The organism is Glacieibacterium frigidum (assembly GCF_007097155.1).
GTDB lineage: Bacteria > Pseudomonadota > Alphaproteobacteria > Sphingomonadales > Sphingomonadaceae > Glacieibacterium > Glacieibacterium frigidum.
In genome coordinates, this window is record NZ_VJWA01000002.1 from 1,232,117 (window position 1) to 1,284,590 (window position 52,474).

Annotated in this window: 60 protein-coding genes and 1 pseudogene (2 of these 61 cut by a window edge); 25 read left to right on the forward strand and 36 right to left on the reverse strand. The window is 69.7% G+C overall.

What is annotated here, in order from left to right; translation table 11 throughout:
• The 4 genes in view from FMM06_RS15455 to FMM06_RS15470 are tightly spaced (at most 18 nt apart) and all read right to left on the reverse strand, a layout consistent with a single transcriptional unit that may run on beyond the window.
• Window positions 1–24, reverse strand: partial view of a hemerythrin domain-containing protein gene (locus tag FMM06_RS15455; protein WP_268900733.1) — the start only. Its footprint begins 669 nt before the window's first position; only the first 24 of its 693 coding nucleotides appear in the window; its start codon is at window positions 22–24; its stop codon lies beyond the left edge, outside the window.
• 18 nt (window positions 25–42) lie between these two features.
• A complete protein-coding gene (locus FMM06_RS15460) occupies window positions 43–960 on the reverse strand; it encodes a sterol desaturase family protein (protein ID WP_144335216.1) in 918 nt (305 codons plus the stop codon).
• Window positions 957–1,208 (reverse strand): hypothetical protein, encoded by a 252-nt coding sequence (locus FMM06_RS15465; protein ID WP_144335217.1) that lies wholly within the window; start codon window positions 1,206–1,208, stop codon window positions 957–959. The genes FMM06_RS15460 and FMM06_RS15465 overlap by 4 nt, the downstream gene beginning before the upstream one ends.
• The gene (locus FMM06_RS15470) at window positions 1,205–1,630 is read right to left on the reverse strand and encodes a TIGR01244 family sulfur transferase (RefSeq protein ID WP_144335218.1); all 426 of its coding nucleotides are present in this window, start codon (window positions 1,628–1,630) and stop codon (window positions 1,205–1,207) included. The genes FMM06_RS15465 and FMM06_RS15470 overlap by 4 nt, the downstream gene beginning before the upstream one ends.
• Before the next feature lie 86 nt (window positions 1,631–1,716).
• Between FMM06_RS15470 and FMM06_RS15475 the strand changes: the two genes are divergently transcribed.
• Window positions 1,717–2,373, forward strand: coding sequence for a hypothetical protein (locus FMM06_RS15475; RefSeq protein WP_144335219.1), 657 nt, complete (start codon window positions 1,717–1,719; stop codon window positions 2,371–2,373).
• A 9-nt stretch (window positions 2,374–2,382) separates the two neighbouring features.
• Here FMM06_RS15475 and FMM06_RS15480 read toward each other — a convergent pair whose 3' ends face one another.
• The 13 genes from FMM06_RS15480 to FMM06_RS15540 form a co-directional block, all read right to left on the reverse strand.
• Window positions 2,383–3,705, reverse strand: a complete 1,323-nt coding sequence (locus FMM06_RS15480; RefSeq protein WP_144335220.1) for an outer membrane protein assembly factor BamB family protein — start codon at window positions 3,703–3,705, stop codon at window positions 2,383–2,385.
• Complete coding sequence (locus tag FMM06_RS15485; RefSeq protein ID WP_185965220.1) at window positions 3,705–4,409, reverse strand: tetratricopeptide repeat protein; 705 nt, start codon at window positions 4,407–4,409, stop codon at window positions 3,705–3,707. Before FMM06_RS15485 ends, FMM06_RS15480 begins: the two co-directional genes overlap by 1 nt.
• Window positions 4,410–4,483: 74 nt before the next feature.
• On the reverse strand, window positions 4,484–5,362 hold the full coding sequence (panB, locus tag FMM06_RS15490) for a 3-methyl-2-oxobutanoate hydroxymethyltransferase (RefSeq protein ID WP_144335222.1): 879 nt from the start codon (window positions 5,360–5,362) through the stop codon (window positions 4,484–4,486).
• Window positions 5,363–6,202 carry a ParB/RepB/Spo0J family partition protein gene (locus FMM06_RS15495; protein WP_144335223.1) on the reverse strand — a complete coding sequence of 280 codons (840 nt, stop codon included), beginning with the start codon at window positions 6,200–6,202 and terminating at the stop codon, window positions 5,363–5,365.
• Window positions 6,199–6,981 (reverse strand): ParA family protein, encoded by a 783-nt coding sequence (locus FMM06_RS15500; RefSeq protein ID WP_144335514.1) that lies wholly within the window; start codon window positions 6,979–6,981, stop codon window positions 6,199–6,201. Before FMM06_RS15500 ends, FMM06_RS15495 begins: the two co-directional genes overlap by 4 nt.
• On the reverse strand, window positions 6,978–7,607 hold the full coding sequence (locus FMM06_RS15505) for a 16S rRNA (guanine(527)-N(7))-methyltransferase RsmG (protein ID WP_144335224.1): 630 nt from the start codon (window positions 7,605–7,607) through the stop codon (window positions 6,978–6,980). The genes FMM06_RS15500 and FMM06_RS15505 overlap by 4 nt, the downstream gene beginning before the upstream one ends.
• Window positions 7,607–9,448: a tRNA uridine-5-carboxymethylaminomethyl(34) synthesis enzyme MnmG gene (gene mnmG / locus FMM06_RS15510; RefSeq protein ID WP_144335225.1), complete on the reverse strand. Its 1,842-nt coding sequence runs from the start codon at window positions 9,446–9,448 to the stop codon at window positions 7,607–7,609. Before mnmG ends, FMM06_RS15505 begins: the two co-directional genes overlap by 1 nt.
• 65 nt (window positions 9,449–9,513) lie before the next feature.
• Window positions 9,514–10,773: a tRNA uridine-5-carboxymethylaminomethyl(34) synthesis GTPase MnmE gene (gene mnmE / locus FMM06_RS15515; RefSeq protein WP_144335226.1), complete on the reverse strand. Its 1,260-nt coding sequence runs from the start codon at window positions 10,771–10,773 to the stop codon at window positions 9,514–9,516.
• A complete protein-coding gene (locus tag FMM06_RS15520; RefSeq protein WP_144335227.1) occupies window positions 10,770–11,012 on the reverse strand; it encodes a DUF6489 family protein in 243 nt (80 codons plus the stop codon). Before FMM06_RS15520 ends, mnmE begins: the two co-directional genes overlap by 4 nt.
• Window positions 11,013–11,057: 45 nt before the next feature.
• Window positions 11,058–11,678, reverse strand: coding sequence for a YjbE family putative metal transport protein (locus FMM06_RS15525; RefSeq protein WP_144335228.1), 621 nt, complete (start codon window positions 11,676–11,678; stop codon window positions 11,058–11,060).
• A 39-nt stretch (window positions 11,679–11,717) separates the two neighbouring features.
• Window positions 11,718–12,443, reverse strand: coding sequence for a M48 family metallopeptidase (locus FMM06_RS15530; RefSeq protein WP_144335229.1), 726 nt, complete (start codon window positions 12,441–12,443; stop codon window positions 11,718–11,720).
• A 2-nt stretch (window positions 12,444–12,445) separates the two neighbouring features.
• Window positions 12,446–12,883: a YcgN family cysteine cluster protein gene (locus FMM06_RS15535; protein ID WP_144335230.1), complete on the reverse strand. Its 438-nt coding sequence runs from the start codon at window positions 12,881–12,883 to the stop codon at window positions 12,446–12,448.
• Complete coding sequence (locus tag FMM06_RS15540) at window positions 12,873–13,478, reverse strand: SCO family protein (protein WP_144335231.1); 606 nt, start codon at window positions 13,476–13,478, stop codon at window positions 12,873–12,875. Before FMM06_RS15540 ends, FMM06_RS15535 begins: the two co-directional genes overlap by 11 nt.
• A 58-nt stretch (window positions 13,479–13,536) precedes the next feature.
• On the opposite strand from FMM06_RS15540, the gene FMM06_RS15545 reads away from it, so the two are divergent.
• The 3 genes from FMM06_RS15545 to FMM06_RS15555 are packed head-to-tail and all read left to right on the forward strand — an operon-like array spanning window position 13,537 to window position 16,007.
• Entirely contained in the window at window positions 13,537–14,130 is a 594-nt protein-coding gene (locus tag FMM06_RS15545) for an ankyrin repeat domain-containing protein (RefSeq protein WP_144335232.1), read from the forward strand.
• A gap of 12 nt (window positions 14,131–14,142) precedes the next feature.
• Window positions 14,143–15,471 (forward strand): ActS/PrrB/RegB family redox-sensitive histidine kinase, encoded by a 1,329-nt coding sequence (locus FMM06_RS15550; RefSeq protein ID WP_235889341.1) that lies wholly within the window; start codon window positions 14,143–14,145, stop codon window positions 15,469–15,471.
• 11 nt (window positions 15,472–15,482) lie between these two features.
• Window positions 15,483–16,007 (forward strand): ActR/PrrA/RegA family redox response regulator transcription factor, encoded by a 525-nt coding sequence (locus FMM06_RS15555; RefSeq protein WP_144335233.1) that lies wholly within the window; start codon window positions 15,483–15,485, stop codon window positions 16,005–16,007.
• Here the strand turns inward: FMM06_RS15555 and FMM06_RS15560 are convergent.
• The 5 genes and pseudogenes from FMM06_RS15560 to hemE form a co-directional block, all read right to left on the reverse strand.
• On the reverse strand, window positions 16,004–16,480 hold the full coding sequence (locus FMM06_RS15560; protein WP_144335234.1) for an MmcB family DNA repair protein: 477 nt from the start codon (window positions 16,478–16,480) through the stop codon (window positions 16,004–16,006). The genes FMM06_RS15555 and FMM06_RS15560 overlap by 4 nt on opposite strands.
• 168 nt (window positions 16,481–16,648) lie before the next feature.
• The gene (gene rho / locus FMM06_RS15565) at window positions 16,649–17,905 is read right to left on the reverse strand and encodes a transcription termination factor Rho (protein ID WP_144335235.1); all 1,257 of its coding nucleotides are present in this window, start codon (window positions 17,903–17,905) and stop codon (window positions 16,649–16,651) included.
• 123 nt (window positions 17,906–18,028) lie between these two features.
• Window positions 18,029–18,118, reverse strand: a pseudogene (locus FMM06_RS17460) (PEPxxWA-CTERM sorting domain-containing protein); the annotation flags it as partial.
• Window positions 18,119–19,273: 1,155 nt separating this feature from the next.
• Window positions 19,274–19,723 carry a CopD family protein gene (locus tag FMM06_RS15575; RefSeq protein WP_144335236.1) on the reverse strand — a complete coding sequence of 150 codons (450 nt, stop codon included), beginning with the start codon at window positions 19,721–19,723 and terminating at the stop codon, window positions 19,274–19,276.
• Window positions 19,720–20,745, reverse strand: a complete 1,026-nt coding sequence (gene hemE / locus FMM06_RS15580; protein WP_144335237.1) for a uroporphyrinogen decarboxylase — start codon at window positions 20,743–20,745, stop codon at window positions 19,720–19,722. The genes FMM06_RS15575 and hemE overlap by 4 nt, the downstream gene beginning before the upstream one ends.
• A 308-nt stretch (window positions 20,746–21,053) precedes the next feature.
• Between hemE and FMM06_RS15585 the strand changes: the two genes are divergently transcribed.
• The 9 genes from FMM06_RS15585 (at window position 21,054) to FMM06_RS15625 (ending at window position 26,876) form a co-directional block, all read left to right on the forward strand.
• Complete coding sequence (locus FMM06_RS15585; RefSeq protein ID WP_144335238.1) at window positions 21,054–21,893, forward strand: pyruvate, water dikinase regulatory protein; 840 nt, start codon at window positions 21,054–21,056, stop codon at window positions 21,891–21,893.
• Window positions 21,890–22,486, forward strand: a complete 597-nt coding sequence (locus FMM06_RS15590) for a Maf family protein (RefSeq protein ID WP_144335239.1) — start codon at window positions 21,890–21,892, stop codon at window positions 22,484–22,486. The genes FMM06_RS15585 and FMM06_RS15590 overlap by 4 nt, the downstream gene beginning before the upstream one ends.
• 136 nt (window positions 22,487–22,622) lie before the next feature.
• Complete coding sequence (locus tag FMM06_RS15595) at window positions 22,623–23,438, forward strand: shikimate dehydrogenase family protein (protein WP_185965222.1); 816 nt, start codon at window positions 22,623–22,625, stop codon at window positions 23,436–23,438.
• The gene (gene coaE, locus FMM06_RS15600) at window positions 23,435–24,028 is read left to right on the forward strand and encodes a dephospho-CoA kinase (protein ID WP_144335240.1); all 594 of its coding nucleotides are present in this window, start codon (window positions 23,435–23,437) and stop codon (window positions 24,026–24,028) included. The genes FMM06_RS15595 and coaE overlap by 4 nt, the downstream gene beginning before the upstream one ends.
• Before the next feature lie 8 nt (window positions 24,029–24,036).
• Window positions 24,037–24,702, forward strand: coding sequence for a DNA polymerase III subunit epsilon (gene dnaQ, locus FMM06_RS15605; RefSeq protein WP_144335241.1), 666 nt, complete (start codon window positions 24,037–24,039; stop codon window positions 24,700–24,702).
• Window positions 24,703–24,735: 33 nt separating this feature from the next.
• A complete protein-coding gene (gene hpf, locus FMM06_RS15610; protein WP_144335242.1) occupies window positions 24,736–25,329 on the forward strand; it encodes a ribosome hibernation-promoting factor, HPF/YfiA family in 594 nt (197 codons plus the stop codon).
• Window positions 25,326–25,763, forward strand: coding sequence for a PaaI family thioesterase (locus FMM06_RS15615; RefSeq protein WP_235889343.1), 438 nt, complete (start codon window positions 25,326–25,328; stop codon window positions 25,761–25,763). The genes hpf and FMM06_RS15615 overlap by 4 nt, the downstream gene beginning before the upstream one ends.
• Window positions 25,760–26,083, forward strand: a complete 324-nt coding sequence (locus FMM06_RS15620; RefSeq protein WP_144335244.1) for a DUF1491 family protein — start codon at window positions 25,760–25,762, stop codon at window positions 26,081–26,083. Before FMM06_RS15615 ends, FMM06_RS15620 begins: the two co-directional genes overlap by 4 nt.
• Before the next feature lie 175 nt (window positions 26,084–26,258).
• Window positions 26,259–26,876 carry a cell wall hydrolase gene (locus FMM06_RS15625; protein WP_144335245.1) on the forward strand — a complete coding sequence of 206 codons (618 nt, stop codon included), beginning with the start codon at window positions 26,259–26,261 and terminating at the stop codon, window positions 26,874–26,876.
• Here FMM06_RS15625 and FMM06_RS15630 read toward each other — a convergent pair.
• The 4 genes from FMM06_RS15630 to FMM06_RS15645 form a co-directional block, all read right to left on the reverse strand.
• Entirely contained in the window at window positions 26,873–27,796 is a 924-nt protein-coding gene (locus FMM06_RS15630; protein WP_144335246.1) for an iron-containing redox enzyme family protein, read from the reverse strand. The two genes, FMM06_RS15625 and FMM06_RS15630, sit on opposite strands and share 4 nt — an antisense overlap.
• Window positions 27,797–27,886: 90 nt before the next feature.
• Complete coding sequence (locus FMM06_RS15635) at window positions 27,887–28,561, reverse strand: TPM domain-containing protein (protein ID WP_144335247.1); 675 nt, start codon at window positions 28,559–28,561, stop codon at window positions 27,887–27,889.
• A complete protein-coding gene (locus FMM06_RS17360) occupies window positions 28,562–29,365 on the reverse strand; it encodes a TPM domain-containing protein (RefSeq protein WP_144335248.1) in 804 nt (267 codons plus the stop codon).
• A gap of 32 nt (window positions 29,366–29,397) precedes the next feature.
• Complete coding sequence (locus FMM06_RS15645; protein WP_144335249.1) at window positions 29,398–29,988, reverse strand: LemA family protein; 591 nt, start codon at window positions 29,986–29,988, stop codon at window positions 29,398–29,400.
• 154 nt (window positions 29,989–30,142) lie between these two features.
• Here FMM06_RS15645 and mscL point away from each other — a divergent pair, with 154 nt between their 5' ends.
• Together mscL and FMM06_RS15655 are read left to right on the forward strand one after the other, a co-directional pair.
• Window positions 30,143–30,568 carry a large conductance mechanosensitive channel protein MscL gene (gene mscL / locus FMM06_RS15650; RefSeq protein WP_144335250.1) on the forward strand — a complete coding sequence of 142 codons (426 nt, stop codon included), beginning with the start codon at window positions 30,143–30,145 and terminating at the stop codon, window positions 30,566–30,568.
• Window positions 30,565–31,335 (forward strand): bestrophin-like domain, encoded by a 771-nt coding sequence (locus tag FMM06_RS15655; RefSeq protein WP_144335251.1) that lies wholly within the window; start codon window positions 30,565–30,567, stop codon window positions 31,333–31,335. Before mscL ends, FMM06_RS15655 begins: the two co-directional genes overlap by 4 nt.
• A gap of 18 nt (window positions 31,336–31,353) precedes the next feature.
• On the opposite strand, the gene FMM06_RS15660 is transcribed toward FMM06_RS15655, so the two are convergent.
• Window positions 31,354–32,988 (reverse strand): DEAD/DEAH box helicase, encoded by a 1,635-nt coding sequence (locus FMM06_RS15660; RefSeq protein WP_144335252.1) that lies wholly within the window; start codon window positions 32,986–32,988, stop codon window positions 31,354–31,356.
• A gap of 157 nt (window positions 32,989–33,145) precedes the next feature.
• Between FMM06_RS15660 and FMM06_RS15665 the strand changes: the two genes are divergently transcribed.
• Window positions 33,146–34,345 (forward strand): ATP-binding protein, encoded by a 1,200-nt coding sequence (locus tag FMM06_RS15665; protein ID WP_185965223.1) that lies wholly within the window; start codon window positions 33,146–33,148, stop codon window positions 34,343–34,345.
• Complete coding sequence (locus FMM06_RS15670; RefSeq protein ID WP_144335254.1) at window positions 34,342–34,707, forward strand: response regulator; 366 nt, start codon at window positions 34,342–34,344, stop codon at window positions 34,705–34,707. The genes FMM06_RS15665 and FMM06_RS15670 overlap by 4 nt, the downstream gene beginning before the upstream one ends.
• On the opposite strand, the gene msrB is transcribed toward FMM06_RS15670, so the two are convergent.
• On the reverse strand, window positions 34,704–35,078 hold the full coding sequence (gene msrB, locus FMM06_RS15675; protein WP_144335255.1) for a peptide-methionine (R)-S-oxide reductase MsrB: 375 nt from the start codon (window positions 35,076–35,078) through the stop codon (window positions 34,704–34,706). The two genes, FMM06_RS15670 and msrB, sit on opposite strands and share 4 nt — an antisense overlap.
• A 70-nt stretch (window positions 35,079–35,148) precedes the next feature.
• Between msrB and FMM06_RS15680 the strand changes: the two genes are divergently transcribed.
• Both FMM06_RS15680 and FMM06_RS15685 read left to right on the forward strand, forming a co-directional pair.
• Window positions 35,149–36,432: an APC family permease gene (locus FMM06_RS15680; protein WP_144335256.1), complete on the forward strand. Its 1,284-nt coding sequence runs from the start codon at window positions 35,149–35,151 to the stop codon at window positions 36,430–36,432.
• An 8-nt stretch (window positions 36,433–36,440) separates the two neighbouring features.
• Window positions 36,441–37,385 (forward strand): diacylglycerol/lipid kinase family protein, encoded by a 945-nt coding sequence (locus FMM06_RS15685; protein WP_144335257.1) that lies wholly within the window; start codon window positions 36,441–36,443, stop codon window positions 37,383–37,385.
• On the opposite strand, the gene FMM06_RS15690 is transcribed toward FMM06_RS15685, so the two are convergent.
• The gene (locus tag FMM06_RS15690) at window positions 37,357–38,193 is read right to left on the reverse strand and encodes a metallophosphoesterase family protein (RefSeq protein WP_144335258.1); all 837 of its coding nucleotides are present in this window, start codon (window positions 38,191–38,193) and stop codon (window positions 37,357–37,359) included. The genes FMM06_RS15685 and FMM06_RS15690 overlap by 29 nt on opposite strands.
• Window positions 38,194–38,232: 39 nt before the next feature.
• Window positions 38,233–39,846 (reverse strand): phytoene desaturase family protein, encoded by a 1,614-nt coding sequence (locus tag FMM06_RS15695; protein WP_144335259.1) that lies wholly within the window; start codon window positions 39,844–39,846, stop codon window positions 38,233–38,235.
• Window positions 39,847–40,154: 308 nt separating this feature from the next.
• On the opposite strand from FMM06_RS15695, the gene FMM06_RS17300 reads away from it, so the two are divergent.
• The 3 genes from FMM06_RS17300 to FMM06_RS15710 all read left to right on the forward strand — a co-directional run bounded on the left by FMM06_RS17300 (window position 40,155) and on the right by FMM06_RS15710 (window position 42,667).
• On the forward strand, window positions 40,155–40,841 hold the full coding sequence (locus tag FMM06_RS17300) for a PEPxxWA-CTERM sorting domain-containing protein (protein ID WP_144335260.1): 687 nt from the start codon (window positions 40,155–40,157) through the stop codon (window positions 40,839–40,841).
• Between the two features lie 64 nt (window positions 40,842–40,905).
• Window positions 40,906–41,673: a PEPxxWA-CTERM sorting domain-containing protein gene (locus FMM06_RS15705; protein WP_144335261.1), complete on the forward strand. Its 768-nt coding sequence runs from the start codon at window positions 40,906–40,908 to the stop codon at window positions 41,671–41,673.
• A gap of 124 nt (window positions 41,674–41,797) precedes the next feature.
• Window positions 41,798–42,667, forward strand: a complete 870-nt coding sequence (locus FMM06_RS15710) for a sterol desaturase family protein (RefSeq protein WP_207790299.1) — start codon at window positions 41,798–41,800, stop codon at window positions 42,665–42,667.
• Here FMM06_RS15710 and FMM06_RS15715 read toward each other — a convergent pair.
• The gene (locus FMM06_RS15715) at window positions 42,590–43,480 is read right to left on the reverse strand and encodes an NAD-dependent epimerase/dehydratase family protein (protein ID WP_144335262.1); all 891 of its coding nucleotides are present in this window, start codon (window positions 43,478–43,480) and stop codon (window positions 42,590–42,592) included. The genes FMM06_RS15710 and FMM06_RS15715 overlap by 78 nt on opposite strands.
• A 138-nt stretch (window positions 43,481–43,618) precedes the next feature.
• Window positions 43,619–45,373 carry a fatty acyl-AMP ligase gene (locus tag FMM06_RS15720; protein ID WP_235889344.1) on the reverse strand — a complete coding sequence of 585 codons (1,755 nt, stop codon included), beginning with the start codon at window positions 45,371–45,373 and terminating at the stop codon, window positions 43,619–43,621.
• A 149-nt stretch (window positions 45,374–45,522) separates the two neighbouring features.
• On the opposite strand from FMM06_RS15720, the gene FMM06_RS15725 reads away from it, so the two are divergent.
• Entirely contained in the window at window positions 45,523–46,044 is a 522-nt protein-coding gene (locus FMM06_RS15725; RefSeq protein WP_235889345.1) for a regulatory protein RecX, read from the forward strand.
• Window positions 46,045–46,049: 5 nt separating this feature from the next.
• Here the strand turns inward: FMM06_RS15725 and FMM06_RS15730 are convergent, their stop codons facing one another.
• The 4 genes from FMM06_RS15730 to FMM06_RS15745 form a co-directional block, all read right to left on the reverse strand.
• A complete protein-coding gene (locus FMM06_RS15730) occupies window positions 46,050–48,188 on the reverse strand; it encodes a sugar nucleotide-binding protein (protein WP_144335264.1) in 2,139 nt (712 codons plus the stop codon).
• Between the two features lie 101 nt (window positions 48,189–48,289).
• On the reverse strand, window positions 48,290–49,867 hold the full coding sequence (locus FMM06_RS17305; protein WP_144335265.1) for an NTP transferase domain-containing protein: 1,578 nt from the start codon (window positions 49,865–49,867) through the stop codon (window positions 48,290–48,292).
• Entirely contained in the window at window positions 49,864–50,838 is a 975-nt protein-coding gene (locus FMM06_RS15740; protein WP_144335266.1) for an XdhC family protein, read from the reverse strand. Before FMM06_RS15740 ends, FMM06_RS17305 begins: the two co-directional genes overlap by 4 nt.
• A complete protein-coding gene (locus FMM06_RS15745) occupies window positions 50,781–51,380 on the reverse strand; it encodes a CoxG family protein (RefSeq protein ID WP_144335267.1) in 600 nt (199 codons plus the stop codon). Before FMM06_RS15745 ends, FMM06_RS15740 begins: the two co-directional genes overlap by 58 nt.
• Window positions 51,381–51,604: 224 nt before the next feature.
• Between FMM06_RS15745 and FMM06_RS15750 the strand changes: the two genes are divergently transcribed.
• Together FMM06_RS15750 and FMM06_RS15755 are read left to right on the forward strand one after the other, a co-directional pair.
• Window positions 51,605–52,201 (forward strand): cold-shock protein, encoded by a 597-nt coding sequence (locus FMM06_RS15750; RefSeq protein ID WP_144335268.1) that lies wholly within the window; start codon window positions 51,605–51,607, stop codon window positions 52,199–52,201.
• Window positions 52,198–52,474, forward strand: the 5' portion of a protein-coding gene (locus tag FMM06_RS15755; protein ID WP_235889347.1) for a DUF192 domain-containing protein. It continues 185 nt past the right edge of the window; the window shows 277 of its 462 coding nt (coding positions 1–277); the start codon lies at window positions 52,198–52,200; its stop codon lies beyond the right edge, outside the window. The genes FMM06_RS15750 and FMM06_RS15755 overlap by 4 nt, the downstream gene beginning before the upstream one ends.

The window sequence follows — 52,474 nt, forward strand, 5'->3', positions numbered from 1 at the left end:
AGGAGTTGTCGCCTTGGTCGCCATGTCCCAATTCCTCCAATGTTATTCGGCCATTACGCCTCCAACCAGCTTCGGTTCCGCCTGCGAATCGTTTGCACTTTCCCAGCGCGCGCGGATCGCGGCGGCACTGTGCGGCGTGCCCCAGCCCGGCGGCCCGGCGACGCGGCCCCAGGCCTCGCGCAGCGACCGCGCCCGCACCACGTCGCGCGCGATGCCCACCCATTCGTGGAACGCCGCCCACAGCGGGTTGAAGGTCCTGAGGTTGTTGACGAGGCCATAGCGCACCGGCTCGGCATCGTCCTCGGGCTCGAACGTCCCGAACAGCCGGTCCCAGACGATGAACACGCCCGCGAAATTGCGGTCGAGATAGCGCGGGTTGCTGCCGTGGTGGACGCGGTGGTGCGACGGCGTGTTGAGGATGCTCTCCAGCCCCCACGGCAGGCGTCGCACCGTCTCGGTATGGATCCAGAACTGGTAGACGAGGTTCAACCCGACGCAGAACAGCACCAGCGCCGGCGGAAAGCCGATCAGGAACAGCGGCAGACGGAAGACGAAGCTGAGCGCGAAGAAGCCCGTCCAGGTCTGCCGCAGCGCCGTCGTCAGGTTGTAATGCTGGCTCGAGTGGTGGACGACATGCCCCGCCCAGAACCAGCGCACGCGGTGCGCGGTGCGGTGAAACCAGTAGTACGCCAGGTCGTCGAGGACGAAGCACAGCGCCCCCGACCACCAGGCGATCGGAATGTCGAACAGCCGCCATTCGAAGGTCCAGCCGTACGCCGCGACGATCGCCGCGCCGAACAGCCCACCCGCCACCGTGCTGCCCAGCCCGAGCAGCAGCGACGTGCCCGTGTCGCGCCAGTCGTACGCGCCCTTCGCGCCGAGGCGCACCGCGATCATCTCCGCCGCGACCAGCAGCACGAAGGCGGGTGTGGCGAGCGCGATGACGTTGGGCAGGGTCATGCCTCGCGCACCACCCAGCGGTCGCCCATCGCATCGATGCGCACGCGGCGCCCATCGCCGGTCAGCGTCGCGCCGCCGCGATCGGGGTCGAGCGTCACCGCATCGGCGCGGAAGCCGTAGAGCGCGGTGTCGGCCAGCGCCCGCGCCTCGCCCTCGTCGGCCAGCCGCGGCGACCCGCGAAACCCAAGAGCCCAGGCGAGGCCGACGAGCAGCGCGACCCCTGCCAGCGAGGCCGCGAACAGCGTCACCGCGGGCTGAGCGACTGCAGGGTCGGCAGCAGCCCCGACACGTCGTAGCGCCCGCGCGCCGCCGCCGCGACGATCGCGTCCGGATCGCCGCCGCGCCGCGCCTCGGCCAGCGCCCAGAGGTTCGCCGAGCGCGTCCCCGACCGGCACCACGCCAGCACCGGGCCGCTTGCTTCATCGAGCACGGCCGCCATCGCCTCGACCTGCGCCATGGTGAAGCCGCTGTGATCGATCGGGATCGCCGTGTACGCGAGGCCTGCCGCCGCCGCCGCATCGGCGAGGACAGACTCGGCCGGCTGGTCGAACGTCTCGCCATCGGGGCGGTTGTTGACCACCGACACGAACCCCTCGGCCGCTGCTTGTGCGAGATCGCCGGGGTCGAGCTGCCCCGCGACGCTGATCTGATCGGTCAGGCGAATGAACATCGCGCGGTTGTAGGGCGCGGGGGCGCGGACCGGCAAGGGGGTCGCGGCGTTGTACCCCCGGCCCGATCCGCGGGCGGGGAGGCAAAATGCGCATGCTCGATCTCAGCTCGTGGCACTCGATCCTCGCGACGGTGCTCGGCCTCGCGCTCGTCACGCTGATCGGCGTCGGGGTGCGGCTGGTGCTGATGATGACCATCCAGCAGCGGCGCGAGCGCATGAACCGCCAGATCAACGAGCGGCTGCGCACGCTGATCGCCGCCTACAAGGTGCTGGGCGGGTCGTTCACCGGCGATCTGGCGGTGGATCCCAGCCATTTGCGCGACCAGCGCGGGGCAGACGTCGCGCTCGACCTGACCGCGGTGGCGGGCTCCGACCGGCGCCGGCGCATCCGCGATGCCGTCGAGGCGGCGCTGTCGGACATCATCCTGCTCGGCACCGAGGCGCACGTCCGCCTCGCCGAGCGCGCCGCCAACGAACTCGTCGCGGGGCGCCCGGTTCACACCCACGACCTCGTCGTCTCATTGCGCGACTTCATCCGCACCGCGCTCGACCTCGACCCCATGCCCGCCGACGTGGCCATCCCGCGCCAGGGGCCGGCTCGCCCGTCGAGCACCGGCGGCCGCGGCCGGGGCGAGGGCCGCGAGGGGGGACGTGGTGGTGGTGACGGCGAAGGCGGCGGCGGCGGCGGAATGGGAATGGGCATGGGCATGGGTCTCGGCGCCGCCGACACCCGCCAGCCCTGACCCCGGCCCTTAGCGGTAGGCGGTCAGCTTGCCGTCGTCGGTCAGCAGATACACGCTGCCGCCCGCAACGATCGGCGGCAGATAGGCCGCAGCCGACAGCTTGACCTCCGAGAGCGTCTTGCCGGTGTAGGGCGACACGGTGATCAGGCGGCGGTCCGATGCCGAGATCAGCAGCCGGTCGCTGGCCAGCACGGGGCCGGCATATTCGATCGGCTTGGTCTTCTTCTTGAGGTTGCCATAGCGCGTCAGGCGCGACACCCACTTGATGCGCCCGTCGCCGCGCGTCACGCAGACCACTTCACCGTCGAGCGTCACGGCATAGACGAAGTCGCCCGCGACCCACGGCGTCGAAGTGCCAGCGAAGTTGCGCTCCCACACGCGCTGCCCGGTCGACAGGTCGATCGCCGCCATGCGCCCGCCATGGCCGATCGCGAAGACGCGGCCCTGGTCGATGACCGGCGACGCATCGATGTCGGTCAGCGCGTTGAGCGCCGTGGTGCGGCCCGTGCGCGACAGCGCGTCGGTCCACACCGTGCGCCCGTTCTCGGCGCGCAAAGCATTGAGATCGCCCGACGAATAGCCGACCACCAAAGTATCCTGCGCGAACGCCGGGGCGCCCGTGCCGAGCAGGCCGGCGCTCTCCACCGCGCCCGCGACGCTCCACGTCGTCGTGCCCTTGGCGCCGTCGAGCGCGAACAGCTGGTTGTCCTGCGTCAGCGCATAGACGCGCCCGCCCGCGACCGTCGGCGCGCCGCGGAACGGCGTGCCGAGCGTGACCTTCCAGACCTGCGCGCCGGTCGCTGCGTCGAACGCCGCGACGATGCCCTGGCCGGTCGTCGCATAGACGCGCCCGTCGCCCACGCTGACACCGCCGCCGAACGCCGAGCGCCTGTCTTCCTTCTCCATCTGCAGAGCGGCCGACCAGATCGCGGCACCCGTCCTGGCGTCGAAAGCGCGGACGCCGGCCTCGGTATCGATCGTGTAGACGCGGCCGTCGGCGATCACCGGCGCGGCGTTCAGGCGGCGCGTCGCGTCCGATCCCCGGCCGATCTCGACGCTCCACGCGACGTTCAGCGTATCGGGGAGCGACAGATGGCCGAGCGACTTCGACGGCGACCCGCCAGGCTGCGTCCAGTCGGCGTTGGCGACCGGCGGCGGCAGGCGGACGGCGAGATCGGCGAGTTCCGACTCAGCCTCGACGCGGGTTTCGAAGTCGAGCACGGGGACGCGCTCGCCGACGGTCGGCGTCTTGGCCTTGCCGCCCTTGAAGATGCCGCACCCGCCCAGCGCAAGCGCGGGCAGCAGTGCGACGGCGATCAGATTGCGGCGCATCACTGGGCTCCCCTGGGCAGCGGCCCGGTGTCGACGCCGAGGCTCCCGGCGAGTTGCTGCGCGCGGCCGCGCAGCGATGCGGGCAGCGTCGTGTCCTTGGCGATGCTAGCGAGCAGCGCGCCCGCGACATCGCGCTGACCGGCGCGGATATGCGCGACCGCGGTCATCTCGCCAGCGACGCCGAACCAGGGATTACCCGGCAGGCTCAACGTCTTGAGGCGCGCAATCACCGTCGCGGGCGGCAGCGAGTCGTACGCCAGCCGCGTCGCCTTGATCGTCGCGAGATCGCGCAGCGGCTGCGGCTGGGTTGTGTCGGCCGCCACGCTATCGAAGATCTTGGTCGCGCCCGCGGTGTCGCCCGCGGTCACGAGGTTCGCCGCCTGGGTCAGCTTCGCCAGCGCCGCATAGCCCTTGTCGTCGCCGCTCGCGAGGCGCGTCAGGATCGGCGCGGCCTCGGGCAGGTTGCCCGTCTCGAGCTTGGTCAGCGCCTGCGCGAACGCCTCGCCGGTGGCGCCGGCCTGCTTGCGCTGTTCGGCCTGCCACCACAGGAAACCGCCGAGCGCCGCCAGGCCGATCACCACGACGGCGACCAGCAGGATGCCCCAGCGCGCCCAGAAAGACTGCAGCTGCGACTTGCGATATTCCTCGTCGACTTCGCGAACGAAGCTGTCGTCGGTGGCGGGGGTCAGGGGCGCTTTGGCCAAGATCGGTCGCTTTCGTCGGGTTTGTCGGGGTGCATAGCGGCGCGGGCGCGCATTCGCAATTGAACGCGCAGGCCTTAACCCCCGGCAACAGGGTGTTGGGGGACGCCGTAGAGTTCGGCCGCCGCGGGAAAGCTGCGGTCGCGCACCGCGCCCGCGTACGCCGCCGCCGCCGCATCGATACGCGGCGCGAGATCGTCGAAGCGGCGCACGAAGCGCGGCGTGCGCTCGAACATGCCCAGCATGTCGTCGACGACGAGCACCTGGCCGTCGCACGCCGGCGACCCGCCGATACCGATCGTCGGGCACTTCACCGCCTCGGTAATCGCCCGCGCCAGCGGCTCGACGACGCCCTCGACGACCATCGCAAACGCGCCTGCGTCCGCTATCGCCTTGGCATCGCTCAATATTTTGGCAAACTCCGCGTCCGACTTGCCGCGCGCGCCATAGCCGCCGAGCGCGTTGATCGCCTGCGGAGTCAGTCCGACATGGCCCATCACCGGGATGCCGCGCTCGACGAGGAAGCGCACCGTGTCGGCCAGCACCGCCCCGCCCTCCATCTTGACCGCGGCGCATCCGGTTTCGCGCAGCACGCGCGCCGCGCTGGCGAACGCGGCCGCAGGGCCGGCCTCGTAGGTGCCGAACGGCAGGTCGACCGCGACGACGCTGTGATAGCTGCCGCGCACCACCGCGGCGCCGTGTGCGCACATCATGTCGAGCGTCACGCGCACCGTCGTGTCGAGGCCATAGATCACCTGCCCCAGCGAATCGCCGACGAGCAGCAGGTCGCAATGCGCGTCGAGCAGCTGCGCCATGCGCGCGGTGTAGGCGGTCAGCATGACGAGCGGCGTGCCCCCCTTGGCACGCGCGATACCGGGCACGGTCAGCCGCTTCATCGGCGCGGGCGTGGGCGTCGCGCGGCTCGTCGCGGTGTCGAGGGTGAAGGTCGTCGACATCTAGAAGCGTCCCTCGCCGCCGAGGCGTGCGCAGATCAGATCGAGCTGGTCGAGATCGCTGTAGTGCAGGCTCACGACCCCCTCCTCGATGCGCACCCGCAGACCGAGCGCTTCGCCGAGCTGTGCTTCGAGCGCGGCGACATTCTCGTCGCGGGGCGCTGCGGCGCGCTTGGGCTTCGCCGGCACGCCGACCTTGACCGCCGCCTCGACCTGACGGACCGACCAGCCGCCGGCGATCGCCTTCGCCGCGAGCGCCTCGGCCTCGGGATGACCCAGCAGCGCGCGCGCATGCCCCATCGCGAGCTTGCCCCCGCGCACCGCATCGAGCACGCCTTCGGGCAGGTCGCGCAGGCGGATCATGTTGGTGACATGGCTGCGCGACTTGCCGACGCCGCTGGCGATATTCTCGTGGCTGTAGTGATAGTCGTAGTGGAGCCGCGCATAGGCGTCGGCCTCCTCGATAGGGTTGAGGTCGGCGCGCTGGACGTTCTCGACGATCGCGAACTCGGCCGCCTGATTGTCCTGCAGGTCGCGGACCAGCGCCGGCACCTCGTGCAGCCCCGCCGCCTGCGCGGCACGCCAGCGGCGCTCCCCCGCGACGATCTCGTAGCGCCCGTTGTCGGGCTTGTTGGGGCGCAGCAGCAGCGGCTGGAGCACGCCCGCATGGCGGATCGATTCGACGAGTTCGGCCATTGCCGCCGCGTCGAAATGCTTGCGCGGCTGGCCGGGGCGGGGGTCGATCGACGCGACGGCGATGTTGCGCGGTGGCGCCGACAGCGGCGCAGTGCCCGCCACTTCCTCCATCAACGCGCTCAGGCCGCGACCGAGACCATGCTTCATGCCATTGACCTGACTGGATTTTCTGGAACTGCGCGGGCAAGGACCTCGCGCGCGAGGGCTATATAGGCCTGGCTGCCGGGGCAGCGCAGGTCATAGACGAGCGCCGGCAGCCCGTGGCTCGGCGCCTCCGACAGGCGGACATTGCGCGGCACCATGACGTCGAACACCTGCGCCCCCATAACCGCGCGCACGTCGGCGGCGACCGCCTCCGACAGGCGGTTGCGCCGGTCGGTCATGGTCAGCAGGATGCCGAGGATACCCAAGCGCGGGTTGGGGCCCGCTCGGACGCGTTCGACGGTGGCGAGCAGCTGGCTAAGCCCTTCGAGCGCGAAGAATTCAGCCTGCAACGGGATCAAGATGCGCTCGACCGCGACGAGTGCATTCATCGTCAGCAGCCCGAGCGACGGCGGGCAGTCGATGAGCAGCCAGTCATGGGTGTCCGTCGTGAGCGCATCGGCCATGCGGTGCAGCCGCCGCTCGACGCCGACGAGCTCGACCTCCGCGCCCGACAGCGCCGCGGTCGACGGTACCAGCGACAGGCCGGGCACGCTGGTCGGCACGGTCGCATCCGCCAGACTCGCATCGCCGAGCACGACATCATAGATCGACCGCGACCGCGCCCGGCGATCGACGCCCAGCCCCGTCGAAGCATTGCCCTGCGGATCGGCATCGACGAGCAGCACCGACGCCCCGCTCGCCGCCAGCGCGGTGGCGAGATTGATCGCGGTCGTGGTCTTGCCCACGCCGCCCTTCTGGTTGACCACCGCGACGCGCATCAGCGGCGGCGCACGTTGGTGGCGACGACGATCCGCGCCTGCGCGTCGGTGACGCTGGGCACGAGGTCGTGATCGAAGCGGAAGCGCAGCCGAGCTTCGGCGATCTCGTCGGCAGCACGGGCGCCCTTGGGCAGCACCCAGCGTGTAGTCGGCCCGGCGAAGCGGATGCCCCAGTCGAACAGCTGGCTCAGCGACGCGCACGCACGCGCGACGATGGTCGCGGGCTGCAGCAATGGCATTGCCTCGATGCGGGAGCGGTGGATGCGAACCTGATCGGCGATGCCGGTCGCCTCTGCCACGGCGGCCAGAAATTCGGTCTTCTTGCCCGTCGCTTCGACCAGATCGACCGGTCCGCCGCCGAGCAGTGCGATGACAAGCCCTGGCAACCCTGCTCCCGCCCCCAGATCAAGCCACGGCGCCGCGCCCAAGGGCACAAGTTGCGCCGAGTCGGCAAAGTGCCGCTCCCACGTCTGCGCCAGCGTCGCAGGACCGACGAGGTTCATGCGCCCCTGCCATTCGGCGAGCATCGCCGCGTAGGTCTCGAAGCAAGCTAATGTTTCACGTGAAACGTCGAACTGCTCGGCGAACTGGTCGGCGCCGTACGTTTCACGTGAAACATCAACAAGCATCAGGCAGCCCGCCGGGCGTACGGGAGAAGCGCAGTCAGCGCGGCAGGTGTCACGCCCGGGATGCGCGACGCCGCCCCGATCGTCGCGGGGCGAGCGGCATTCAGACGCGCAGTCATCTCGGTCGACAGGCCAGCGACGGCCGTGAAATCGATCGCCTCGATCGCGAGCGCCTCGTCGCGTGCGAAACGGGCAACGTCCTCGTCCTGACGCGCAAGATAGCTGGCATAGCGCGCGTCGGTGGTCAGGGTGGCCGCGACATCGGCGTCGACGTCGGCGAGCGCGGGCCAGAGGCGCGCAGCCACATCCCAGGTCACCGCATCGAAGCGTAGCCAGTCGAAAGCGGTGCGCTCGACGCCATCCTGCCGGACATCGACCCCCATTGCCCGCAGCCGCGACGGCGTAGCGCGTAGCGTTTCGAGTAGAGCTCGAGCCCGGCTGCGAACCTCGTCACGCACAGCCGTCGCCGCTTGGCGCTCTGCACCGATAAGTCCATGGCGCGCGCCGAACGCCCCGAGCCGCTCGTCGGCATTGTCGATCCGCAGCCGCAGGCGATACTCTGCGCGCGAGGTGAACATGCGGTAGGGCTCGCTGACACCTTGTGTGACGAGATCGTCGACCAGTACGCCGATGTAGCTCGACGTACGGTCGAAGCGCGCCCCGTCCTGGCCGGCGGCGGCACGTGCGGCGTTGAGGCCCGCGACGAGCCCTTGCGCCGCCGCCTCTTCGTAACCGGTCGTACCGTTGATCTGCCCGGCAAGGTACAGGCCGTCGATGCTGGCGACGCGCAGTCCGGGTGTCAGGGCGCGCGGGTCGACATGATCGTACTCGATCGCATAGCCGGCCCGCACGATCCGCGCGCGCTCGAGCCCGGGGATCGTTGCGAGCAATGCGCGCTGCACGGCCTCGGGAAGAGAGGTCGAGATGCCGTTCGGATAGACAGTCGCGTCATCGAGCCCCTCGGGCTCGAGGAAGATCTGGTGGCCGTCGCGGTCGCCGAAGCGCATCACCTTGTCTTCAAGGCTCGGGCAATAGCGCGGGCCCACGCCGTCGATCTGCCCGGCGTACATCGGTGCCAAGGCAATGTTGGCGCGGACGATGTCGTGCGTCGCTACCGTGGTGCGCGTTACGGCGCAGGCCAACTGCGGCAAGGTCGGGGTGCGGGTCAGCGCGGACATATACACCCGCGCATCATCCCCCGCCTGCCACTCGACCGCAGCCCAGTCGATCGTCCGTCCATCGAGGCGCGGCGGGGTCCCCGTCTTGAGCCGCGCCATCGGTAGGCCAAGCGCGCGCACTGCGGCAGCAAGCTGGGTCGCAGGCCGAGCGCCTACCCGGCCGCCAGGCGTCGCGACATCCCCGATGTGCATGACCCCGGCCAGGAAAGTCCCCGTCGTCAGAACCGTCGCTGCCGCGCCCAGTTCTCCGACGCTGGTCGTAACCCCGGTGATACGGTCCGCCACGCGGCGCAGGCCGATGATCTCCGCGACGATGATCTCGATCCCCGGCTGCGCGGCGAGCGCCTCGCCCATGGCGGCGCGGTAGCGGACGCGGTCGCACTGGACACGCGGGCCCTGCACCGCGGGACCCTTGCGACGATTGAGCAGTCGGTACTGAATCGCGGCGGCATCGGCGACGCGGCCCATCAGGCCGTCGAGCGCGTCGATTTCGCGCACCAGATGGCCCTTGCCCAGCCCGCCGATCGCCGGATTGCACGACATGGCGCCGATGTCCGCGGCGTCGAGCGTCACCAGCGCAACCGACGCACCGGTACGCGCTGCGGCGGCTGCAGCCTCACACCCGGCGTGGCCCCCGCCCACCACTATGACATCGAAATTCCGCACCTCGCCCGCGTTACGCTCTTGGCGCGATTCGAGCCAGACGTTTCACGTGAAACATCGGTGCAGGTTCACTTCCCGATGCAGAATCGCGCGAAGACGGCGTCGAGTACCGTTTCCACATTCACTGAGCCTGTAATCTCTCCGAGCGCACGCAGGGCGAGGCGCAGAGCCTCGGCACGCAACACGGGATCGATCTGCTGCGCCGCGTCGGCAAGTTCGGTGCGCGCGCGAGCACAGGCGTCGCGGGTACGGGTCTGGCTCAGCAGCGCCGAAGCCCCCGGCGACGCGACGCTCGTGGCCCAGTCGCGCAACCACTCTTCAAGTTCGGCGATCCCCTCCCCGGTCACAGCTGAGACGGCAAGACTATAGCCCGCCCTGCCAAGGTCTCGCTTGGTGCGAACCGGCACCCCGTCGCCCGGCGCGCCGTCGCAATGCAGCGCTAGAACCAGGTCGGCATCGGCGATCCGCTCACGCGCCCGTGCAATACCCGCCGCCTCGATGGCATCGTCCGTGTCGCGCAAGCCGGCGGTATCGACCAGCGTCACCAGTACCCCGCCAAGATCGAGCCGAACCTCGATCGCGTCGCGGGTCGTGCCCGGCACCGGCGACACAAGCGCTACATCTCTCCCTGCTAGAGCATTGATAAGACTGGACTTTCCGACATTCGGCGGGCCGCTGACGACGACAGTCAGCCCGTTCCGCAATGCCCGTGCGCGCCCTGCAGCTCTCAGTTCCGCGTCGAGCTCAGCGATCAGCGTCGCGACGGCATCGTCCCCCGCACCCACACGCGCGACAACGTCGCCCTCGTCGGCGAAATCCAGTTCGGCCTCCGTATCGGCGAGCAGGACGACCAGCCGGTCGCGCCAGTCCTCGACGCGCCGCCGCAGCGCGCCCCCCGCCTGGTCGAGCGCTGCCCGCCGCTGCGCCTCGGTCTCGGCAGCGATCAGGTCGGCGAGCCCCTCGACCTGCGTCAGGTCGAGGCGGCCCGTATCGAACGCCCGCCGCGTGAATTCGCCCGCGCGCGCCAGCCGCGACCCTGCCCGTTCGAGCGCCGCGAACAGCGCCGCGACGACCGCGATGCCGCCATGCAGGTGGAATTCGGCGACGTCCTCGCCGGTGGCGCTGGCGGGTGCGGGAAAGGCCAGCACCAGTGCGGTGTCGATCACGACGCCGTCCTTGGCCAGCGTCCGCAGCGTCGCGCGCCGCGGTTCGACCGGCTTAGGGGTCAGGCGCCGCAGTGCCGCGAAGGCCCCCGGCCCCGATACGCGCACCACCGCGATGCCGGCGGGCAGCGCGCCCGACGACAGCGCATGGATCGTCTCGGTCATCCCGGCGGCTTGACCCCGGGGATCGCCGACCAGAAGCCGTTGCGCCACGTCTCCAGGCTGTCGGCGATGCCCGGCATCCAGGTGCGCGCCAGCTTCTCGAAATCGGACGGGTTGAGCCCGTCGACGACATAGGACTTCATGCGCTCGAGATAGGCGTCGTGGAGCGGCGTCAGGTCGGGCAGGCCGAGAAAGGCGCGCGCCTCCTGCGGCGTGCAGTCGATGTCGAACGTGACTTTCATGGGCGGCCCCCGGATTGCCCCGCCAGCCTAGCGCGGACGCCCGCGCTACGCCACCAGCCGCAGCGCAAAGGGCGCGACGTCGTTCGCGCCGTCCCAGATCATCTTGCCGGCGACGAACACGATCACCGCGAAGCCGAACCAGGCAACCCACTTATATCGCTCGATGATTCGCGCGATGAAGTTCGCGGCGACACCCATCAGCGCGACCGACAGGACGAGGCCGATGACCATGATCTCGGGGTGTTCGCGCGCCGCACCGGCGACCGCGAGGACATTGTCGATCGACATCGACAGGTCGGCGACGGCGACCTGAATGGCCGCGGCGCGGAAGGTGCGCGGCTGCGCCAGGTGCGCGGCGTTCTCGTGATGCGGCGGGTTGCGCAGTTCGCGCCACATCCGCCACGCCACCCACAGCAGCAACAGCCCGCCCGCCAGTACGAGCCCGACGATACCGAGCAGCCAGGTCGCGATCAGCGCGAAAGCGATGCGCAGCACCAGCGCCGCGATGATGCCGATCAGGATGACTTTCTTGCGCTGTTCCTGCGGCAGCCCGGCGGCGAGCGCACCGACGACGATGGCGTTGTCGCCCGCCAGCACGATGTCGATCAGCACGACCTGGCCGAACACGGCGAGCGCTTCGGGAGTCAGCAGGTTGGCGAAGTCCATGGGCAGCCGTTAATGCCCGCACGGCTTTGGGGCAACAACCTAAGTCGCGCGGCCGATCCAGTGCAGGCCCGCACCGTGGCGCGCCAGCCAGCGGCGATGCGGCGCCGGGTCACCGCCGAGGTCGCGCGCCAGTGCCCAGAACGCGGCACCGTGGTTGGGGTGAACGAGATGCGCGACCTCGTGCGCAACGACGCTGGCGCGCACCGCGGGCGGCGCGAAGATCAGGCGCCAGCTGTACGCGATGCGGCGCGTGCTCGAACAGCTACCCCAGCGGCCTGCGGGGTCGCCGACGCGCACCCCGGGCGCCGGCAGGTCGAGCCGTGCCGCCAGAGCGAGCGTCGCGGCGGTCAGATCGGCGAGGGCGGTGGCCTTCAGCCAACGCGTCACGCGGCCGGGCAGCGTGTCGGCGGTGCCACCGACGATCAGCCGGTCGCCGTCGCGGATCGTGCGGCGCGCGGGTGCAAGTTCGATGCGCAGCGTGCCGCCGTCGAAGGGGATCGCCGCGCCGGGCATGAAGGGCAGCGGCCGGGGCCACGTCGCGACGTGCGCTTCGAGCCAGCCCGTGTACTCGCTCAGGAACGCCGCGCCGCGCCCGACCGAAACTTGCGGCGGCAGCGTAAGCCGGATGCTCCCCGACACGGCGTCGGCACGCAGCAGGATGCGACGCGCACGGGCGCTGCGGACGAGGACGACGGGCACCTCGCGGCCCGCGAGGTGCAGGGTCTCGGGAAGCGCTGGTGCGCCGCGGCGCAGCCGTCCGAACATCGCTAGAGCGGCGTCTCGATGACGTGATTCTCCAGCGGCCCGGCGTCGTCCTCGCTGATCGTCCAGCCGCGCACCGACGCGCCCGCGGCGTGCACGGCGTCGCGGTCGCCGCTGACCAGGTGGTGCCAATCGGGCAGCCCCTGCCCGCGCTGCACGCGCAGATAGGCGCAGCTCGACGGCAGCCAGTCGAGCGTCTCGAGCTTCTGCGGCGTCAGGCGCACGCATTCGGGCACGTGCGCGCGGCGGTTGCGATAGTCGGAGCACTGACCCGAGCGGCGGTCGAGCAGGCGGCACGACACGTTGGTCGGCAACAGTTCGCCGGTATCCTCGTCCTCCAGCTTGTGGACGCAGCATTTGCCGCAGCCGTCGCACAGGCTCTCCCACTGCACGCGCGTCATGGCGCGCAGCGGGATGCGCTCCCAGAAGCGGTCAACGGACATATTTGTCCAGCTCGGCGGCGATTTGCTGCGGGGTCGCAGCGTGCTGGAGGAAGCTGATCGCCTTGCCGTCGGGGCCGATCAGATAGATCAATGCGAGATGGTCGACGAGATAGTCGGGGCCCGTCCCCGTGCCCGCACGGCGCGCATAGATGCGGAAACTGCGCTTGGCCGTCTCGATCGCCGCCTCGCTGCCGGTCAGCGCGAGCAGGCGCGGATGGAAATTAGCGGCATATTCTTTCAGCACCGGCACCGTGTCGCGCGCCGGGTCGACGGTGACGAACACCGGCTGGACGCGTGCGCCCCGCGCGGGGTCGGCCTTCTCGAACGCGGTCAGCCCGGCGGTCAGCTGCTGCATGTCGAGCGGGCAGACGTCGGGGCAAAAGGTGTAACCGAAATAGACCAGCGAATATCTGCCCTTCAGCGCCGCCTCGGTGACCGCGCGGCCGTTCTGGTCGGTCAGTGCGAAAGGCCCGCCGATGTTGCTGCCCGCCAGCGGCGCGGGCGCCGTACCGAGGGGGCGCGTCCACAACCAGCCGCCCAGCGCCAGCGCTGCAACGCAGGCCAGCACGAGCCATAACACGCGGCGGCTGTTCATCGCCGGTTGGTCGATTTAGGGCTAGGCATGTGCGCGGACTTAAGTGAGGGACTCCCGAATGTCGACCTGGCGGTATCTGCTTGCCCCTGTTGCCGTCGTCGCACTCGCGACCCCGGCGGCGGCGCAATTCTCGCCCGCCTATAATTTCATCAAGGCGGTCAAGGACAAGGACGGCGTCAAGGCGCAGAAGGCGCTTGAGGACGGCGGCTCGACGATCGTCAACGTCCGCGATCCCGAATCCGGGGGAATGGCGCTGCACATCGCGACGCGGCGCCGCGATCTGGGGTGGGTCGGCTTCCTGCTGCAACGCGACGCCAACCCCAACGTTCGCGACAACGAGGGCGCGACTCCCCTGGTGCTCGCCGCGACGACGGGTTTTTCGGAAGCTGTCCGCGTCCTGCTGGTGGTCAAGGCGCAGGTCGACCTGCCGAACTCGCTGGGCGAGACCGCGCTTATGAAGGCGGTACAGGCGCGCGATTCGCAGTCTGTACAGATGCTGCTCGCCGCCGGGGCCAATCCCGACCGGACGGACAACACCGGCGCCAGCCCACGCAGCTATGCCCTCGCCGATACGCGCGGCGGCCCCGTCGCCAAGCTGTTGCGCGATGTGCCGGCACGCAAGACGGGGCCGGTGCAGGGGCCATCACTATAGCCCATTTGCCGCATGGTCGGCGATCTGTCGCAGGCCTATGACAGTGGGATGACGCCGTCGCCCTCGCTTGTCGCTGCCGCGCTCGAACGCCCCGGCGTTCGCGTGCGCACGCTGGTGACATTGCGCTGGATCGCGATCGGCGGGCAGTTCGCGACGCTGATCTTCGTCGGGCTGTACCTGCGTTTCCCGCTGCAATGGCCGTCGCTGATCGCGGCGATCAGCGCGGCCGCCGTGCTCAACCTGGGCCTCGCGACGCTGTACCCGCGCAATGCGCGGCTGCAGGGCAATGCGGTGCTGCTGCACCTGGCGTTCGATCTCGTCCAGGCGGGCGTGCTGCTGTTCCTGACCGGCGGCATCGGCAATCCGTTCGCGATCCTGCTCGTCGTGCCGGTGACGATCTCGGCGACCCTGTTGCCGGCGCGCGCGATGGCGGCTCTGCTCGTGCTCGCGGCGGCGATCCTCGGGATCCTGTGGCACTGGGCGCTGCCGCTGCCGTGGCGGGCCAACCCGCCGGTGCTGCCCGACCTGTACATGTTCGGTGCCGGCGTCGCAGTGCTGATCGCGATGACCTTCCTCGGCTCATACGTCTGGCTGGTCTCGGCTGAATCGCGCGGCCGGGCGCGCGCGCTGGTCGCCACCGAGGCGGCGCTCGACCGCGAGGGCAAGATGTCGGCGCTGGGCGCGCTCGCGGCCGCTGCGGCGCACGAGCTTGGCGGGCCGCTGGGCACGATCACGCTGATCGCGCGCGACCTCGTCAAGGCGCTCGGCGACGATCCGGTGCACGGCAAGGACGTCCGCCTGCTCGATGCCGAGGCGACGCGCAGTCGCGGCATCCTCGTCGGCATCGCCCGCCGCGCCGAGGCCGAGGAGCCGCTGCCGCGCCTGCCGCTCGACGCCGTCCTCCACGAAGTCGTCGCGACCCAGGGACCGGCACGCGTCCGCGTCACCGTCCGCACCCACGGCGACCTGCCCGTCGTGCGGCGCACGCCCGAGCTGCTCCACGGCCTTGCGAACCTCGTCGACAATGCCGTGCGCCACGCCGGTTCGGCAGTCGAACTCCACGCCTCCGCCGACGCGTCGCGCGTCCTGGTCACCGTCGGCGACGACGGGCCGGGGTTCGACGCGGGGATCCTGCCGCACCTCGGCGAACCCTATCTGGGGCCCTCGCGTTCGACCAGCGGTGGTACGGGCCTCGGCGTCTTCATCGCGACGACACTGATCGAACGCACCGGCGGGCGGCTGGAGTTTTCCAACCGCGATACCGGCGGGGCGTGCGTCGAAGTGCGCTGGCCGCGCACCCATATCGAAAGCCCGGTCGCCGGCGCGACCGTGGCCGGTTGAAAGGACCCGAGATGACCAACCAGTTGCTGCTCGTCGACGACGATGCACCGTTCCGCCAGCGCCTGCAGGTAACGCTCGAACGCAAGGGCTACACCGTGCACGGCGCGGGCAGCCTCGCCGAGGCGCGCACCCTCGTCGCGCAGGTGACGCCGACCCACGCGGTGGTCGACATGCGGCTGGGCGACGGCAACGGCCTCGACCTGGTCGACGAGCTGCGCGGGGTGTCGCCCGAGATGCGGATCGTCGTGCTGACCGGCTACGGCAACCTCGCCACCGCGGTCGCGGCGGTCAAGGCGGGCGCAGTCGACTATCTGGCCAAGCCCGCCGACCCCGACGAGATCATCCGCGCGCTCGAGGCCGAGCCCGGCGAAAAGCCCGCCGCCCCCGCCGAACCGATGTCCGCCGACCGCGTCCGCTGGGAGCATATCCAGCGCGTCTACGAGCTGTGCGAGCGCAACGTCTCGGAAACCGCGCGGCGGCTGAAGATGCACCGGCGGACGCTGCAACGCATCCTGGCTAAACGGTCCCCGCGCTAGTCGGTCAGCATTTCGCCGACGCCCGGATCGCTCGCCCAGAGCAGGCGCTGCGCCGCGCGGCGGGCGAAGCGCAGGGTCTCGGCCTTGCGCCGCGCCGCGCTGAGCGGCACCCAGGGGGCGGGGCGGAGTTCGGCGGCGTCCCAGCGGTCGGCGACGATCAGCCCGCAGCGGTCGGGCTGGAACCAGTCGGTCGCGAAGTCGCCGAGCGGGAAGCCTTCGGGAACCGCCCAGAAGAAGCGGTCGCAATAGTCGAGATATTCGGGCCACTTGAGGTCGCCGCGCAGGTCGGCGGTCGACACCTTGACCTCGACCAGCGTGATCCGCCCCTGTGGATCGAGCCCGACGATGTCGGCGCGGCGGTGGTTGCCGAGGGGAACCTCGTTGAGCGGCGCGATGCCGGCGCGGTGAAGCAGCCGCGACACGCCGCGGACGACGTCGGCGGCGATCAGCCGGTCGGGGGCGAGAGTGGCCATCTGCGCGTCATAGCGCGAACAGGTGGAGAACGAAAGCAAGGGCGGTCGGCAAAGCCGCCGCTGGCGTCGGACGGGATGCTGCGCGCCCGCCGGCCGGACCGGCGCGAGTCCGCGCCGTAAGCGGAAATTCGCTGCGCAAATTTCTGCTTACGGCGGGCCGCGCTCGGTCTAGTGATTCATCGCGTCGAAGAAATCCTCGTTCGTCTTCGAGTCCTTCATCTTGTCGAGCAGGAACTCCATCGCGTCGATGGTGCCCATCTGCATGAGGATGCGGCGCAGCACCCACATCTTCGACAGGGTCTGCTTGTCGACGAGCAGTTCCTCCTTGCGGGTGCCCGACTTGCCGATGTCGATCGCCGGGAAGACGCGCTTGTCGGCGATCTTGCGGTCGAGGACGATTTCGCTGTTACCCGTGCCCTTGAACTCCTCGAAGATCACCTCGTCCATGCGGCTGCCGGTGTCGATCAGCGCGGTCGAGATGATGGTGAGCGAGCCGCCCTCCTCGATGTTGCGCGCCGCACCGAAGAAGCGCTTGGGGCGCTGCAGGGCGTTGGCGTCGACACCGCCGGTCAGCACCTTGCCGCTCGACGGCACGACGGTGTTGTAGGCACGCCCCAGGCGGGTGATGTTGTCGAGCAGGATGACGACGTCGCGCTTGTGCTCGACCAGGCGCTTGGCCTTCTCGATGACCATCTCGGCGACCTGGACGTGGCGCGTCGCGGGCTCGTCGAAGGTCGAGCTGATGACCTCGCCGTTCACCGTGCGCTGCATGTCGGTGACCTCCTCGGGCCGCTCGTCGATGAGCAGCACGATCAGGTAGACCTCGGGGTGGTTGGTCGAGATCGCGCGCGCGATGTTCTGCATCATGATGGTCTTACCCACCCGCGGCGGCGCGACGATCAGGCAGCGCTGGCCCTTGCCGAGCGGCGCGATGATGTCGATGACCCGCGCCGACTTGTCCTTGACGGTCGGGTCGAGCGTGTCGAAGCGCAGCTTCTCGTCCGGATACAGCGGCGTCAGATTGTCGAAATTGACGCGGTGGCGGACGACCTCGGGGTCGTCGAAATTGATGCCGGTCAGCTTGGTCAGCGCGAAATAGCGCTCGCCGTCCTTGGGGGCACGGATCTCGCCCTCGAGCGTGTCGCCGGTGCGGACGCCGAACTTCCGCACCTGTTGCGGCGAGACATAGATGTCGTCGGGGCCCGCCAGATAATTGCTTTCGGCCGAGCGCAGGAAGCCGAAGCCGTCGGGCATGACCTCGACGGTGCCCGATCCGGTGATCGGCTTGCCGTTGTCCGCCTCGGTCTTCAGGATCGCAAACTGGATGTCCTGCTTGCGCAGCGTCGACGCGTTCTCGACGCCGAGCTCCTCCGCCATGGTCACGAGTTCAGCGGGGGTTTTGCGCTTGAGGTCTTGCAGATGCATGTGGTCTTGACTTCGTTATGTCGACGCAGCTGTCGCGAGGGAGACTGGCGATGGCGGACGGGGTTCAGCGGCCCGCCAGGACGGCGGTGCTGCAACCAGACCTAAGATGCGTGCCCGCCGTCGTCAAGCCGCGAGTGCGCGCCGCCGCCGCAGCGCCGTGCCGACCATCCCGAAGCCGCCGATCAGCAGCGCCCAGGTCGCGGGCTCGGGCACCATCGACAGCAGATAGCCGCGCTGGACGCCGTCGGGCGTGTCGCCGAAGCCGACGATCTGCCCGGCGTCGTTGATCGCCTGCGCGGCATAGGTCGTGTAGCCGGCCGGCAGGTCGACCAGGCTGTCGAGCAGGAAGCCGTCGTAGCCGGTGCCGTTGAAGAACCAGATCAGGCCGGTGACCGGCCCCAGATCGCCGGTATCGGCGTCGATCGCCTGACCGAAGCCCACGACGGTGCCGAAGTTGTTGATGCCGCGCGTCGTCGTGGTGTCGAACCCGTCCATGGTCAGCAGGAACTGGTCGCTGCCGCGCCACACCGCGCCGGTGCCGAACTGCGCGAGCGGACCGCCGAACACCTGGCCGGCGACATCGCCGCGGTCGTTGATCTCGCGCGCCCGCGACGAGACCTGTCCCTCGCCCAGAACCAGCACTTCGGCAGTGCCGCCGACACCGCTCCAGCGCACGGCGCGGAGGGCGTTGTTGCCGGGGCCCGAACGCAGCATGCCGGCGATCTGGCCGTCGTCGCCGATCGCGACGGCATTGCTGTTGCAGGGTGCCGAAGCGCACGGGTCGGCGAGCAGCAGCCCCTCGGTCGCGCCGCTGATCCAATAGGTCGCGCGCTGGCTGCCCAGCGCGATATTACCGACCGGTACGCCGCCTTCGGACAGGCCACCGATGGTGCCCGAGACGAGGCTGTAGCCGACGGTGGTGAAGCCGTTGCTGATGTCGAAGGCGCCGGCGGCGGCAAAGCCGGTTGCGCCGAACAGCTGCGTCGCGCCGCCCGTGGTGACCAGCGCGGCGCGGTCGTCGACGATCGTCATCGCGGTGCCGTCGCCCTGCACGACCGCCGCGGCGACCCCCTGGTTGTTGATGCCGCGCGTCGACGCGGTGAAGGCGCCGCCGAGCGTCGGCGTCTCGACTGGGGTGCCGCTCTCGAAGCGCGCCAGCCGGTTGGTCTGCGCGCCGAAGCCGGATTCGCCGGTGATCAGCCCGTTCTCGCTAATCGCGCGAGCGGCACTGCTGGTGTCGCCGGGCAGGGACCCGAGGTCGGTGAAGCTGTAGCGCGGCGCGGCCGTGGCGGCAGTGGCGCAGACGGTGGCGGCGACGACGATCCTGAGCAACATCAACGGACTCCGGCAACTGAGCGCCGACTTAAATCATTCCGTGAAAGGTTTGACCACCGCCAAAATCACGATGACGATCGTCGCGAGTGCCGGGACTTCGTTGAGCAGGCGCAGGGTCTTCTCGGCATAGGGGCGCTGCCCGGCTGCGAATTTCTTCGCCGTGCCGACCAGCCAGCCGTGATACCCCGACAGCGCGAAGACCACGACGATCTTGATGTGCAGCCAGCCCGAGCCCGCGAAGCCGTACGACGTCGCCGCCATCAGCCCGAGCACCCAGACGAGGATCAGCCCGGGATTGAGGATGATGCGGGTGATGCGCGCATTGCGCTCGTTCCACAGCCTGTCCTCGGGCGACCCGGGCGCGCTCGCCATTTGATAGACGAGGAAGCGCGGCAACATGAACAAGCCGGCGACCCAGAAGATCACCGCGATGACATGGAACGCCTTGACCCAGTCGTAGGCGCCCCCCAGCCAGCCGGTCACCCGCCCCGCACCATCGCGAGGAACTCCTCGACGTGTGCGATCGGCGTGTCGGGCAGAATGCCGTGGCCGAGGTTCATGATGTGCGGGCGGTTCTCGAACGCGGCGCGGATGCGCGTCACGCTGTCCTTCAGCGCCTGGCCGCCGGCGATGAGTGCCAGCGGGTCGAGGTTGCCCTGCACCGGCATGCCCGGCGGCAGCATCGCGTCCGCCCACGCCGGATCGATCGTCTCGTCGAGGCCGACCGCGTCGATGCCGGTCTCGGCCGCGTAGGCCGCGAGCTTGGCGCCGGCACCCTTCGGAAAGCCGATGATCGGCACCTCGCCGTGGCGTACCATCAGGCGCCCGACGATATCGGCGGTCGGCGCGATCACCCAGCGCTCGAATTCCGACGGCGCGAGGCTGCCTGCCCAGCTGTCGAACAGCTGGATCGCCTGCGCGCCCGCCTGGATCTGCCCCGACAGGTAATCGACCGTGGTGTGGACGATGCGGTCGATCAGCGCCTGGAAAGCGACCGGGTCGCGGTACGCGAGCCGCCGCGCCTCGGCATGGTCCTTCGATCCCTGGCCCGCCACCATATAGGTCGCCACCGTCCAGGGAGAGCCTGCGAAACCCAGCATCGCGATCTCGGGGGGCAGTGCGGCGCGGACGTTGCGCACCGTGTCGTAGATCAGCTGGAAGCGTGTCGGATCGGCCTCGAGCATGTCGAAGGCACCGTCGAACAGCGGCGGGGTCAGGCGCGGCCCCTCGCCGGGCCCGAAGGTCAGATGCTGCCCCAGCGCGTGCGGCACGATCAGGATGTCGGAGAACAGGATCGCACCATCGACCCCGAAGCGCTTGATCGGCTGGAGCGTGATCTCGGCCGCCGCGTCGCTGTCGTAGACGAGTTCGAGGAAGCCGCCCTTCGCTTCGCGCAGTGCGCGATACTCGGGGAGGTAACGCCCGGCCTGGCGCATCAGCCAGATCGGCGGGGGGTCGCGGTGCTCGCCAGCGAGGACGGCCAGGATCGGTGCGGTGGTGATCATCGGGAGGCTCAATGCCGCGTGCACCACTGCCTTGCAAAGAATCTTTAGAAGGTAAGAGTGGTAGTGGTGCAGTGAATCCTGTGGATTATTGCGGTTCTGTGAAGCTGCACACAGGCCGCGCGGCGGCGACTCGCCGATTTCGGGCGAGTCGGAGAGTTACCCCCGTTGTCCACAGGGCGGTCTGTGGACTCATTCACCGCTTGATGACGGTCCTGTGAAAACCGGCGGGGCGGGGTGGAAGTCGCGCCTTGCCGCATTCCGGCCCCGCGATTAACGCTTGGTGCAATGCCTGTCCCCAGCCTTGTCAGATGACCCGCCTGCACCTCCACCTGGTCAGCGATTCGACCGGCGAAACGCTTGAATCGGTTGCCAAAGCCGGTTGCGCGCGGTTCGAGGGCGTCGAGGCGATCAAGCATTTCTGGCCGATGGTGCGCAGCGAAGGCCATCTCGACCGCGTCATCGACGAGATCGCCAAGCGCCCGGGGCTGGTGCTCTACACGCTCGTCGCGTCGCCGGTGCGCGCGAAGCTTGAGGACCGCTGCCACGCCATGGGGCTGCCGATCGTCTCGGTCCTCGACCCGACGATCGACGCACTGTCGCAGCTGCTCGGGCAGGTCGCGACGACGCGGCCCGGGCGCCAGCACCTGATGGACGACGCCTATTTCCGCCGGGTCGATGCGATCAACTACACGATGGCGCACGACGACGGACAGGGCGCCGACAACTGGGAGGAAGCCGACATCATCCTCGCCGGCGTGTCGCGCAGTTCGAAGACGCCGACCGCGATCTATCTGGCGAACCGTGGCTACAAGACCGCCAACATGCCCGTCGTGCCGCAGTCGCCGCCGCCGCCGTCGCTGTTCCGCTTGAAGCATCCGCTGATCGTCGGGCTGACGACCTCGCCGGCGCGGCTCGTCGAGATCCGCCGCAACCGGCTGCTGACGCTCGGCCAGACGCCCGACACCGATTATGTCGAACTCGACCGCGTGACGGCCGAGGTCGCCTATGCGCGGCGGCTGTTCGCCGATCACGACGTCACGGTGATCGACGTGACGCGGCGATCGATCGAGGAGACTGCCGCGGCGATCATCAATCTCGTCCAGGCGCGCCAGGATGGCCGCGACGCGGGCGCGACGGGCGCGGCATGACTTTGGTCCTCGCCTCGACCAGCGCCAGCCGCCAGGCGATGCTGCGCGGCGCCGGCGTGGCGTTCGAGGCCGTCGCACCGAACGTCGACGAGGACGAGATCAAGCGGGCGATGGTCGCTGCCGGCGCCCGCGCGCGCGATGTCGCCGATGCGCTTGCCGAGGCGAAGGCAGTCAAGGTGTCGCGGCGGCTGCCCGGTGCGCTGGTGCTGGGCAGCGACCAGATCCTCGAATGCGCCGACGGGACCTTGCTCGACAAGCCCGAGGGGCGTGCGGGTGCCGCGGCGCATCTGCGGCGCCTGATGGGGGCCGAGCATCGGCTGGTCTGCGGTGCGGTGATCGCGCTTGACGGGGTCGCGGTATGGCGGGTGGTCGACACCGCGCGGCTGGTCATGCGGCCGCTGTCGGACGCGTTCATCGCCGATTATCTCGACCGCGAGGGCGATGCGGTGCTTGGCTCGGTCGGCGCGTACCGGATCGAGGCGTTGGGCGCGCAGCTGTTCGGCCGGATCGACGGCGATCATTTCACCGTGATGGGCCTACCGTTGCTGCCGGTGCTCGACTTTCTGCGGGTGCGCGGGGTGCTGGCGTCGTGATCTTCACTGCTCTCTCGTCATGCTGGCGAACGCCAGCACCCATGGTGGTGCGAAACCTGCAGGATCGTTGTCGCACCGCGATGGGTGCTGGCGTTCGCCAGCATGACGAACAGGAAGAAGAGCGCGGCGCACCCGAATGAGCATCCCCTACGCCGAAGTCATCGGTGACCCGATCGCCCAGTCGAAATCGCCGCTGATCCACAAATTCTGGCTCGGCAAGCTGGGGCTGGAGGGCGATTATCGCGCCCACCGGGTCACCGCCGCCGACCTCCCCGCCTATATCGCCGAGCGCAGGGACGACCCCGCCTGGCGCGGCTGCAACGTCACCATCCCGCATAAGTTGGCGGTGCTCGATCTCGTGGATGACCCCGGCGGGGTGCGCGCCAGCATCGGCGCGATGAACACCATCCTGCGCGGGTCCGACAGCACGCTGACCGGCACCAACACCGATGCAGCGGGGTTCTTCGCGCCGTTGACGGGCCTCGACTTGAGCGGGCGGACGGCGGTCGTCGTCGGCAGCGGCGGTGCGGCGCGCGCGGTGCTGTTCGCGCTGTCGAAGTCCGACGTCGCGCGCGTCGTCGTGCTGGCGCGCAACCCATTGAAAGGCGCTGGCCTGCTCGCGCAGTTCGGGCTTAAGGGCGAGGCGCATCCCCTCGCCCGGCGGCTGCCGGTCGATGCGGCGTTGCTGGTCAACGCGACCTCGCTCGGCATGACGGGCCAGCCGCCGCTGGCGCTCGATCTCGGCCCCCTGCCCGACGACGCGCTGGTCTACGACATCGTCTATGCGCCGCTCGTCACCCCGCTGCTCGCCGAGGCGGAGGCGCGCGGGCTCGAGACCGTCGACGGGCTCGAAATGCTCGTCGGCCAGGCGGCGCTGGCGTTCGAGCTGCTCTTCGGCGCGGCCGCCCCTCGGGACCATGACGACGAACTGCGCGCGCTGCTGACTGCATGATCGTCATCGGCCTGACCGGCTCGATCGGCATGGGCAAGTCGACCGTCGCGGGCATGTTCCGGCGGTTGCGCGTGCCGGTGTTCGATGCCGACGCGACGGTGCACGCGCTCCAAAGTCCGGGCGGGGCGGCACTGCCGGCAATCGAGGCGGCGTTTCCGGGCACCACCAGCGCGGCAGGCCTCGACCGGCAGAAGCTCGGCGGCATCGTCTTCGCCGACAAGGCGGCGCTCAAGCGGCTCGAGGCGATCGTCCACCCGCTCGTCGGCGCGGCTCAGGCGCACTTCCTGCAACGCTGGCGGCGCAAGCCCCTCGTCGTCGTCGACCAGCCCTTGCTGTTCGAGATGGGGGGAGCCGACAAGGTCGACCTCGTCGTCGTCGTCTCCGCGCCCGCCGAGGTCCAGCGCGCCCGCGTCCTCGCCCGCCCCGGCATGACCGCGGCCAAGTTCGAGGCCATTCTCAAACAGCAGCTGCCCGATGCCGAGAAGCGCGCCCGCGCCGACATCGTCATCCCCACCGGCAGCGGCTGGCACCCGACGTGGCGTGCCGTCCGCGCCCTCGTCACTTGTCTGAACGGGCCCGAGCGCCGATAACATGCCATATGCGTGAAATCGTCTTCGACACCGAAACCACCGGGATCATGCCGGGCGACGGCCACAGGATCGTCGAGATCGGCGCGCTCGAACTCGTCGGGCGCGTGCCGACCGGCCGCCAGTTCCACACCTATATCGACCCGTGCCGCCCGATGCCCAAGGACGCGCAGGGGGTGCACGGCATCAGCAGCGCCTTCCTGGCGGGCCAGCCGACTTTCGAAGCGGTGGTCGACGACTTCCTGGCGTTTATCGAGGATTCGCCGCTCGTCGCGCACAACGCCGTGTTCGACTTCGGCTTCGTCAATTACGAGCTGAAGCGCGCGGGCATGAAGATCATCCCCGACAGCCGCGCGGTCTGCACGCTCGAGCTGTCGCGCAAGAAGCATCCGGGTGCAAAGCACACGCTCGACGCGCTGTGCGGCCGCTACGGTATCGACCTGTCGGCGCGTACCAAGCACGGTGCGCTGCTCGATGCCGAGCTGCTGGCGCAGGTCTATGTCGAACTGCTCGGCGGGCGGCAGATCGGCCTCGACCTCGCGACCGAACTGGTCGCCGAGACCACGGCACCGGTGCGTACGCTGGTGGCGGCGCGCGAGCACGAAGCGTCCGACGCCGAATTGCTGCGCCACGCCGCGTTCGTGGCGAAGCTCAAGGACCCCGTCTGGCTGTCCTGAGCGTTGGTTTGCGTACCAGAAGAGGAGACGAGCATGGACATTCGCGTTTCGGGCCATCAGGTCGATGCAGGCGCGGCGTTCCGCGAGCATGTCGAAACCCGGCTGACGGCCCTCGTCGACAAATATTTCCCGCGCGCGATCAAGGCGAGCGTAACCCTGGGGCCGGGGCCGCACGGTGATTTTACCTGCGATATCGTCATGCACGTCATGGCCGACCTGATCCTGAAGGGTGCCGGCCGCGCGCAGCTGGCGCAGGCCGCGTTCGACGGTGCCGCCGAGCGCATCGACAAGCAGCTGCGCCGCTACATGCGCCGCCTGAAGGACCGTCACGGCCCCGGCAACGCCGTGCAGAACGGCGCGGTGCTGCCCGAGCTCGATTCGGGCGTCTTCGACAACGCCGGCTACACGGTGTTCGCCGCCCCGCCCGAGGAGGAGCCGCACGACAGCCCGCTGATCATCGCCGAGACGCGCGTCGACATCCCCGATGCGACGGTCGGTGACGCGGTGATGATGCTCGACCTGCGCAACACGACCGCGCTGCTGTTCAAGAATGTCGGTACCGGCGCGCACAACATGGTCTATCGCCGCGAGGACGGCAGCATCGGCTGGGTCGAGCCGCGCGCTTGAGCCCGGAGGCGCATCACCGTGCGCTCGAACGCCTGTACGCCAGTGCGCCGATCAACCATGCCTTCGCGAGTGCGCTGACCGTCGTCGAGGCCGGGCGGACGCGCATCGCGATGACCGCCGGCCCGGAGCATTTCCACGCCGGCGGTGCGGTGCACGGCACGCTCTACTTCAAGCTGCTCGACGATGCGGCCTTCTACGCGGCGAACAGCCTGGTGGCCGAGGTGTTCATGCTGACCACCGCGTTCAACATCCTGATGACGCGCCCGCTCGGTCCCGGGCCGATCGTCGCCGAAGGGCGCTGGGTGTCGGGCGAGCGCCGCGTGCTGATCGCCGAGAGCTGGCTGATCGATGCCGAGGGGCACGAGGTCGGGCGCGGCACCGGCACCTTCATGCGCAGCCGCATCCCGCTGGCGTCGCTACCCGGCTACGCATGACGCCGCGGCTTTCGGCGCGGGTGTGGACGAGCGCGCTGCTGCGCCGCGTCCATGCCGGCGGCGGGTTCGCAGCCGTGCTCCACCGCGGCGACGACATCGCGGGCAGCGTCGCGCTGATCCACCGCCACGGCCGCGCGGTGCGGGCGCTGCAGCGGCGGCTGGGCGCGGGCGGCGAGTATGAATGGAGCGTCGCGGCGACCGGAGAATCGGTCGACGCCTGGGTCGCCAAACAGCGCGGCTATGACCCCGATCTGTGGGTAATCGAACTCGACACCCCGGATGCTGCACGGTTCATCGACGAAACGATCGCGGCGAGTTGACCCTCTGACCCGCGATTGTAATCCGGCGTTCATGCACGCCGGACCTGTGGGCGGGACCGGTGCTCGACAACCCAAGCGGACCTGATCCGGTTCAGCCCAGCGACCTTCGACCAACCGTTTGAATACGGTCGAAGCGAGCGGACCGGAAACCAGGCCGTGGGTGACAGACGGACGAATGACCAACAAAGTTCATAATTTTGTCCGGCTCGGCGGTATCGCCCTGGCCAGTTTCGCGCTTCTCGCCGCCGGTGAGTTGCCGCAGTTCGAAGCGAACACCCCCGTCGCCGATGCACCCGTAGCCGCGCCAGCGCCCGTCATCGCCGCCGACACCGACGCCCTCCACGACGACGAGACCTCCGCCCCCAGCGTCGAGCCCGTCCGTCCCGCCTCACTCAACCAGCTCGTCGCCGACATCGCGGCGCTCCCCGCCACCCCGCTCGATGCCGAAGCCAAGTGCCTCGCTCGCGCCGTGTTCTTCGAAGCCCGCGGCGAGCCACTCGAGGGCCAGCTTGCGGTCGCGCAGGTCATTGTCAACCGCACCAATTCGGGGAAATATCCGAAGAGCGTGTGCGGCGTCGTCGATCAGCCGCGCCAGTTCACCTTCGCGCGCCGCTCGATCAATACCGGGTCGGCCGATTACCGCACCGCGCAGGCCATCGCAGTGATCGCTCAGGCCGAGCGCTGGCTGCAGGTCGCGCCGCGCGCCATGGCGTTCCATGCCAAGCACGTGTCGCCGGGTTGGGGCGGCATGGAGCGCGTCCGCAGCATCGGCAATCACATCTTCTATCGTTAAGCGGCGACCGACTTCCGGTCCCATAGTTCCGAACGATAGCGCGCGAAGCAGCGGGCACCGCATTCGAGGCGCATCAGCGCGCCTTCGGCGATGAAGCGCGCGGCCTCCGGGAACTCGCTGACGATCGGGATCAGCGCTTCCTTGTTCCATTCGGCCGAGTGCTTGACGTCGAGCACGGCGTGCAGGTCGAAATAGCGCCGGTCCTTGTCGCCGTAGCCGAGGCGGCGCAGGCCCGCTGCCACTGCCGCCGAACGCGCCGGCGCGGTTAGTTCGATGACCCCGAGCGCACCGACCGAGTGCCAGACGTAACGGCGCGACGTTGCGAACGCGACCATGGAGTTCGCCAGCGCCAGCGCCTCGACGACGGTCGTCTCGATCTTGGGCTTGAGCTCCAGCTTCTCGGCGAGCGCATCGAGCATCGGCCCGTGCATGCCGGCCATGTTGCCGCGGCCCATCTCGTCCCAGTAATTGCGCGCCAGCTCCATCTTGGCGCGCGGCGGCAGCTTGACCTGCGTCAGCGCGACGAGATCGTCGAAGCCCGCTTCACCGGCGACCTCCTGCTCGAGATAATATTTCAGCTCGTCGAGGGTCGCGTGATCGGCGAGCCACGGGAACAGCGCATCGCCCTGACCCGGACCGGTCGCGAGCAGATCCTCAAACCAGGCGACGAATCCCTCGGCGTCGGTCGGCGCGGCGGCAGCGCGATCGGCGACGGCAAGACGCTCCTGCTCGATCCAGTCACCCTCGGCGAGACGCATGCGCGCCTCCTCGTGGATGTTCGCCTGCCAGTCGGTCGACGGCACTGCGGTCGCCAGGCGGGCACGGTTGAAGCGCGTCAGCTGCTCCTGGAAAACGTTCGAACGGCGGTCGTCGGCAAGTGCCGACGCGCGCGGGTTCCCGCGCGTAAAGGGTGTCAGCATCTGGAAATTCCCGTGGCTCGCGCGGCTTGAAGCCGCTTGTTCATGCACGAGAAAACAAGGGAACTTCCGATTCGGTTCCGTGCTGCGGCGTTACAACTCTATCAGCCGGTCGGGCAGTTCGTTGGGATTGTCACGCAGTTCGGGCGGGAAATGCTCGGCGAGAACGCCGCCCGCCAGCGCCACTGCGTCGACGAAGCCGCGGGCCGCGTCGCCGGCCTTCAGGCCCGCGATCAGCGCCGCGACGGTGGTGCCCCAGAACTCAGGGGGGACCTTCGCATAGATGCCCTCGTCGGCGACGACCTCGGCGAGATGGTCGGCCATCGAGACGTAGATCAGGACGCCGGTACGCGCCCGCGTCCGCCCGATACCGCGGGCACGGAACTGGCTCAGCGCCTCGGCATGGACGCGCTCGCGCTTGATGGCGCGCGGGGTCAAGGCTGCGCCGAGACCGGTGTAGGCGACTAGCGCGGCGGCAACGGCAAAGATCACCGCCTGGACGACCGAATAGGCCTCGATCCCCGCACGCAGGTCGGCCGCAGGATCGGCACTCCAGCCTCGCCACGGCATCAGCGCGGCGAAGTCGGCACCGAGCAGCACCGCAGCGAGTGGCAGCGCGAAGGCGATCAGCGCAGCGGCCGCGAGGCCGGTGCTGACATAGCGATGCTTCTGCTCGGTGACGACGCAGACGATCTCGCCCGAGGTGCGCAGCTCGGCGTCGGCGATCGCCGATGCGATGCGGTCATGGTCGGATGCGCTGAAGGCCATCTACCAGCTCCCGCTCGCGCCGCCGCCGCCGAACGAACCGCCGCCGCCCGAGAAGCCGCCACCGCCGCCGCCGCCACCCCAGCCGCCGCCACCACCGCCGCGACCGCCGCTCAGCACCGAACTCGCGACACCCCAAAGGATCGCCTCGCCGATGCCCGACGAGCGTCGCCCGCGGCCACCGCCGCCACCGCCGCCGCCGCGAAAGATCGCCGACAGGATGAAGGCGCCGATGATCAGCAGCCAGATGATGCCGCCGAAGCCGCCGCCGCCCGACGAGCGGCGCTCGCGCGGCGCAGCCTCGGCCGCCGCGACATTGGCGCGTGCCTCACCGGGGGGTAGCTGCAGCTGCGCGATCAGCGCGTCGGTACCCGCGACGACGCCGCCGGGCAGGTCGCCGGCCTTGAAGCGCGGCAGGATCTCGCGAGAAATGACGAGCGCAGCGAGGCCGTCGGTCAGCCGCTCCTCCAGCCCGAAGCCGATCTCGACGCGCACCTTGCGGTCGTTGGGCGCGATCAGCAGGATGGCGCCGTTGTTCTTGCCCTTCTGGCCGATGCCCCAGGCGCGGCCGAGCTGATAGCCGTAGTCGTCGATCGGATAATCCTGGAGGCTCGGCACCGTCGCGACGACGAGCTGCGTGCCCGTCGACGTTTCCAAGGCCTCGAGCTTCGCCGTCAGCGACTGCACGACGTCGGCAGGCAGCACGCCGGCAGCGTCGGTGACGCGACCGGTCAGCGGCGGGAAGGTCGGCGCTGCGACTGCGGGACCCGCGAACGCGAGCAACCACAGCAGCAGCAGCGCGAACACTCCCCGCCCCCACGAGGGGGCGGGGTGATGGCTCAGAACGTCACCACAGGAGCGTTCTTTGCACCCTCGCTGGTCGCCTTGAAGGGCTGCAGCGGCTTGGCGCCATAGATCACCTTGGCGCCGATGACGCTCGGGAAGGTGCGGATCTCGGTATTATAGTCGCGCACCGCCTCGTTATAATCGCGGCGCGCGATGTTGATCCGGTTCTCGGTCCCCGCGATCTCGGCGCTGAGCTGGGTGAACTGCTCGTTCGCCTTGAGGTCGGGATACTTCTCGACGCTGACCAGCAGGCGGCCGAGCGACTGCGACAGCGCACCCTGCGCCTGCTCGAACTGGCCGACCGCGGCGGGATCGCTCAGCTTGGTCGGATCGACGGTGATCGACGTCGCCTTGGCGCGCGCGTTGGTGACCTGGACGAGCGTGTCCTGCTCGAACTTGGCATAGCCCTTCACGGTGGCGACCAGGTTGGGGATCAGGTCGGCACGGCGCTGATAGCTCGACTCGACGTTGGCCCAGGCGGTCTTGGCGTTTTCCTCCTTGGTCGGGATCGTGTTGACGCCGCAGCCTGCGACGGTGGTCAGCAGGGCCAGCGGCAGGGCGACGCGAACGAACGAACGGACCATCGATTTCTCCATCGTGTCGGCCGGACGACCCGGCCATGCGCAACTAAGTAGGTGTGTTACGCGCGCGGAACAGGGGTGGGCCCAGGATTTTTCGCACTCTTGCGCCGTAACAGCCGTTCGGGCTCAATGCTCGCACGTCCGTAAGGAGAGTAAGATGATCGGCGAGTTCAAGGCATTCATCGCGCGCGGCAACGTCCTCGACCTGGCGGTCGCGGTGATCATCGGCGTCGCCTTCGGGGCGATCGTCACGTCGCTGACCGACGATATCATCATGCCGCTGATCGGCGCGGCGACGGGGGGCATCGATTTCTCCAGCCATTTCGTCGTGCTCGGCGCGATTCCCGCCGACTACACGGGCTCGCCGACCGATTATGCGGCGCTGAAGAAGGCCGGGGTCGCGCTGTTCGGCTGGGGCGCCTTCCTGACCGCGGTGATCAACTTCCTGATCGTCGCGTTCGTCGTCTTCCTGCTCGTCCGTGCCGCCAACAAGGCGATGCCGCCGGCCGTGGTCGAGACCGTGACCCCGGCGAGCGAGGTGCTGCTGGCCGAGATCCGCGACGAACTGCGCCGCCGTCCGTGACCCTGCTCGACGCGCTGCCCGTCTGGCTGACCGCCGCGCTGCTGTTCGGCCTGCTCGTCGCGATCTGCGAGGGCGGCGCGCATATCCACCGCGACCGTGGCGAGGCCGACCAGGCCGAGGAGGGGCATCTCGTCGGCGCGGCGCTCGGCCTGCTGGCGCTGCTGCTGGGGTTCACCTTCAGCCTGGCGCTGGGGCGCTTCGAGGAGCGGCGCGAACTGGTGGTGCACGAGGCGAACGCCATCGGCACCGTCTGGCTGCGCGCCGACCTGCTGGCGCCCGAGCCGCGCGCCGAGACGCGCCGGCTGCTCATCAGCTATGCCGATGCACGGCTGCAGCTCGCCGCTGCCGGCGAGGATGCGCAGGGCGTCGCCGCTGCAGATGCGCGCACCGAGGCGCTGCAGCGCGACCTGTGGCGCGTCGTGACGCCTGCGGCTGCCGTGATGGCGAACGCGCCGCTGGGGGCCGCGACGGTGTCCGACCTGACCGACATGTTCGACCTTGCCGACGCGCGCCACGCCGCGCTCCGGACGCGCATCCCGACGCGGGTGGTCGTCGTGCTCGCGCTCTATGCGCTGATCAGCGCGGGGATTCTGGGTTACACGACCCAGCGCGGCAAGCTGCGTCACCGCCTCGCGACGACGGCTCTCCTCGCGCTGCTGGCGATGACGATCGGCATGGTGCTCGACCTCGACCGCCCGCGCTCGGGCGCGATCGTCGTCGACCAGTCGCCGCTCGAGGATGTCCGCGCCGCGATGCGCGCGGGTTAGCGGCGCGATTGCTGCCGCCTAGCGGCGGGGCGGCGGACCGCGACGGGGTGAGGGCGGCCGGCGTGCCGGCTCGGGGGCATTGCCCGCGGCTTCGATGATCACGCTGGGGTCGCCGTCGTCGGTGCGCTTCAGTGCCGCGACGAAGCGGCTGGCGAGTGGCGTCGGAATTTCGAAGCGCGTCTCGCGGTCGAAGATGCGGATCGCGCCGATATCCTTGCGCGTCAGGTGGCCGCGGCGGCACAGATAGGGCAGCAGCCAGCGCGGATCGGCATTATTGACCCGCCCCGTATTGACGCGGAACCAGACGACATCCTCGAACCCCTGGCGCGGCGCCTCGGCCTCGCCTCGCTGCGGCGGGCCGCTGTCGGTCATTTCCTCGGGTGCAGGCAGCGACGCGCGGTAGCGGCGCAGCAGCGCGGCGGTGATCGCCACCGCGTCCTTCTGCGCGAGCAGCGCCTCGGCGGCGGCGGTGTCCTCGCCCGCGTCGCCGATCTCGTCGATCAGGCGGGCATCGTCCTTCGCGGCGATCGCCGCGGCGGACGGCACGTCCTCCCACGTCGCGCGGATGTTCGCCTCGCGCAGCATCCCCTCGGCGCGGCGGCGCTTGGGATAGGGGACGAGGACGACGCAGACGCCCTTCTTGCCGGCGCGGCCCGTACGACCCGAACGGTGCTGTAGCACCTCGGCGTCGTGCGGCAGCTCGGCGTGAATGACGAGGCCCAGGTCGGGGAGGTCGAGCCCGCGGGCCGCGACGTCAGTCGCGACGCAGACCCGGGCGCGGCGATCGCGAAGGGCCTGGAGCGCATGGGTACGCTCCGACTGGCTCAGCTCGCCCGACAATGCGACGGCGGCGAAACCGCGCTCGACGAGGTTGGCGTGCAGGCGGCGGACACCCTCGCGGGTTGCGGCGAACACCATCGCCGCACCGCTGTCGTGATAGCGCAGCACGTTGACGACCGCGGCTTCGAGGTCGTTCGGCGCGACACGCACCGCGCGGTAGTCGATGTCGCCGTGCGCTTCCGCAGCACTGCCGACCTGCAGCCGCTCGGCGTTCTTCTGATAGCGCTTGGCGAGCGCCTGGATCGGTTTGGGCAGGGTCGCCGAGAACAACAGGGTGCGGCGCTCGGTCGGCACCTGGTCGAGAATCTCCTCGAGGTCGTCGCGGAAGCCCAGGTCGAGCATCTCGTCGGCCTCGTCGAGGACGACGGCGCGCAGGTCGGTGGTCGCGAGATTGCCGCGCTCGAGGTGATCGCGCAGGCGGCCGGGCGTGCCCACGACGATATGGGCGCCGCGTGACAACGTCCGGCTCTCCTCACGCACGTTCATGCCGCCGACGCAGGTCGCGACGACCCCGCCCGCATCGGCGAACAGCCATTCGAGCTCGCGCGCGACCTGCAGTGCAAGCTCGCGCGTCGGCGCGATGATCAGCGCCAGCGGTGCCGCGGCGCGGGGGAAGCGGGTCTGCTCGCCCAGCAACGGCCCAGCGAGGGCGAAGCCATAGGCGACGGTCTTGCCGCTGCCGGTCTGCGCCGAGACGATCAGGTCGCGGGTCGGATCGGCGGCGAGGACGGCGGCCTGGACGGGGGTGGGCGCGGCATAGCCACGGGCGATGAGCGCGCTGCTCAGCGCGGGGTGCGTATCGGAAAAGGGCATGTGTTGCGCGATACGCGCACAATGGGGCGCGGACAAGGCAGGCTAACCATCCCGGCTTCGCAGCGGCAAGGCTTTGGCGTATCAAGGCGCGTTACCCGGTTTCGGACCCGGGGGCGGGGGTATGCGACGGCCTGCGTATCGGGCCGGGGGGCGGGGAATGATCGAGTATCTGCACAAATTGCTGGCGGGCCAGGGGCTTGCCCCTCACGGCTTTTGCCTGTTGTGGGACCCGGCGCTGATCTGGACGCATGTCATCACCGATGCGTTGATCGCCGCTGCCTATTTCTCCATCCCCGTCGCAATGGGCTATTTCCTGCTGAAGCGGCCCGACGTGCGCTTCGGCTGGGTGGCGTGGCTGTTCGCGGTCTTCATCCTGGCCTGCGGCGCGACGCACGTGATGGGCATGTGGGTGCTGTGGTACCCCGACTATGGCCCGCAGGCGCTGGTCAAGATCGTCACCGCGGTGGCGTCGGTCGTGACTGCGATCGCGCTGTGGCCGCTGCTGCCCAAGGCGATCGCGCTGCCGTCGCCGCTGCAGCTCGAGACCGCCAATGCCGACCTGCGGCTGCGCGTCGACGAGCGTGATGCCGCGCTGGTGGCGCTGGGCCGCGAGACCGCCGAGCGCGAGCGCACCGAGGACATGCTGCGCCAGTCGCAGAAGATGGAGGCGGTGGGCCAGCTGACCGGCGGCATCGCGCACGACTTCAACAACCTGATGACGATCATCGTCGCCAATCTGGACCGGGCGCTGCGCCTGCCGCCGGGCGACCCGCGCACCACCACGACGCTGGAGAACGCGCTGACCGGTGCGCGCCGCGCCGCCACGCTGACTGATCAGCTGCTCGCCTTTTCGCGGAAGCAGCCGCTCGATCCCGGCGTCCACGACCTGAACGATCTGGTCGCGCGCACCGCCGACCTGTTCGCCGCGACACTCGACGCCGGGATCGCGGTCCAGACCGAGCTGCCCCCCGGCGTCTGGCCGGTGCGCGTCGATGCCAACCAGACCGAGAACGCGCTGCTCAACCTCGCGGTCAACGCGCGTGACGCAATGCCCGACGGCGGCACGGTGACGATCCGCACCCTAAACATCGCCGCGGGCACTCGCGACGACGCCCCGCCGGGTGACCAGGTGATGATCGAGGTCGCCGACACCGGCACCGGCATGTCGCCCGAAACCATCGCACGGGCGTTCGAGCCGTTCTTCACGACCAAGGGCGTCGGCCAGGGCACCGGCCTCGGCCTCGCTCAGGTTTACGGCTTTATCAATCAGTCGGGCGGCCGTATTGCGATCCACAGCGTCGAGGGTGAGGGCACGACTTTGCGCATCTTCCTGCCGCGGGCCCTGGGCCCGACATGACCGGCCGGCCAACCGTCTTGATCGTTGAGGACGAGGCGCTGATCCGCGACGTCGTCGCGATGGAGTTCGCCGACGCGGGCTATGAAGTGCTCGAGGCCGAGGATTGCGACGAAGCCTTCGCGCATCTGGATGCTGACACGCCGATCGACCTGCTGTTCACCGATATCCGCCTGCCCGGCGACCTCGACGGCTGGGACATCGCACGGCGCGCGCGTGAGCTGCGCCCGGCGCTGCCGGTGTTCTACGCCACCGGCTACAGCGCCGACGCGCCGCGCCTCGTCCCGGGCGGGCAGTTCTTCCGCAAGCCCTACCGCCCGCTGGCGATCATCGACGCGGCGCGCGCGCTCGGCATCAACCCCTAGGCGCTGGGCTCGAAGTCGAGCGCGACGCCGTTGATGCAGTGGCGCTTGCCCGTCGGCGCGGGGCCGTCGGGGAATTCATGGCCCAGATGGCCCTTGCAGTTGGCGCAGTGCACCTCGGTCCGCGTCATGCCGAAGCTGCGGTCGACGGTGCGCTCGACGGCACCCGGGATCTCCTCGAAGAAGCTCGGCCAGCCGCTGCCGCTGTCGTACTTGGTGCCGCTGTCGTAGACGGCGTTGCCGCAGCCCGCGCAGTGATAGACGCCGGTGCGCTTTTCATAGTTTAGCGGGCTGGTGCCGGCGCGCTCGGTGCCGTGCTCGCGCAGCACGTGGCGTGCCTGGGGGGACAGCTTGTCGTCACGGATATCGGTCATGGGCGGCTCCTTTTTTCCTAGATAGGAATACGCGTGCGGCCCGGCTAGGTTACAGCCGGGGGACAGGCACATGAGCGATACGGCGCGACCGTTCGGCTTCTGGACCGCGACGGCACTCGTCGTCGGCGGCATGATCGGCTCGGCGATCTTCGTCCTGCCCGCCGCCCTCGCACCCTTCGGCTGGACCGGCGTGCTGGCGTGGGTGGTCGGGATCGGCGGCGCGCTCTGCGTCGCCTATGCACTGGGGCGGCTGGCGGCGACGATGCCGCATTCGACCGGGGCGATCGCGGTGACCGGCGCGGTGCTCGGCGACCTGCCCGCGGTTCTGATCGGCTGGAGCTACTGGATCTCATGCTGGGCGGCGTGCGCCGCTCTGTCGATCGCGGCGACCGGCTATCTGGCGGTATTCTGGCCGGCGCTTGCGGCAACGCCGGCGCGCGGTGCCGCAGCCGCGCTCGTCATCCTGTGGCTGCTGACCCTGCTCAACCTGCGCGGTGCCAGGGCCGCGGGGCGCTTCCAGATTGTCACGACGTTGCTCAAGCTGTTGCCGCTGCTGGTCGTCGTCGGCATCGTCGCGCTCGCCGCCGGGGCGGGCGAGGTGACGCCGCCCCCATTGCCCGCCGCCGCCGACGTTTTCGCGGGCCTGACACCGGCCGTGACGCTGACCCTGTTCGCGCTGGTCGGCTTCGAGGCGACCGGTGTCGCTGCCGAACGGATCCGTGATCCGGGTCGCACGGTGCTTCGCGCGACCATGGCGGGCACTGCGCTGACCGGCGTCCTGTACCTGGTCGTCGCAACGGGCATCGGCTTCATGCTGCCGCCCGAGCGGCTGGCCGGGTCGGTGACGCCGTTTGCGCTGTTCGTAGAGACCTTCTGGGGCCGCGGCCCGGCGCTGCTGGTGGCGCTGTTCGCCGCCGTCGCCGCGATCGGCGCGCTTGGCTGCTGGGTATTGCTGCAGAGCGAGGTGCCGCTCGGCATGGCGCGCGCCGGGCTGCTGCCGCGCTGGTTCGGCATCGTTTCGGCGCGCGACGTTCCGGTGCGCGTCACCCTGTTGTCGAGCGTGCTGGCGAGCGTTCTGATCCTCGCCGCGGGCAGCGACAGCCTTGCGGGCCTCTACGTCTTTGTCGGCAAGCTGGTGACCAGCACGACGCTGTACCTCTACCTCGCGATCTGCGTCGCTGCGCTGATCCGCCGCGTCGCGGTGATCCCTGCGGCGCTTGGGGTGCCGTTCACCCTCTGGGCGATGTGGGGCGCGGGGATTGAGGCGAGCGGACTCGGGCTGCTGCTGACCCTGACCGCGCTGCCGCTCTACTGGATGAGGGGCCAGGGGGCGATTGCGCCCCAGCCGCGTTAAGCCCCGCGATGACCAGCACCACCGCCGAGCGCGAAGCCGAAAAACAGCGCCTCGGTGACAGGATCGCCGACGAGCGCCGCATCTCGATCGTCGTCAACACGCGTTCCAGGAAGGGCAAGCATCTGTTCGACGAGGCGTGCGAGCGCTTCAAGGCGGTCGGCTTCACCCTCGACGCGGCGCACGCGGTGCCCGACCCGAAGCATCTCGACACCCGCGTCTGCGAGGTCATCGCCGGCGGCGCGACGCTGGTCGCGGTCGGCGGCGGCGACGGGACGATCAGCTCGGTGTCGCGCCACTTCATCGGCAAGGCGGCGGTGCTCGGCGTGCTGCCGCTCGGCACCGCCAACAGCTTCGCGCGCAGCCTCGGCGTCCCGCAGGATCTGCAGGGCGCCATCGAAACGCTGGCCTCGGGCCGCGTCGCGGACGTCGACCTGGGCCGCATCGACGATCATTATTTCACCAATGCCGCCGCCATCGGCCTGCCCGCGCTGATCGGCGAGACGGTGCCCCACGGGCTGAAGGCGGTACTCGGCCGCGTCGGCTATCTCGGCTGGGCAGCATACCAGTTGGCGCGCCTGAAGCCCTTCGAATGCACGCTGATCGAGGACGGTCAGGAACGACGCTATAGCGCGCTCGAGGTGCGGATCAGCAACGGCAGCTACCTGGGCGGGCTCGAGGTCGCGGAGGAGGCGAGCGTCAACAGCCGCGACCTGACCATCCAGATCGTCACCGGCCGCAGCGGCTGGACGCTGGCGAAATCATGGCTGCTCAGCGCCGTTGGCAATGGCGGCGGCGAGACGCTCGTGTCGCTGCGCACCCCCGGCCTGCGGATCGTCACCGACCCCCCGATGAGTGTCTCGGTCGACGGCGAGGTGCTGTCCGACACGCCGATCGACGTGTCGGTCGCGCGCCAGCTGCTCAAGGTCATGGTGCCGAAGGACGCGACTCCGTAGTCCAGCGCCCGTCCGCCAGCCGGTGGCACTCGATGCGCCCGGTCTCGAAGGCGCCGGTATCGCGCACGCGCACCTCGATCTCGCCTGTGTCGGTGCCGATGCGGATCAGGTTGTAGCTGTTGCGCTCGCCCCGCACCCGCGTCGACGTCGCTGTCCCCGCCTGGACGACGAGCAGGCTGCCGTGCGTCGCCGCCACGCTCTCGGCCGACCCTGCGAAGCTGCGATGGTGATGCCCCGCCAGCAGCACGTCGACGCTCGCCTCGACCGCCGCCGCCAGCGCCCGCGGCGACCGCCCCGCCGCTCCCAGCAACGCCCCCTCCTCGCCCCAGGGCAGCGCGACGAGCGGGTGATGCGTCACCAGCACGCGCATCGCGTCCGCCGACGCGTCGGCGAACAGCGCAGGCAATTCGGCAATCTGCGCCACCGACACCCGCCCGTCCGCAATCGTCAGCGACCGCGCAGTGTTGATCCCGACCACCGCCACCCCCGGCGCCGCGAAGCGCGGCGTCAGGTCGCGCGTGATGAAATGGCGATAGCGCTTGAGCGGCGTCAGGAAGCGCCGCGCGACGTCGTACAGCGGAATATCGTGATTGCCCGGCACGCCGAGCCACTTCAGCCCCAGCCCTTCGATATCCTGCAGGAACGCCCGCGCCTCCCGAAACTGCGACCGCCGTGCGCGTTGGGTGAAGTCCCCGCTGACGACGACGAGGTCGGGGCGTGCGGTATCGAGGTCGGCGAGGACGGCGGCGACCGCCGCCGGATCGTGACGACCGAAGTGGACGTCGGAGAGGTGCGCGATCTGGGCCAAGCAACTTCAACGCAGAAACGCAGCTTGCGTTTCGCGGGGCTAAACCCGCTTCCCCCTGAAATCCTTCACCACCTCGCGCGCTGCATTGTGCCCCGGCGCGCCGGTCACCCCGCCCCCGGGGTGGGTGCCGCTGCCGCACATGTAGAGGCCCTTCAGCGGGCCGCGATAGTCGCCGTGGCCCAGCATCGGGCGGGCGCTGAACAGCTGGTCGAGGGTCAGGCGGCCGTGGAAGATGTCGCCGCCGATCAGGCCGAACTTGCGTTCCAGATCGAGCGGCGAGTGGAGCTGGCGGGCGATGACGCTCGCCTTGAACCCCGGCGCCCATTTGTCGACTGCGCCGATCATGTGGTCGGCGACCGCCTCGCGCTCGTCGTCCCAGCTACGCCCGTCGGGCAGGACCGGCGCCACCTGCTGGCAGAACAGGCTGGCGACGTGGCTACCCGGTGGCGCGAGGCTGTCGTCGTAGAGCGACTGGATCAGCATCTCGACTATCGGTTCGCGCGCGACGCCGAGCGTCTTCGCGTCGAGCCAGGCGCGCTCCATGTACGCCAGCGTCGGGCCGATGATGATCCCGGCGCGCAGATGGTCGCCGCCATCGTCGGGCGCGCAGGTGAACTTCGGCAGCCCGGACAGCGCGACATTCATGCGGAATACGCCCGACCCCGAGCGGTAACCCGCGATGCGCCGCACGAACGGCGCGGGCAGCAACGCGGGGTCGATCAACTGCTGGTACAGCATCTGCGGGTGGACGTTCGACACCACGGCCTTGGCGCGGATGGTCCTGCCGCCGCTGGTGACGACGCCGACCGCGCGGCCCTTCTCGACGATCACCTCCGCCACGCCGTCGCCGACCCGCACGTCGACGCCGGCTTCGACCGCCGACTTGCAGATCGCGTCCGAGATCGCGCCCATGCCACCCATCGCGACGCCCCACACGCCCTTGACGCCGTTGACCTCGCCGAAGACGTGGTGGAGCAGGACGTAGGCGCTGCCGGGCTGGTACGGCGAGGCATAGTTGCCGACGATGCCGTCGAAGCCGAAGATCGCCTTGATCGGTTCGCTCTCGAACCAGCCGTCGAGATAGTCGCCGCACGACTTGGCGAACAGCTCGAGCAGCGTCCGCCGCTCTTCCATGTCGAGCCTGCGCATGCGGTTGCCGAGCCGCGCGCCCGCCAGGATCTCGGGCAGCGCCTCGCGCCACGATCCCTCGACGACGTTGGGCGGGGTTTCGAGGACGAGATCGCGCATCACCTCGGCGACGCTGGCGAGCTCGCCCTCATAGACGTCGAGGCGGTCGGCGTCCTTCTGGCTGAACTTGGCAACTTCCTTGTGGGTGCGCCCCTGTCCCGTGGTCAGCGATCGGCCGTCCTCGGTCGGCAGGAAGTTGGCGACGGGGCGGTGCACGATCTTCAGGCCGTGCTTCGCCAGGTCGAGGTCGGCGATGACCTTTTTGTTGAGCAGCGACACGGTGTAGCTGGCAGTCGAGTTACGAAAGCCGGGGTGGAATTCCTCGGTCACCGCCGCGCCGCCGACGATCTGGCGGCGCTCGACGAGCGTCACTTTCAGCCCCGCCCTGGCGAGATAGGCCGCACAGGTGAGGCCGTTATGCCCCCCGCCAATGACGACGACGTCGGTATCCTGGTGCCCAGCCATGCGTGTCCCCCTGCTGATGGGCGTTTCTGCCGGGGGGGCTCAACAAAGTCCATCGCGGGCCCCGGCAGAGTGTAAGATTTTCCGACAGTTCGACGTTCGTAAAGGTTAACAGCTTGAATTTATAGGCTCGTTCCGGCGTGCTAAATCATTGATTTTTCGTAAACGAACTTGGAATCGCGGCGTTAACTTGTTTGGCACACGACTTGCTTAACATTTGTTGGGTGCGGCGGGCCGCTCGCGCCCGACCGACAGAGAGCGCGCGGGGCGCTCGCTTAACCGGGTCAGCTGGCGGCCTTGAGGCTATTTTAATGCGCTTCTCTCATCTCGCAATCGCCGTGGCGGCGATCGCAGTCGGCACGACTGCCAATGCCGCCAATCTCGTCATCAACGGCTCGTTCGATGCCGACACTACTGCCACCAAGATCAACTTTCAGGGCAATGTCACCGGCTGGACCGGCGGCGCGGCGTTGACCTTCCTCGCGCCTCCGGGTTCGGCGGACGATCCCGCGCAGTATCTCGCGGTCTATGGCCCGTTCGAGGACGAGAGCCCTGACGGCGGCAATTTCATCCTTGCCGACGGCGATCCCAGTTACTCGGATGCGTTCTCGCAGACGATCAACGGGCTGACCATCGGCGGCAAGTACAAGATCGACTTCTATCAGGCGGCGGGGCAGCAGCTCGGCTTCACTGGCGCAACGACCGAGCGTTGGTCGGTGACATTCGGCACCGAAAATTTTCTCTCGGACATGTTCGAGCTGCCCGAAGCCGCTGTCGGCCCGTGGGAAGCGCAAAGCTACACCTTCACCGCAACGTCGGTCAGCCAGGTCCTGATCTTCCTCGCCGTCGGTACGCCCGGTGGCGCACCGCCGATCTCGATGCTCGACGGCGTGTCGCTGACCGCCGTTCCCGAGCCCGCGACCTGGGCCCTGCTGATCGGCGGTTTCGCCATGGTCGGCGTCGCCGCCCGTCGTCGCCGCACCACCGTCGTCGCCTGAACCCTCCCGCCTTGGCCGGGCGCGGTACGCCGCGTCCGGCCGGGCACATTGTGAAAGTAGTCAAATGCGTATCAACACCATTCTCATCGCCGCCGCACTCGCCGCCTCGGCAAGCAGCGCCGGCGCCGTCGAGCTCGTCGTCAACGGCGGCTTCGAAACCTGGGGCCTCGGCAATCAGTCGGGCCAGTTCGGGACCGCTTATGCACCGGGCGAAACGGCGCTTGCGGGCTGGACGACGTCCGGCCTGACCTATGTCTTCGTACCCGGCGACAACACTGCGGTCGGCCAGTACGGCGACTTCCAGCTGTACGGTCCGTCGAACGGCTATCCCAACGGTCTGACCACCAGCAGCCAGGGCGGCAACTATGTCGCTACGGATGCGGATCGCGGCTTCGGCACGCCGATCACGCAGCTCGTCAGCGGCTTCGAAGTCGGCAAGGAATATGTCGTCAAGTTCGAGTGGGCCGCAGCACAGCAGCTGAACTACAACGGCGCCACTTTCGAAGCGTGGCAGGCCAGCATCCTGGCGTCGAACACCACCGACCTGCGAACCGACCAGACGATCGCCGATTACGTCACGGAGACGGTCATCAATCCCCAGGCCGGCTTCCAGCCGTGGCGCAACGAGTCGTTCCGCTTCACCGCCACCGAAGCGTCGCACATCCTGCGCTTCTGGGCGACCGGCGGTCCCGGCGGTCTGCCGCCCTTCGCGCTGCTCGACGGCGTGTCGATCACCGCGGTGCCCGAGCCCGCGACCTGGGGCCTGCTGATCACCGGCTTCGCGATGGTCGGCGTCGCCGCCCGCCGCCGCCGCCGCGTGGTTGCCGCGTAACCCATGACTGCAGCCGGGCGGCGCGTCCGCCCGGCTGCCCTTGCTTTGCGGCATTTGCGCAAACGTCATCGCCGCGCGTGCGGCGACGGTGTAACGAGGTACGGTTGGTAACCGGGGTATATCTTTGACCGACGTTTCGACCTTCGCGATGCAGGTGATGAAGCTCTCCGTGTGGCTGGCGCTGCTGACGGCGATCTTCGTGCCGCTCGAACGCTGGTTCGCGCTGAAGGCGTCGCCGTGGCGGCGGGCGGAGATCGGCAACGATCTCGCATATTATTTCATCAACAATATCGTGCCCGCGATGCTGCTGGCGCTCCCGCTGGCGGCGTTGGCGACCCTGCTCCAGCATGTCGTGCCCGCCGGTTTCTACGAGGGCGTGCGCGCCCTGCCGCTGTGGGTGTCGATCCCGCTCGGCCTCGTCGTCGCCGATATCGGGGCGTACTGGGGGCATCGGCTGAGCCACGAGATCCCGTGGCTGTGGCGCTTTCACGCCGTCCACCACAGCGCCGAACATATCGACTTCATGGTCAACTCGCGCGCGCATCCGATCGACATGGTCGTCACGCGCCTGTTCGGGCTGGTGCCGCTGTACATGCTCGGGCTCGGTTCGGCGGGGGCGGCGGGGAGCATCCTGCCGGCGGTCATAGCGATCATCGGCACGCTCGCGGCGTTCTTCGTCCATGCCAACGTCCGCTGGCGGCTGGGGCCGATCGAGCAGCTGGTCGCGACGCCCGCCTTCCACCACTGGCACCACACCCGCACCGACCATATCAACCGCAACTATGCCGCGACCTTTCCATGGATCGACCGGCTGTTCGGCAGCTTCTACCTGCCGGCACACTGGCCCGATGCGTACGGCATCCCGGAGCCGCTGAGCCCGACCTTGTCCGGACAACTTCTCGCGCCGTTCACGCGGTCAGAGCCAGTCGTTCGCCCGGTACCAATCGGCGGTGGCGCGCAGCCCGTCGGCGAGGGCGACCTGCGGACGCCATAGCGCGCTCAGATTGTCGCCGCGCGTCACCCAGTCGGGGTGCGCGAGGTAACGGGCGCGCTCGGCGGTGAGACGCGAATGCCCGCCGCGCAGCCTTGCCACCGTCGTCGCCAGCGTCGCAGCGATCGCCATGCCCCAGCCGGGGACCTTGATCGGGATAACCCGCTTGCCGACAGCGACGCCGAGCGCCTGCGCCAGTTCGCGGTGACTCAGCGGCTCGCCGTCGCTGAGTTCATGCGTCGCGCGAGTGGCGGGGGCTGCGGCGAGCGCGAGCAGGGCGCGGGACAGGTCAGACGCCTCGATCATCGACGCATGACCGTCCGACGGGATCAGCGCGATGCCGTGCTTCGCCAACTGGAAAAGCGCCAGCGTCTCGCGGTCGCCCGGGCCATAGACGCCGGGCGGCCGGACGATCGACCAGTCGAGGTCCGACTCCTCGATCAGCCGCTCCGATGCCGCCTTCGACGCGCCGTATGCCGACAGGCCGGGCTCGCGCGCCGCGAGGCTCGAGACATGGACGAAGCGGCGCACCCCGGCGGCCTCTGCCACGGCGATCATCGTCGCGGTGCCCGCGACATTGCCCTCGAAGAAGCCCGCTGGGTCGGGGGCGTTGATGACGCCGGCGAGGTGGATGACGGCGTCGGCGCCTTCGCACAGGTCGGCGGGGTGAGTCAGGTCGCCGCTGACCCAAATGACGCCGGGCTGCGCGGATTGCGGGCGGCGGGTCAGCGCGCGGACTTCGTGGCCGGCAGCGACGGCCAGGCGCAGCAGGTGGCCGCCGACGAAGCCGGTACCGCCGGTGACGGCGAGGATCATCTTCTGCCCCCCTCCCTCTTCAGGGAGGGGCTGGGGGTGGGTGCGAGCGTCTTCGCGAGCCTGTCTGTAAGCAAGAAGAGCGCGGCAAGCGCAGCGCACCCACCCCCGGCCCCTCCCTGAAGAGGGAGGGGGGAAGGGTTACGCCGCAATTTCAAAGGGCTGAATCTCGCCCGACAGATACTGCAGCCGCGCCTTGCTCCGGCTCAGCTTCCCCGACGACGTTCGCGGCAGGGTCCGCGGCGGCACCAGCTCGACCACGCACGTCATGCCGGTGATGTTGCGCACCTTGTTGCGGATCGCGTCGCGCAGCACCATGCGCTCGGCCAGGTCGGACGTGCGGCACTGGACCAGCACCGCAGGCTCTTCCTCGCCCGCCGGCGAGGTGATCGAGAACGCGGCGATGTCGCCCGCCTTGAAGCCCGGCAACTGCTCGATCGCCCACTCGATGTCCTGCGGCCAGTGGTTCTTGCCGTTGATGATGATCATGTCCTTGGCGCGGCCGACGATGTAGATATAGCCGTCGACGAGGTAGCCCATGTCGCCGGTGTCGAGCCAGCCGTCGGCCAGGCACGCAGCGGTCGCCTCGGGATCGCGGAAATAGCCCGCCATGATGCCTTCGCCGCACACATAGATGCGCCCGATGCGGCGGTCCGCGAGCACGCCGCCGTCGTCGCCGCGCACCTCGACCGACAGGCCGCGCACCGGCTTGCCGCAGTTGACGATGGCGCGGTAGCGGATCGGCTTTGACGCATCGACCGGCCCGGCGCGGCCTTCGCCCGACAGCACGCGCTCGTCGACGAGGTCGGTGATGATCCCCTCGCCGATCGGCATCATGCTGACCGCAAGCGTCGCCTCGGCGAGGCCATAGCTCGGCAGGAAGGCGCTCGCCTTGAAGCCTGCGGCATCGAAGACATCGACGAAATGCTGCATGACATCGGGGCGGATCATGTCGGCGCCGTTACCTGCGACCCGCCAGCGCGACAGGTCGAAGCGCGCCGCGACGTCGATCGACGACGACACGCGCCGCGCGCAGATGTCGTAGCCGAAGGTCGGCGAATAGCTGAGCGTATGGCCCTCGTTGCGGCTGACGAGGGTCAGCCACGACAGCGGGCGGCGCGCGAAATCCTCGGTCGCGAGATAGTCGCCCGACATCTGGTTCGCCAGCGGCGAGAGCAGGCAGCCGACCAGCCCCATGTCGTGATACCAGGGCAGCCACGACACGATGCGGTCGTCGTCGCGGACCTGCGTCGCGATGGCGTGCCCTGCAAGGTTCGCCAGCAATGCGCGATGCGTGACCGCGACGCCGTGCGGGAAACGCGTGCTGCCGCTGGAATACTGGAGATAGGCGATGTCGTCGGGGGTCGCCTGCGGCAGGTCGGCGTGCGGCACCGGGGTCGCGGCGAACACCGCCCAGTCGTGCGCGGTGCAGCGCGGCAGGGTCGATGCAGCCTCCTCGACCAGCGCGAACAGCCCCGGCGGCGACAGCACGAGCAGCGGGTCGCAGCTGCCGAGCTGGGTGCGGATCTGCTCGACATAGGCGTCGCGCCCGCCGAACGAGGTGGGCAGCGGCAGCGGCGTCGGCAGCGCGCCGGCATAGACCGCGCCGAAGAAGGCGGCAGCGAAATCGGCCCCCGTCTCGGCGATCAGAGCAACACGCTCGCCCGGCGTGACGCCTGCCGCGATCAGCCGCCGCGCCTGGTCCAGCGCATCGGCGCGCAACTCGGCATAGGGATAGGCGCGTGCCAAGGTCGCACGCGCATCGAAGAAGTTCAGCCCGCGCTGGCCCTGCGCGGCATAGTCGAGCGCTTCGCCGAGCGTGGCGAAGTCGGCGATGCGGCGCGGCAACGCGTCGAGCGTTGCGGTCACGCCGTCGGTAATGGGCGAATGCAGCAAGATCGACCCTCTCTCAGACCCCTTTGCCGTGCCGGTTGCCCCGGCTCGACGCACGGCTGACCCCCGCACGCACGGCGTTCCCGATATTAAACCTTAGTTGCCGCGACGGCGCGTTCAAATTCGGACGCCACTATGGCAGAACCGTGGCGGTGAAGCCCCGACCAGATCGTTCCGAGCGACCGCCTCCGCCGCCGCTCGATGCGTCCACGCTGCGCGACCTCGCGCTGCGCTACGTCGGAAGATACGCGACGACTGCCGCGAAGTTGCAGCGCTACCTGGGCCGCAAGCTGTGGGAGCGCGGCTGGGGCGGCGACGGCGCGGCCCCCGTCGAGGCGCTGGTCGCGCAGTTCGTCGCGCAGGGCTATGTCGACGATCGCAGCTTCGGCGAGGCGCGCGCACGGGGCCTCGCGGGCAAGGGCTTCGGTGCCCGCCGCGTCGGGCAGGACCTGCAGGCGGCGGGGCTGGCGCGCGAGCTGGCGAGCGAGATCGGCGCGACGGTCGACGGGCGCGCGGCCGCCGAACGCTTTGCCCAGCGCCGTCGCTTCGGACCGTGGGACCGAAGCGGGTACGACCCCGACCGCCACCGCAAGCAGGTCGCCGCGATGCTGCGCGCCGGCCACGATTTCGCGACGGTGCGCGCCGTGCTGCGCGGCGACGCGGTCGAGGACTGACGCGGCTACTCGGCGGCGACGGCGTACCGGGCCGCTGCCGGCCGATACGCCTGCGCAAACCGCGCGATCGCTGACTCGAGCGTCGGCATCAGCTGGCCGCGTGCACTCGCGAGCCGCACGTCGCGCGGGCGTGGGGCACCGCCGTCGTCGCTGACGACACCGACGCGGCGGCGGTCGAGGCCGCTCGCATCGGCGAGCGCGCGCGCGAAGTCGGCCCAGCTCATGCCGCCCTGGTTGGCGAGGTGCCAGACGCCGCCTTCGTCGTCGATCAGCAGGTCGAGAAGCGCGTCGACGAGATCGGGCACATAGGTCGGCGAGACGATCTGGTCGGCGGCGGCGGCGAAGATCCCGAAGTTCGCCAGCGCATCGACCGCATTCACCGCGAAGTTGTGCGGATCGTCGGGCGAGAAGAATGCCGAGGTGCGGATCACCAGCGCGTCGCGGTGTGCCTCGATGACCTGCCGTTCGGCATCGGCCTTCGACCGACCATAGGCATTGAGCGGCCGCGTCGCGTCGCCCTCGACGTAAGGCGCACTCCTGCCGCCGAAGACCTGGTCCGACGAGATCTGGACGAGCGAAATGCCGCGTGCAGCGCAGGCGACCGCGAGGGTCTGGGCACCCTTGGCGTTGACCGCATCGCACAGGGCGGGCTCGCGCTCGGCCAGATCGATGTCGACGATCCCGGCGCAATTGATCACCGCCCAGGGCGTATGGCTCGCGAGCGCCCGCGCGATCGACCAGGGGTCGGTCAGCGCCAGCGTCTCCCGGTCGGTCAGCACGTGCGCCAAGCCGCGCCGGGCACACGCGGCGCTCAGTGCCCGCGCCAGCGTGCCCGTCCCGCCGGTGATCAGGATCGGACGCCCTCCCACCGCGGCTGCGGCGTCGCCGTCGTAGCCGTCGAGGAAGCGGTCGGGACGCTGCCACCAGCCGGGGGCACGAAGCAGATCGGCGTGCGGCCGCGGGCCATCGGCAGCCAGCGCTGCGAGCAGCCCTGCCATCGCGGTCGCGCGCGGCGGCGTGCTGCGCAGGTCGAAGACGCCGACCTCGTAATGCCCCTCGGGGCGAGTCAGCAGGCTGTTCCAGTCGACCGCGCCGAGCAGCGCCCACGCGGTCACCGCCTCGACCGGCACGCCCGATAGTTTCGCGGCGCGAGCGCCGTCCCAGACCTGCGCGAACCAGCGCAGCTGCTCGTCGCGCGTCGAGGCGTTGTGGCACTCGGTGATCGCGACCGGCCGCTCGTACCGCTCCCATGCGTCGCGCAGCAGCGCCTCGACCGAGATCATCGTCGGCACGGTCCGCACGGCTTCTGTATTCACGCAGTCGGCGCCGTCGCCTGCCGGGGCGACGCCGGGGTGCAGGTCGAAGCGGTGTGTCAGGAAGCGATTGCTGCACAGATAATGATTGATGCCGATCACGTCGGCCGGGCACGGGTCGGCGGCGATGGCGCGCAGGCGATCCTCCAGCCCGTGGCTCGCGATCCGCTGCCACAGCGGATGGCCGGGAACGACGCGGCCGTCGAGCAGGTCCCAGCTCAGCCAGCGGCGGTGGTTCTCAAAATCGCACTGGTCGGCCAGTTCGGGGGTTGATTGGGTCTCGCCGATGTCGTCGGTCTGCACCAGCCGCGCCGCCGGATTGACGCGGCGGATCGCACGCATCGACAGGCGCACCGCGTCGATCTGGTTGAGCAGCGCCGCCCAGCACGCTTCCTCGGTGGCGGCGTGCGGGTACCAGAGCCCGTAGAGGCAGCTGAAGCGCGCCGTCGTCAGCGGCTCGTTGACCGGGGTCCAGTCGCGCACCCAGGGGAAGCGCTCGGCGACGATGCGCGCGTGCTCGGCAAGGCCGGTGGCGAAATCGGCGTCGAGTAGGCTGGTATGCGGCGGGCCGCTGCCGTGGTGGATCAGACCGACGATGGGCCGCACGTCGAGGCGCCGCAATTCCTCGAGCTGGCGGGCTGCGCGGTCGAGCGCGTGCGCGTCGGCGGCGCAGTCCTCCCACAGCACGGGGTAGCGGATCGCGCGGATGCCGGTCGCGGCAAAGGCAGCCAGATCCTCGATCCGGTCGCCGTGGCAGGAGAAACTGGCCTGATCGGAATAGACGTCGCCGATCCGGCCGATCGTGCATTCCAGGCCGCCCCAGACCTCCATAGTTCATAGCCTTGTGCGGTTGCCGTTGAGCCTGACCCAACACGCAACCGTCCGCAGCGGTGCCGATCACGGGAACAATAATCCGGATAGGTTAACCTAGATCAAGTCTGGCGCAGCGTTTCAAGGGCTTCGGGTGTGTCGACGTCGATCAGCACGCCGTCGCTGTCGGCGGCGACTTCGACGACACGATCGGCGTGTTCGGACAGCAACGCCTTGCCGCCGACGTCGCCGCTCAGGCCGCGCAGGGCGCCGAAATGCGCGCGGCCCCACAGCACGGGGTTGCCGCGCTTGCCCGCCCGGACGGGCACGACGATCGTGGCGTCGTCCGTCGCTGCCGCCGCTAATGCACGCAGGATCGTGGGGGTGACGCGGGGCATGTCGCCGAGCAGCACGAGCGCGGCGCGCCACTCGGGGGGCACCGCGGCGAGCCCGGCGCGCAGCGATGCCGACAGGCCGTCGGCGAAGTCGGGGGCGGTGACGATCTCGACCGCCTGGCCGTCGAGTGCGGCGCGCACCGTCTCGGCACGGTCGCCGACGACGACGATCGGGCGCGGCAGGCCAGCCGCAGCGACCGCCTCGACGACGTGCGCGACGACCGCGCGGCCGTGCAGGTCGGCGACGAGCTTGCTGGGTCCGCCCATGCGGGTCGAGCGCCCGGCGGCGAGGATGATCGCCCCGACGACGCCCGCCGCACCGGTCGCGGCGCGCGGCTGCGGCCGCTCGGCCTCGGGCAAAAGGCCGCCGACGCCCATGTTGGCGATGTCGGCGCTGGTCACGCTCAGCCCGGCGACGAGGCGCTCGAGCACCCAGTCGAAGCCGTTGCGCTTGGGGCTGCGCGCGCAGCCGGGCAGGCCGATGACCATGCGTCCGCCGATTCGCCCGAGGCACAGCAGATTGCCCGGATCGACGGGCATGCCGAGCCTCTCGACGATGCCGCCCGCCGCGACGATGGCGGCCGGGATCACGTCGCGCCGGTCGACCGTCGCCGATGCGCCGGTGACGAGGGTGATCGCGGCGCCGGTCGGCTGCGCCAGACGCTCGGCCAGTGCCTCGATATCGTGCGCGCAAGTCTCGCTGCGCCCCGCGACCGCTCCGATTGCGGCGAGGCGGGCGCGCGTTACGGCGTCGGTCTTCGCCTGCGCCTTGGCGGATTGTCCGGACAACTCGGTCTGGATCAGGTCAACCGTGACGGCGCGGAATGCCGCGACGCGCAGCGGCACCGCACACGCCACTGCCGCCGCCAGAGTGTCGCCGCTTACCGCGTAGGGGATGATCTTGACCGTAGCGACGATCTCGCCCGCCGCGACGCGGGCATAAGGGGCGAGCGTGCCCAAAGTCAGCCCCTCGTCGACGGCGTTCAGGGCATCGACGGCGCGGGCGTCGACGATCAGCAGCCCGGCCGTGGCTGCCGCAAGATTGACCCGGCCGTGCGCGGGCGGCAGCGCGACGACCCCCTCTCCCGCCAGCGCCGTGCCCAGCCGTGCGGCGGCATCGGCCTCGGCGACATCGCCGTCGTCCAGACGCGCGACGGTCAGCGTATTTAGCCCCGCGTCATGGGCCGCGGCGATGTCCCCGGCGGACAGGCGGCGGCCCTTGCTCCAGCGGGTACCACCGACCGACTGGCCGTGTGCGAGCAGCGCGCCTTCGGCGTCGCGCAATGCGACGCTCGCAAAGATCATGCGGGCGCGCGCACGCGCCACGCCGCGACCATCTGCGCGGCGACCGACAACGCGATCTCGGCGGGCCCGCGTGCGCCGATGGCGAGGCCCGCAGGGCCGTGGATGCGCGCCAGCGCGGCGCCGTCGAACCCCTGCGCCCGCAGTCGCTCGAGCCGCCCGGCGTGGTTCTTCCGGCTGCCGAGCGCGGCAATATAGAAGGCGTCCGAGCGCAGCGCGGCGGCCAGCGCGACATCGTCGAGCTTGGGGTCGTGGGTCAGCGCGACCACCGCGCTCGCGGCGTTGGGCTTCCACTCGGCCAGCGCCTCGTCGGGCCAGCGCTCGTCGACTGCTGCGTCGAAGCGTGGCCCCGCGGCGAATGCCCCGCGCGGATCGATGACGGTCGCGTCGAAGCCGATCAGCGCCGCCATCGGCACGAGGGTCTGCGCGATATGCACTGCGCCGATGATCGCGAGGCGCAGGTTGGGCGAATAGACGCGGATGAACGCGCCGGTGTCGCCCTCGCGCGTGACACCGGTGGCAAGGTCGGTCGCCAGCGTCAGCGTGGCGCCTCCGTCGCGTGCCTGAACCAGCGCGTCGAGCAGCGCGGGCGGAAACGCCCCCTCGGCCACCGCCTGCACGAACACCGCGATACGCCCGCCGCACGCCAGCCCGACTTCCCAAGCGCGCGCGTCGGCGACGCCGTAGTCGAGCCGCTCCCAGCCGCCGCGCGCGATGACGTCCTGCGCCGCGACGATGACGTCGCCCTCGACGCAGCCGCCGCTGACCGACCCTTCGAACAGCCCGTCGTCGCGGATGACGAGGTGCGCGCCCGCAGCCTGCGGGGCCGAGCCCCAGGTCTCGATGACCGTGGCGATTGCGACGCCGTGGCCCGCCGCCAGCCAGGTCCGCGCGGCATCGATCGCGCGCGCGTCGTTCACGTCAGCTGCCACGCCAGCAATGCGAGGACGCCGAGGATCAGCGCGCCGCCCCATACCAGCGGCGGGATGCCGCCCGCGGCCGGGGCTTCGGCCGGAGTCTCGACCGGGGCCGCCGCCTCGACGACGGGTTCCTCGACCGCCACAGGCCCCTCGACGATCGCCTTGAAGCGTTCGAAGAAGGTCGCGGCATAGCCCTTCGCGGCGCCTTCGATGAGCCGGCTGCCGAGTTGCGCGAGCTTGCCGCCGACGCTCGACGTGACCGCATAGCGCAGCCGGGTCGCGTCGCCCTCCTCGTCGAGCACGACTTCGGCCTGGCCCTTGGCAAAGCCCGCGACACCACCCTTGCCCTCGCCGACCAGCACGTACCGGTGCGGCGGATCGAGCTCGGTCAGTGCCACCGATCCGGCGAAGGTGGCGCGCACCGGGCCGACGCGCGCGTTCATCTTGCCGTCGAAGCGCGGGGTCCCGTCGTCGCCCGTGCTTCGGGTCAGCGACTCGACGCCGTCGATGCAGCGCGCCAGCACGGTCTCGTCGTTGAGCGCCGCCCAGACCGCGGCGCGCGGCGCGGCGATCAGACTTTCCCCGGTCAATTCCATAACTTGCTCTTTACCCGCACGGTCAATCCTATGGTTCGCACCGCTTATTCGGCACGAATAGAACCCGCGCACACCCGCTTGCAACAACATGGTTTCGTATCAGCACTATTCTATGTTATTCGTTCAGCTTGGCCGGGGCAGGTTGCGTGGGGGGCCGTGTGACCGAAATCGAGTTGGCGACGAGTGATACTTTGAGCGACGGGGGATTCAGCGCGGTTGACGGCATGGCGGAACTCGCCGTGTCCGAACCCGACGTCCGCGTACGCGGCGTCGTGAAGTGGTTCGACGCCGTGCGCGGCTATGGTTTCGTCGTGCCCGACGATGCCAGCGGTGACATCCTCGTCCATTTTACCGTGGTGCGCGAGATCGGGCGGCGGACCCTGCCCGAGGGCGCGACGCTGACCTGCGTGGTGATGAAGCGCGAGCGCGGCCGCCAGGCGCGCGCCATCCTCGATCTCGACCTGTCGACCGCGATCGGCCCCGATCCCGAGACGGCGGTGCAGCGCTCGGCGGGCCGCGTCGACCCCGCCGCGCTCCTGTCGCGCGCCGGCGACCCGGAGCCGGTCGTGGTGAAATGGTTCAACCGGTTGAAGGGCTATGGATTTGTCGTGCGCGAAGGCGGCGACCAGGATATCTTCGTCCATATGGAAACCGTTCGCCGCGCCGGCCTTCTCGAACTCATCCCCGGTCAATTGCTGTCGGCGCGCATCGCGCCCGGCGACAAGGGGCCGCTCGCGGTCCAGCTCGACCCGCGCGTCTCCGACGACGAGGGGCATGACGGCGTCGGCACCAGCCTCGACTGGCTCGGCGACCGCGCTTGAAGGCTTTCATCGCGGCGTTGCTGCTGATCGCCGCAGCGCCGGGTCCGCTCGCGGCGCAGGCGATCGTCAGCGCGCAACCGACGCTCCGCACCATCCCGCTGCGCCTGGTGACCGCGGCGCGCACCTATCGCCTGCGCGTCGAGGTCGCCGCGACCCCGCGCGAGCAGCAGATCGGCATGATGTTCCGCACGCAATTGCCGCGCGGCAAGGGCATGCTGTTCCCCTTCGCCTCGCCGCGTCGGCTGAGCTTCTGGATGGAGAACACCGTCATCC

Excerpts from the sequence above, each read along its gene's own strand:
- FMM06_RS15585 (WP_144335238.1), top strand. The coding sequence starts at position 21,054 with ATGACCCGCCTGCACCTCCACCTGGTCAGCGATTCGACCGGCGAAACG.
- FMM06_RS15460 (WP_144335216.1), bottom strand. The coding sequence starts at position 960 with ATGACCCTGCCCAACGTCATCGCGCTCGCCACACCCGCCTTCGTGCTG.
- mscL (WP_144335250.1), top strand. The coding sequence starts at position 30,143 with ATGATCGGCGAGTTCAAGGCATTCATCGCGCGCGGCAACGTCCTCGAC.
- FMM06_RS15590 (WP_144335239.1), top strand. The coding sequence starts at position 21,890 with ATGACTTTGGTCCTCGCCTCGACCAGCGCCAGCCGCCAGGCGATGCTG.
- FMM06_RS15620 (WP_144335244.1), top strand. The coding sequence starts at position 25,760 with ATGACGCCGCGGCTTTCGGCGCGGGTGTGGACGAGCGCGCTGCTGCGC.
- FMM06_RS15525 (WP_144335228.1), bottom strand. The coding sequence starts at position 11,678 with ATGGACTTCGCCAACCTGCTGACTCCCGAAGCGCTCGCCGTGTTCGGC.
- FMM06_RS15520 (WP_144335227.1), bottom strand. The coding sequence starts at position 11,012 with ATGAAAGTCACGTTCGACATCGACTGCACGCCGCAGGAGGCGCGCGCC.
- rho (WP_144335235.1), bottom strand. The coding sequence starts at position 17,905 with ATGCATCTGCAAGACCTCAAGCGCAAAACCCCCGCTGAACTCGTGACC.
- FMM06_RS15550 (WP_235889341.1), top strand. The coding sequence starts at position 14,143 with ATGGTCGGCGATCTGTCGCAGGCCTATGACAGTGGGATGACGCCGTCG.
- FMM06_RS15740 (WP_144335266.1), bottom strand. The coding sequence starts at position 50,838 with ATGGGGCGGCGCGCTGATCCTCGGCGTCCTCGCATTGCTGGCGTGGCA.
- FMM06_RS15545 (WP_144335232.1), top strand. The coding sequence starts at position 13,537 with ATGTCGACCTGGCGGTATCTGCTTGCCCCTGTTGCCGTCGTCGCACTC.
- FMM06_RS15750 (WP_144335268.1), top strand. The coding sequence starts at position 51,605 with ATGGCGGAACTCGCCGTGTCCGAACCCGACGTCCGCGTACGCGGCGTC.
- hemE (WP_144335237.1), bottom strand. The coding sequence starts at position 20,745 with ATGATCACCACCGCACCGATCCTGGCCGTCCTCGCTGGCGAGCACCGC.
- FMM06_RS15695 (WP_144335259.1), bottom strand. The coding sequence starts at position 39,846 with ATGGCTGGGCACCAGGATACCGACGTCGTCGTCATTGGCGGGGGGCAT.
- FMM06_RS15595 (WP_185965222.1), top strand. The coding sequence starts at position 22,623 with ATGAGCATCCCCTACGCCGAAGTCATCGGTGACCCGATCGCCCAGTCG.
- FMM06_RS15645 (WP_144335249.1), bottom strand. The coding sequence starts at position 29,988 with ATGGTCCGTTCGTTCGTTCGCGTCGCCCTGCCGCTGGCCCTGCTGACC.
- FMM06_RS15670 (WP_144335254.1), top strand. The coding sequence starts at position 34,342 with ATGACCGGCCGGCCAACCGTCTTGATCGTTGAGGACGAGGCGCTGATC.
- FMM06_RS15475 (WP_144335219.1), top strand. The coding sequence starts at position 1,717 with ATGCGCATGCTCGATCTCAGCTCGTGGCACTCGATCCTCGCGACGGTG.
- FMM06_RS15470 (WP_144335218.1), bottom strand. The coding sequence starts at position 1,630 with ATGTTCATTCGCCTGACCGATCAGATCAGCGTCGCGGGGCAGCTCGAC.
- msrB (WP_144335255.1), bottom strand. The coding sequence starts at position 35,078 with ATGACCGATATCCGTGACGACAAGCTGTCCCCCCAGGCACGCCACGTG.
- coaE (WP_144335240.1), top strand. The coding sequence starts at position 23,435 with ATGATCGTCATCGGCCTGACCGGCTCGATCGGCATGGGCAAGTCGACC.
- FMM06_RS15680 (WP_144335256.1), top strand. The coding sequence starts at position 35,149 with ATGAGCGATACGGCGCGACCGTTCGGCTTCTGGACCGCGACGGCACTC.
- FMM06_RS15630 (WP_144335246.1), bottom strand. The coding sequence starts at position 27,796 with ATGCTGACACCCTTTACGCGCGGGAACCCGCGCGCGTCGGCACTTGCC.
- FMM06_RS15625 (WP_144335245.1), top strand. The coding sequence starts at position 26,259 with ATGACCAACAAAGTTCATAATTTTGTCCGGCTCGGCGGTATCGCCCTG.
- dnaQ (WP_144335241.1), top strand. The coding sequence starts at position 24,037 with ATGCGTGAAATCGTCTTCGACACCGAAACCACCGGGATCATGCCGGGC.
- hpf (WP_144335242.1), top strand. The coding sequence starts at position 24,736 with ATGGACATTCGCGTTTCGGGCCATCAGGTCGATGCAGGCGCGGCGTTC.
- FMM06_RS15685 (WP_144335257.1), top strand. The coding sequence starts at position 36,441 with ATGACCAGCACCACCGCCGAGCGCGAAGCCGAAAAACAGCGCCTCGGT.
- FMM06_RS15560 (WP_144335234.1), bottom strand. The coding sequence starts at position 16,480 with ATGGCCACTCTCGCCCCCGACCGGCTGATCGCCGCCGACGTCGTCCGC.
- FMM06_RS15480 (WP_144335220.1), bottom strand. The coding sequence starts at position 3,705 with ATGCGCCGCAATCTGATCGCCGTCGCACTGCTGCCCGCGCTTGCGCTG.
- FMM06_RS15660 (WP_144335252.1), bottom strand. The coding sequence starts at position 32,988 with ATGCCCTTTTCCGATACGCACCCCGCGCTGAGCAGCGCGCTCATCGCC.
- FMM06_RS17305 (WP_144335265.1), bottom strand. The coding sequence starts at position 49,867 with ATGATCTTTGCGAGCGTCGCATTGCGCGACGCCGAAGGCGCGCTGCTC.
- FMM06_RS15715 (WP_144335262.1), bottom strand. The coding sequence starts at position 43,480 with ATGATCCTCGCCGTCACCGGCGGTACCGGCTTCGTCGGCGGCCACCTG.
- FMM06_RS15540 (WP_144335231.1), bottom strand. The coding sequence starts at position 13,478 with ATGAACAGCCGCCGCGTGTTATGGCTCGTGCTGGCCTGCGTTGCAGCG.
- FMM06_RS15665 (WP_185965223.1), top strand. The coding sequence starts at position 33,146 with ATGATCGAGTATCTGCACAAATTGCTGGCGGGCCAGGGGCTTGCCCCT.
- FMM06_RS17300 (WP_144335260.1), top strand. The coding sequence starts at position 40,155 with ATGCGCTTCTCTCATCTCGCAATCGCCGTGGCGGCGATCGCAGTCGGC.
- FMM06_RS15745 (WP_144335267.1), bottom strand. The coding sequence starts at position 51,380 with ATGGAATTGACCGGGGAAAGTCTGATCGCCGCGCCGCGCGCCGCGGTC.
- panB (WP_144335222.1), bottom strand. The coding sequence starts at position 5,362 with ATGTCGACGACCTTCACCCTCGACACCGCGACGAGCCGCGCGACGCCC.
- FMM06_RS15535 (WP_144335230.1), bottom strand. The coding sequence starts at position 12,883 with ATGTCCGTTGACCGCTTCTGGGAGCGCATCCCGCTGCGCGCCATGACG.
- FMM06_RS15635 (WP_144335247.1), bottom strand. The coding sequence starts at position 28,561 with ATGGCCTTCAGCGCATCCGACCATGACCGCATCGCATCGGCGATCGCC.
- FMM06_RS15530 (WP_144335229.1), bottom strand. The coding sequence starts at position 12,443 with ATGTTCGGACGGCTGCGCCGCGGCGCACCAGCGCTTCCCGAGACCCTG.
- FMM06_RS15495 (WP_144335223.1), bottom strand. The coding sequence starts at position 6,202 with ATGAAGCATGGTCTCGGTCGCGGCCTGAGCGCGTTGATGGAGGAAGTG.
- FMM06_RS15705 (WP_144335261.1), top strand. The coding sequence starts at position 40,906 with ATGCGTATCAACACCATTCTCATCGCCGCCGCACTCGCCGCCTCGGCA.
- FMM06_RS15730 (WP_144335264.1), bottom strand. The coding sequence starts at position 48,188 with ATGGAGGTCTGGGGCGGCCTGGAATGCACGATCGGCCGGATCGGCGAC.
- FMM06_RS15555 (WP_144335233.1), top strand. The coding sequence starts at position 15,483 with ATGACCAACCAGTTGCTGCTCGTCGACGACGATGCACCGTTCCGCCAG.
- mnmE (WP_144335226.1), bottom strand. The coding sequence starts at position 10,773 with ATGACCGAGACGATCCATGCGCTGTCGTCGGGCGCGCTGCCCGCCGGC.
- FMM06_RS15505 (WP_144335224.1), bottom strand. The coding sequence starts at position 7,607 with ATGCTTGTTGATGTTTCACGTGAAACGTACGGCGCCGACCAGTTCGCC.